General features: G+C 65.4%; 49 protein-coding genes and 1 riboswitch (2 of these 50 running past the window's edge). Of the genes, 23 read left to right on the plus strand and 26 right to left on the minus strand.

All coding sequences use genetic code 11. The annotated features are described in order from the left end of the window. A protein-coding gene (locus ACCQ08_RS07120; protein ID WP_239812810.1) for a Glu/Leu/Phe/Val dehydrogenase crosses the window boundary here: on the minus strand, positions 1–179 show its 5' portion. It extends 1,126 nt beyond the left edge of the window; the window shows 179 of its 1,305 coding nt (coding positions 1–179); it begins with the start codon at positions 177–179; the stop codon falls past the left edge of the window. A gap of 208 nt (positions 180–387) precedes the next feature. Between ACCQ08_RS07120 and ACCQ08_RS07125 the strand changes: the two genes are divergently transcribed. Beyond that, positions 388–1,170 carry a fumarylacetoacetate hydrolase family protein gene (locus tag ACCQ08_RS07125; RefSeq protein WP_373449322.1) on the plus strand — a complete coding sequence of 261 codons (783 nt, stop codon included), beginning with the start codon at positions 388–390 and terminating at the stop codon, positions 1,168–1,170. A gap of 98 nt (positions 1,171–1,268) precedes the next feature. Here the strand turns inward: ACCQ08_RS07125 and catC are convergent, their stop codons facing one another. The 9 genes from catC to ACCQ08_RS07170 form a co-directional block, all read right to left on the minus strand. Next, complete coding sequence (gene catC, locus ACCQ08_RS07130; RefSeq protein WP_239810125.1) at positions 1,269–1,556, minus strand: muconolactone Delta-isomerase; 288 nt, start codon at positions 1,554–1,556, stop codon at positions 1,269–1,271. Between the two features lie 197 nt (positions 1,557–1,753). Continuing rightward, the gene (locus tag ACCQ08_RS07135; protein ID WP_313334982.1) at positions 1,754–2,518 is read right to left on the minus strand and encodes a hypothetical protein; all 765 of its coding nucleotides are present in this window, start codon (positions 2,516–2,518) and stop codon (positions 1,754–1,756) included. Between the two features lie 10 nt (positions 2,519–2,528). Continuing rightward, the gene (locus ACCQ08_RS07140) at positions 2,529–3,425 is read right to left on the minus strand and encodes a YaiO family outer membrane beta-barrel protein (protein WP_373449323.1); all 897 of its coding nucleotides are present in this window, start codon (positions 3,423–3,425) and stop codon (positions 2,529–2,531) included. An 18-nt stretch (positions 3,426–3,443) separates the two neighbouring features. Continuing rightward, complete coding sequence (gene wecB / locus ACCQ08_RS07145; RefSeq protein WP_373449324.1) at positions 3,444–4,628, minus strand: non-hydrolyzing UDP-N-acetylglucosamine 2-epimerase; 1,185 nt, start codon at positions 4,626–4,628, stop codon at positions 3,444–3,446. Then, entirely contained in the window at positions 4,625–6,514 is a 1,890-nt protein-coding gene (locus ACCQ08_RS07150) for a hypothetical protein (RefSeq protein ID WP_373449325.1), read from the minus strand. The genes wecB and ACCQ08_RS07150 overlap by 4 nt, the downstream gene beginning before the upstream one ends. A 9-nt stretch (positions 6,515–6,523) precedes the next feature. Then, complete coding sequence (locus tag ACCQ08_RS07155) at positions 6,524–7,507, minus strand: hypothetical protein (RefSeq protein ID WP_373449326.1); 984 nt, start codon at positions 7,505–7,507, stop codon at positions 6,524–6,526. Then, positions 7,504–8,457 (minus strand): hypothetical protein, encoded by a 954-nt coding sequence (locus tag ACCQ08_RS07160; protein WP_312834787.1) that lies wholly within the window; start codon positions 8,455–8,457, stop codon positions 7,504–7,506. The genes ACCQ08_RS07155 and ACCQ08_RS07160 overlap by 4 nt, the downstream gene beginning before the upstream one ends. After that, positions 8,454–9,839, minus strand: a complete 1,386-nt coding sequence (locus tag ACCQ08_RS07165; protein WP_373449327.1) for a glycosyltransferase family 2 protein — start codon at positions 9,837–9,839, stop codon at positions 8,454–8,456. The genes ACCQ08_RS07160 and ACCQ08_RS07165 overlap by 4 nt, the downstream gene beginning before the upstream one ends. Before the next feature lie 623 nt (positions 9,840–10,462). Continuing rightward, entirely contained in the window at positions 10,463–11,230 is a 768-nt protein-coding gene (locus tag ACCQ08_RS07170; RefSeq protein ID WP_373449328.1) for an enoyl-CoA hydratase, read from the minus strand. 349 nt (positions 11,231–11,579) lie between these two features. On the opposite strand from ACCQ08_RS07170, the gene ACCQ08_RS07175 reads away from it, so the two are divergent. The 6 genes from ACCQ08_RS07175 (at position 11,580) to ACCQ08_RS07200 (ending at position 24,855) form a co-directional block, all read left to right on the plus strand. After that, complete coding sequence (locus tag ACCQ08_RS07175) at positions 11,580–12,032, plus strand: YjfI family protein (RefSeq protein ID WP_312414263.1); 453 nt, start codon at positions 11,580–11,582, stop codon at positions 12,030–12,032. 40 nt (positions 12,033–12,072) lie between these two features. Then, positions 12,073–12,777 carry a PspA/IM30 family protein gene (locus ACCQ08_RS07180; protein ID WP_373449329.1) on the plus strand — a complete coding sequence of 235 codons (705 nt, stop codon included), beginning with the start codon at positions 12,073–12,075 and terminating at the stop codon, positions 12,775–12,777. A gap of 93 nt (positions 12,778–12,870) precedes the next feature. After that, a complete protein-coding gene (locus ACCQ08_RS07185) occupies positions 12,871–13,554 on the plus strand; it encodes a ubiquinone biosynthesis protein UbiH (protein ID WP_373449330.1) in 684 nt (227 codons plus the stop codon). Positions 13,555–13,632: 78 nt separating this feature from the next. Continuing rightward, a complete protein-coding gene (locus ACCQ08_RS07190; RefSeq protein WP_312414256.1) occupies positions 13,633–15,723 on the plus strand; it encodes a flotillin family protein in 2,091 nt (696 codons plus the stop codon). Between the two features lie 169 nt (positions 15,724–15,892). Continuing rightward, positions 15,893–21,394, plus strand: a complete 5,502-nt coding sequence (locus ACCQ08_RS07195; RefSeq protein ID WP_373449331.1) for a DNA repair ATPase — start codon at positions 15,893–15,895, stop codon at positions 21,392–21,394. Positions 21,395–21,468: 74 nt separating this feature from the next. After that, positions 21,469–24,855 carry a mechanosensitive ion channel domain-containing protein gene (locus tag ACCQ08_RS07200; RefSeq protein WP_373449332.1) on the plus strand — a complete coding sequence of 1,129 codons (3,387 nt, stop codon included), beginning with the start codon at positions 21,469–21,471 and terminating at the stop codon, positions 24,853–24,855. Here the strand turns inward: ACCQ08_RS07200 and ACCQ08_RS07205 are convergent. Next, a complete protein-coding gene (locus tag ACCQ08_RS07205) occupies positions 24,852–25,793 on the minus strand; it encodes a LysR family transcriptional regulator (RefSeq protein WP_373449333.1) in 942 nt (313 codons plus the stop codon). The two genes, ACCQ08_RS07200 and ACCQ08_RS07205, sit on opposite strands and share 4 nt — an antisense overlap. Before the next feature lie 68 nt (positions 25,794–25,861). Between ACCQ08_RS07205 and ACCQ08_RS07210 the strand changes: the two genes are divergently transcribed. After that, positions 25,862–26,317, plus strand: coding sequence for a PACE efflux transporter (locus ACCQ08_RS07210; protein ID WP_239810141.1), 456 nt, complete (start codon positions 25,862–25,864; stop codon positions 26,315–26,317). Positions 26,318–26,388: 71 nt separating this feature from the next. Here the strand turns inward: ACCQ08_RS07210 and gltS are convergent, their stop codons facing one another. Further along, positions 26,389–27,627: a sodium/glutamate symporter gene (gltS, locus tag ACCQ08_RS07215; RefSeq protein ID WP_313334801.1), complete on the minus strand. Its 1,239-nt coding sequence runs from the start codon at positions 27,625–27,627 to the stop codon at positions 26,389–26,391. A gap of 225 nt (positions 27,628–27,852) precedes the next feature. Beyond that, positions 27,853–27,963: riboswitch (S-adenosyl-L-homocysteine riboswitch) on the plus strand. A 35-nt stretch (positions 27,964–27,998) separates the two neighbouring features. On the opposite strand from gltS, the gene metH reads away from it, so the two are divergent. Then, positions 27,999–30,752, plus strand: a complete 2,754-nt coding sequence (gene metH, locus ACCQ08_RS07220; protein ID WP_373449334.1) for a methionine synthase — start codon at positions 27,999–28,001, stop codon at positions 30,750–30,752. A gap of 117 nt (positions 30,753–30,869) precedes the next feature. Beyond that, positions 30,870–31,139 carry a helix-turn-helix domain-containing protein gene (locus ACCQ08_RS07225; RefSeq protein ID WP_373449335.1) on the plus strand — a complete coding sequence of 90 codons (270 nt, stop codon included), beginning with the start codon at positions 30,870–30,872 and terminating at the stop codon, positions 31,137–31,139. Positions 31,140–31,177: 38 nt separating this feature from the next. Here ACCQ08_RS07225 and ACCQ08_RS07230 read toward each other — a convergent pair whose 3' ends face one another. Beyond that, positions 31,178–31,783 carry a DUF4304 domain-containing protein gene (locus ACCQ08_RS07230; RefSeq protein WP_373449336.1) on the minus strand — a complete coding sequence of 202 codons (606 nt, stop codon included), beginning with the start codon at positions 31,781–31,783 and terminating at the stop codon, positions 31,178–31,180. A 240-nt stretch (positions 31,784–32,023) separates the two neighbouring features. Between ACCQ08_RS07230 and ACCQ08_RS07235 the strand changes: the two genes are divergently transcribed. The 3 genes from ACCQ08_RS07235 to ACCQ08_RS07245 all read left to right on the plus strand — a co-directional run bounded on the left by ACCQ08_RS07235 (position 32,024) and on the right by ACCQ08_RS07245 (position 34,368). Continuing rightward, the gene (locus ACCQ08_RS07235; protein ID WP_373449337.1) at positions 32,024–32,848 is read left to right on the plus strand and encodes an ABC transporter substrate-binding protein; all 825 of its coding nucleotides are present in this window, start codon (positions 32,024–32,026) and stop codon (positions 32,846–32,848) included. 66 nt (positions 32,849–32,914) lie between these two features. After that, positions 32,915–33,682: an amino acid ABC transporter permease gene (locus ACCQ08_RS07240; RefSeq protein ID WP_373449338.1), complete on the plus strand. Its 768-nt coding sequence runs from the start codon at positions 32,915–32,917 to the stop codon at positions 33,680–33,682. Further along, positions 33,679–34,368, plus strand: coding sequence for an amino acid ABC transporter permease (locus tag ACCQ08_RS07245; RefSeq protein ID WP_369460635.1), 690 nt, complete (start codon positions 33,679–33,681; stop codon positions 34,366–34,368). Before ACCQ08_RS07240 ends, ACCQ08_RS07245 begins: the two co-directional genes overlap by 4 nt. Positions 34,369–34,438: 70 nt before the next feature. Here ACCQ08_RS07245 and ACCQ08_RS07250 read toward each other — a convergent pair whose 3' ends face one another. From ACCQ08_RS07250 to ACCQ08_RS07260, 3 genes are all read right to left on the minus strand, one after another. Further along, the gene (locus ACCQ08_RS07250; RefSeq protein ID WP_373449339.1) at positions 34,439–35,800 is read right to left on the minus strand and encodes a glycerophosphodiester phosphodiesterase family protein; all 1,362 of its coding nucleotides are present in this window, start codon (positions 35,798–35,800) and stop codon (positions 34,439–34,441) included. 273 nt (positions 35,801–36,073) lie between these two features. After that, a complete protein-coding gene (locus ACCQ08_RS07255; RefSeq protein ID WP_373449340.1) occupies positions 36,074–36,343 on the minus strand; it encodes a hypothetical protein in 270 nt (89 codons plus the stop codon). A 44-nt stretch (positions 36,344–36,387) separates the two neighbouring features. Beyond that, positions 36,388–37,167, minus strand: a complete 780-nt coding sequence (locus tag ACCQ08_RS07260) for an SDR family oxidoreductase (RefSeq protein WP_312461885.1) — start codon at positions 37,165–37,167, stop codon at positions 36,388–36,390. Between the two features lie 120 nt (positions 37,168–37,287). On the opposite strand from ACCQ08_RS07260, the gene ACCQ08_RS07265 reads away from it, so the two are divergent. Further along, on the plus strand, positions 37,288–38,223 hold the full coding sequence (locus ACCQ08_RS07265) for a LysR substrate-binding domain-containing protein (RefSeq protein WP_373449341.1): 936 nt from the start codon (positions 37,288–37,290) through the stop codon (positions 38,221–38,223). A 109-nt stretch (positions 38,224–38,332) separates the two neighbouring features. Here ACCQ08_RS07265 and ACCQ08_RS07270 read toward each other — a convergent pair whose 3' ends face one another. The 3 genes from ACCQ08_RS07270 to ACCQ08_RS07280 all read right to left on the minus strand — a co-directional run bounded on the left by ACCQ08_RS07270 (position 38,333) and on the right by ACCQ08_RS07280 (position 39,986). Next, positions 38,333–38,683 (minus strand): RNA-binding protein, encoded by a 351-nt coding sequence (locus ACCQ08_RS07270; protein WP_239810152.1) that lies wholly within the window; start codon positions 38,681–38,683, stop codon positions 38,333–38,335. Positions 38,684–38,794: 111 nt separating this feature from the next. After that, a complete protein-coding gene (locus tag ACCQ08_RS07275; protein ID WP_230774304.1) occupies positions 38,795–39,004 on the minus strand; it encodes a hypothetical protein in 210 nt (69 codons plus the stop codon). 310 nt (positions 39,005–39,314) lie between these two features. Next, on the minus strand, positions 39,315–39,986 hold the full coding sequence (locus ACCQ08_RS07280) for an ankyrin repeat domain-containing protein (RefSeq protein WP_373449342.1): 672 nt from the start codon (positions 39,984–39,986) through the stop codon (positions 39,315–39,317). Positions 39,987–40,148: 162 nt separating this feature from the next. Here ACCQ08_RS07280 and ACCQ08_RS07285 point away from each other — a divergent pair, with 162 nt between their 5' ends. Next, a complete protein-coding gene (locus ACCQ08_RS07285; RefSeq protein ID WP_373449343.1) occupies positions 40,149–41,315 on the plus strand; it encodes a hypothetical protein in 1,167 nt (388 codons plus the stop codon). 19 nt (positions 41,316–41,334) lie between these two features. Here ACCQ08_RS07285 and ACCQ08_RS07290 read toward each other — a convergent pair whose 3' ends face one another. The 4 genes from ACCQ08_RS07290 to ACCQ08_RS07305 form a co-directional block, all read right to left on the minus strand. After that, positions 41,335–41,961 (minus strand): pseudouridine synthase, encoded by a 627-nt coding sequence (locus ACCQ08_RS07290; protein ID WP_373449344.1) that lies wholly within the window; start codon positions 41,959–41,961, stop codon positions 41,335–41,337. Then, entirely contained in the window at positions 41,961–42,647 is a 687-nt protein-coding gene (locus ACCQ08_RS07295) for a GntR family transcriptional regulator (protein ID WP_239810155.1), read from the minus strand. Before ACCQ08_RS07295 ends, ACCQ08_RS07290 begins: the two co-directional genes overlap by 1 nt. A gap of 5 nt (positions 42,648–42,652) precedes the next feature. Then, positions 42,653–43,939: a C4-dicarboxylate transporter DctA gene (locus ACCQ08_RS07300; RefSeq protein WP_373449443.1), complete on the minus strand. Its 1,287-nt coding sequence runs from the start codon at positions 43,937–43,939 to the stop codon at positions 42,653–42,655. Between the two features lie 242 nt (positions 43,940–44,181). Further along, on the minus strand, positions 44,182–44,547 hold the full coding sequence (locus ACCQ08_RS07305) for a RidA family protein (protein WP_230773740.1): 366 nt from the start codon (positions 44,545–44,547) through the stop codon (positions 44,182–44,184). A gap of 123 nt (positions 44,548–44,670) precedes the next feature. Between ACCQ08_RS07305 and ACCQ08_RS07310 the strand changes: the two genes are divergently transcribed. Both ACCQ08_RS07310 and ACCQ08_RS07315 read left to right on the plus strand, forming a co-directional pair. Beyond that, the gene (locus ACCQ08_RS07310; RefSeq protein ID WP_373449345.1) at positions 44,671–45,336 is read left to right on the plus strand and encodes a TenA family protein; all 666 of its coding nucleotides are present in this window, start codon (positions 44,671–44,673) and stop codon (positions 45,334–45,336) included. A gap of 91 nt (positions 45,337–45,427) precedes the next feature. Continuing rightward, positions 45,428–46,627 carry a threonine ammonia-lyase gene (locus tag ACCQ08_RS07315; protein WP_373449346.1) on the plus strand — a complete coding sequence of 400 codons (1,200 nt, stop codon included), beginning with the start codon at positions 45,428–45,430 and terminating at the stop codon, positions 46,625–46,627. Between the two features lie 23 nt (positions 46,628–46,650). Here the strand turns inward: ACCQ08_RS07315 and ACCQ08_RS07320 are convergent, their stop codons facing one another. Continuing rightward, on the minus strand, positions 46,651–48,195 hold the full coding sequence (locus tag ACCQ08_RS07320; protein WP_373449347.1) for a PLP-dependent aminotransferase family protein: 1,545 nt from the start codon (positions 48,193–48,195) through the stop codon (positions 46,651–46,653). Positions 48,196–48,304: 109 nt separating this feature from the next. On the opposite strand from ACCQ08_RS07320, the gene ACCQ08_RS07325 reads away from it, so the two are divergent. The 3 genes from ACCQ08_RS07325 (at position 48,305) to ACCQ08_RS07335 (ending at position 51,445) form a co-directional block, all read left to right on the plus strand. Beyond that, entirely contained in the window at positions 48,305–48,916 is a 612-nt protein-coding gene (locus ACCQ08_RS07325; protein WP_373449348.1) for a LysE family translocator, read from the plus strand. 115 nt (positions 48,917–49,031) lie between these two features. Next, positions 49,032–49,178 (plus strand): hypothetical protein, encoded by a 147-nt coding sequence (locus ACCQ08_RS07330; protein WP_230773683.1) that lies wholly within the window; start codon positions 49,032–49,034, stop codon positions 49,176–49,178. 398 nt (positions 49,179–49,576) lie between these two features. Further along, positions 49,577–51,445: a phosphoenolpyruvate carboxykinase (GTP) gene (locus tag ACCQ08_RS07335; protein ID WP_312414184.1), complete on the plus strand. Its 1,869-nt coding sequence runs from the start codon at positions 49,577–49,579 to the stop codon at positions 51,443–51,445. A gap of 382 nt (positions 51,446–51,827) precedes the next feature. On the opposite strand, the gene ACCQ08_RS07340 is transcribed toward ACCQ08_RS07335, so the two are convergent. Continuing rightward, entirely contained in the window at positions 51,828–52,265 is a 438-nt protein-coding gene (locus ACCQ08_RS07340; protein ID WP_373449349.1) for a hypothetical protein, read from the minus strand. 146 nt (positions 52,266–52,411) lie between these two features. On the opposite strand from ACCQ08_RS07340, the gene ACCQ08_RS07345 reads away from it, so the two are divergent. From ACCQ08_RS07345 to ACCQ08_RS07355, 3 genes are all read left to right on the plus strand, one after another. Continuing rightward, positions 52,412–53,389 (plus strand): LysR family transcriptional regulator, encoded by a 978-nt coding sequence (locus tag ACCQ08_RS07345; RefSeq protein WP_239810163.1) that lies wholly within the window; start codon positions 52,412–52,414, stop codon positions 53,387–53,389. A 41-nt stretch (positions 53,390–53,430) separates the two neighbouring features. Further along, positions 53,431–54,276: a metallophosphoesterase gene (locus ACCQ08_RS07350; RefSeq protein WP_373449350.1), complete on the plus strand. Its 846-nt coding sequence runs from the start codon at positions 53,431–53,433 to the stop codon at positions 54,274–54,276. A 458-nt stretch (positions 54,277–54,734) separates the two neighbouring features. After that, a complete protein-coding gene (locus tag ACCQ08_RS07355) occupies positions 54,735–55,157 on the plus strand; it encodes a universal stress protein (protein ID WP_373449351.1) in 423 nt (140 codons plus the stop codon). Between the two features lie 176 nt (positions 55,158–55,333). Here ACCQ08_RS07355 and ACCQ08_RS07360 read toward each other — a convergent pair whose 3' ends face one another. Next, a protein-coding gene (locus ACCQ08_RS07360) for a LysR family transcriptional regulator ArgP (protein WP_230773667.1) crosses the window boundary here: on the minus strand, positions 55,334–56,158 show its 3' portion. The gene runs 120 nt beyond the window's last position; 825 of the gene's 945 nt are visible here — the last part of the coding sequence; its start codon lies beyond the right edge, outside the window — the gene reads right to left on this strand; it ends in the stop codon at positions 55,334–55,336.

A 56,158-nucleotide genomic window follows, 5' to 3' on the forward strand; every position in this document is an offset into this window, starting at 1 on the left:
TCCACAATCAGCGCGCGCTTGGGGCGCTTGAGCGTCTCGACCCAGCGGGCCAGCGAGCCGAGGTAAGGCGTGACGCGGTCGACCTGCTGCAGGTAGTTGCCCCAGGGGCCCAGGTGCTTGGCGTCGAGGTAGGAAGGCAGCGCGTGTTGCGTTGCGGCGGGAGTGCTGTTGGACGTCATACGATCCATGCGGTTGAAAAGGTCTGCACAGCTTAAATCCGCTCTATAGCCTTTGTCCAAGGCCGGATGATTGGGATGGAATGCTTTTTTTGCATAACCTGGGCCTGGTGCTGCTTACATGTTGCGTATTGCTGCGGCGACAGGGGCAGGTACGGCGGTCCGTTACGCTATGCCGATTGGACTTCTTACACTTTTGGACCTGATCGCCATGCCCTCTGCCGACACCGCCGCACCATTCCAACCCGCAGCCCTGGCCCAGGCGCTGCAGACGGCCACGTCCGCTGGCACTGCCATCGACGCAGCTGCCTGGCCTGCGAGCCTGGCGCCTGCCGACATCATCGCCGTGCACCGCGAGCGCGCCCAGCGCTGGGGCGACAGCGCCCAGGCGCCGCAGTACTGGAAATCCGGCGGCCCCAGCCGCAGCCAGCCGCTGGGCCATGCGCCGCTGCCTCCGCAAGGGGTGCATGGCGGCGGCGCCGATCTTGGCAATACCCCGTTCTTTCTGCGCGGCGTGGAGGCCGAGATTGCGCTGCGGCTGGGCCGGCCGGTCGATGCGGCCCAGGCTGCAGCGCTTGATGAGGCCAGCGCCGCCGAGCTGGTCGATGCGATGGCGCTGAGCATCGAGATCGTTGATTCGCGCTGGCAGCAGCAGCTGCAGGCGCCGGCCGCCCTCAAGGCTGCCGATCTGCTCTGCCATGGCGCGCTGGTGCTGGGGCCCTGGCTGCCGTACCGCCCGGTCGATGGCCGCACGCAGCGCTGCACGGTGCAGATCGGTGTGCAGCCCGCCCAGGCTTTTGAGAACAGCTATGGCCTGCAGGACCCCGCCTGGTTGCTGCCGCAGTGGCTGCGCCATGCGACCGCACACTTTGGCAGCCTGCGCGCCGGCACGGTGGTGACGACCGGCAGCTGGTGCGGCCTGCTGCAGGCCGCGCCCGGCGATGCAGTGTGGGTGCAGTTTGACGGTATAGGCGAGCTGCGGGTGCAGCTGTAATCCGCACGCCAGGCCAGGCCAGAAAGCAGAACGCACACCGTTCGCCATGGGCGAGGGTGTGCGTTGCACAGCAGGTGGCCGGCCGGTGCCGGCGCTCGCTATCCGTTCTGGGCAATGGCCGACGGGTGCTGGGCCAGCGGCGTGACCGAGATCTTCATGTATGGGAACAGCGGCAGTGCCTGCAGCAGGCCATGGAGTTCGTCGTTCGATTCCACATCGAACACGCTGTAGTTCGCATACTCGCCCGCCACGCGCCAGATGTGCTTCCAGCGGCCATCGCGCTGCAGGTCTTGCGAGTAGGCCTTCTCGCGGGCCTTGATCTCTTGGGCCTGCTCTGCGGGCAGGTCATGGGGAATGTTCACATCCATGCGAACCAGGTACAGCATTGTTTACTCCTTGGCGGCGCTGAGCGGGCCTGCCACAGGGCCGGCTGCCGAGCGCCAGTGATCGATCGGTAGTTGTGGCCTCTGAGGTCGGCAACGGGGGCTGAACGCAGGGCCAGCGCGCATTGTCCGCCCAGGTGGATGCCAACAGGGTCTCGTCGGCTAATTGTTGCCTGGGAAACTTTTTCGCGCGCCAGGCGCTACGGGCTGCGGGGCTCCGGCGCGGGGGCAAAGCTCATGAACAGGCCGTAGATGCCCAGTTGTGCCGCAATCTGGGGCAGAAAGCTGAACAGCATGTACAGGGGCAGGGTGACGAGCAGGCTGCATTGCTGGGCCAGCCACGCGAGCGAGGCCGCCTGCAGCGGGATGCTGACGACCAGCATCAGCATGCCCGTCATCGTGGCCGCCACCTTGTGCAGCACCGGGATCGGAAAGATATACAGCACCAGCGCATGCACGGCCGGCAGCAGCCAGAGCATCGCCAGGCCCATGTCCAGGATGTTGTCGGCCAGCAGACGGTTGACGTCGCTGACGGCCAGCGCGGGCAGAAATTCGTACGAGAGCAGACCCACGATGCCCAGCAGTGCGACGATGCGCAGGCCGTAGATCAGCGGCAGGCGTTCACGCGAGAGCGCGAAGGACAGCGCCATCAGCCCCAGCGACAGCAGCGCGCCGCCCCACCACTGCCACAGGCTGGGCGGCGGCACATAGAACTGCGTGCGCACCACGTCCACGGGCACACCCAGCAGTGAGGTGGTTTTGACCTCGACCCCATCGCTGCTGCCCAGGCCCAGATGCGGCCAGGCCCAGGCCAGCACATCGGCCCAGCGGTGCATCAGCAGCGGCGCCGCCCACCACAGCACCAGCCAGAACGCCGTCAGCAGTACCAGCAGCTGCGCGCTGTGCTGCCAGGTCCAGATGTAGCTTCTGAGCCCCCGGTGCTGGCGGGTCATGCGCAACGACATGGTCTGGCCTCTAGAAGTCGAAGAACACCGCAGCGCTGATGCCCTTGCGGTTGTAGTAAGGGTTGCGGTAGAACTGGCCGCCCACCAGGTAGCCCCAGTCCCTGCCCAGCCACTGGCGCCACTGCAGGCTCAGCTCGGTCGACTGGAAGCCCACCTGGTTGCCGGCGCCATTGGCGATGGCGCCGGTGGGCAGGTAGCCCTCCTTGCCGTGGTCGATGCGGGCGGTGAAGTAGTGCTGCTTTTCACGGCCCATGGTCAGCGCCGCAAAACCCCGGAAGCCTTCGACCGAGCCGGGGTTGGACTTGTTGTAGACCACGCCGCCTTCACCGACCCAGTCCTGGGCCGAGTAGTAGGCCACCGACGCGGTGATGCCGGTGTCGCGGTGGATGCCATCGCGGCTGGCCGACTTCATCAGCGCCAGGCCGGTCACCCACTGCTGGCTCTCGGTCCACTTGCGGTAAATGGCGATGTCGCCCCGGTACTTGTTCTGGAAGTCGGCCGAGCCGGAGCTGGCGCCCACCGACACATACCACCAGGGGGTGAGGGTATGCGTCAGCGACAGCGCGCCCACGGTGCCGCGCTGGTCGAAATGGCGTTGGCTGGACAGGTCCCAGTTCAACGTGGTGCCGGGCCGCAGCCCGACATAGCCACGCACGAACTGCTCGTTCCAGTTGCTGTTGCCCCCGGTCAGGCTCGAGAAGCCCATGCCGGCATCGACGCGGCCACGGCGGCCGGGTTCGAAATCAGCCGCTGGCGCATCAGCGGGCAGTGCATCCGCAGGCGGCGCCACGGGCGTGCTGGCCATCGCTGCGGCGGGCGTGGCATCGGCGGTTTGCGCCACAGCCAGGGCAGGCGCCAGCAAGGCGGCGCTCAGCGCCAGCGTAGGGGGGAGGGTGCGTATGTTCATGGTGTTCTTGTGGAGTGTTCAGACAGAGGCGTGCTGCAGATGGCGGCCAATCGCGGCAGCAATCTGTTCGCCGCTGCTGCCATCGCCAAAGGGGTTGTCGACGGTGGTGGGCGGCTGGCCGGGGAGCTGGCCGGTGGCCAGCACATGGCTGGCTGCCTGCAGAATGCGCCCGGCCTCGGTGCCCACCAGCAGGCCGGCGCCGCAGGCGATGACTTCGGGGCGCTCGGTCACTTCGCGCATCACCAGCAGCGGCTTGTGCAGCGACAGGCCCTCTTCCTGGATTCCGCCCGAGTCGGTCAGCAGCAGCTGGGCCGCGTCCATGATCTCGACCATCGGCGCGTAATCGAGCGGAGCGGTCAGGCGCCAGCGGCGCTGCACATCGGCAGGGCAGGCCGCATGGGCGCCGCGCACCACCTGCTGCACCAGCGGGTTCAGGTGCACCGGCCAGATCACTGCCACATCGGGGTGCTGCTCGAGCAGGCGGGCCACCGATTGGGCAATCTCCACCATCGGTTCGCCCCAGTTCTCGCGCCGGTGCGCAGTCACCAGCACCAGCTGGCGCAGGCCACTGTCAATGAACCACTGGTAGTCGGGGTTGGCCACCGGCTGGCCGGCAGCGCGCTGCGTACGCACATGGCGGGCTGCCAGCAGCACGGCGTCCACGACGGTATTGCCGACCACCGAGATCTCGCCCGGCACGTTTTCCTTCTCCAGGTTCTCGCGGGCCTGGCCGGTGGGCGCAAAGTGCCATTGGCTGACGCGGCCGATCAGGCTGCGGTTGATCTCTTCGGGAAAGGGCTCGGCGATGCGGCCCGAGCGCAGCCCCGCCTCCACATGGCCGACGGGGATCTGCAGGTAGGCGGCCGCCAGTGCGCCCATCGCGGCGCTGCTGGTGTCGCCATGCACCAGCGCCACCGCCGGCTGGAGGCTGGCCAGCGTGCTGCCGATCGCGGACATCAGCTCGCTCGACAGCGCCGGCAAGCTGGCGACCTCGCGCTTGAGGCGGATCACCTGCTCGGGCGCGATGCCAAAGAACGCATAGAGCGGCCAAGCCATCTCTTCGTGCTGGCCGGTGTGCAGCACATGGGTGGGGATGCCGCGCTGGCGCAGTGCCAGCACCACCGGTGCCATCTTGATGATCTCGGGCCGGGTGCCCATGATGGCCACGACGGATGAGGGGGAGGAGGGGGGCGAGGAAGTCATGGTTGGCGGCGCAGTTCGAGACGAAGTTCTTGGCCGCCTTGCGCACGCACCAGCCAGCCGTCGTCGGTGGCTTGCACCTGGGCCTGGCCTGCTTGTACTTGCACGGCAGCATATTTTTTTCTGGGCAGTGTCCAGGCCATGCCGGCCAGGGACTGGGGGTGGCGGGCACTGAGCACATCGGCATTACCCTGGGCCTGCAGGGACCACTCTACCTGGTCACGGCGGCTGAGGAAGTCGGCGGCCTCTGTCATCGAGATGAACTGGCACTGCGCGCGGTCCACGCAGGCCTGCATGCTGTCGATATAGGCCTTGACGGCGGGCAGGTAGCCGACCGCGCCAATCGGGTGAAAGTAGCTCAGGCGGATGCTGCGGGTCTGCTCGATGAAACGCGCCACCTGCTGCAGCCATTCGCCAAATTCCTCGGCCGGCATCTTCTGGAACGAGGCCTCCTCCGCCGACGCCACCTGGCCATAGGTCAGCACCGGGAAGGCCCAGGACTGGTGGATCTGGCGCGTGCCCAGCCACTGCCGCGTGGGTGGCATGCCGACGTTGGCCACCGTGTAGAAGGCCTGCACGCCATGCTCGGCCATCCAGTCGTAGGTCCACAGCGGTGTGTTGCCATTGGGGGCCGAGTATTCGTTGGGCTGCTGGCCATGGTTGGCCTTGGTGACGGCGGCATTGTTCAGGTCGAGCAGCGGCATGAAGTCATCGCTGTTGCTGTCCGAGGCCCCGTCGCCGAAATAGTTGTGGATCCAGCCGCCATGGTTGCCGATGGTATGGCCCTGGCTGAGCAGCTTCTGGATCATCTGCTGGGCGTCTTCGTTGTAGTCCAGGTCCATGCCCAGGCCGTCGCCCGGCTTGTTCACATCCGGGCCGGCGGTGAAATGCATCGACTGGTGGCCGTGGTCGAAAATGCCAGCCTCCTGCAGCTCGTGCAGATAGCCGATGGCCTTGCCGTCGTCGTTGTGCCAGTTCAGCACCAGAGCGCCCTTGCCGTCCGGCGCGCTGAGCAGCGCGGGCTGCTGCACCACCTGGTGGGCAAAGTAGGCCAGAAAGCCATGCAGAAAGATGCCGTCGGTGCGTTCGAGCAGGTAGGTCAGCGGCAGGTTGATGAACATCGCCTGGCCCTTGCCCCAGCGGTTGACGCTGGCCACGACATCGCCGTTGCTCGATTGCAGCAGCACCTGCAGGCCGCTGGGACGGTCGGTTTTCAGCACGGTAAAGCGCTGCGAATCCTTGGTGTAGCCCGCGATGAAGCTGGGGAAGGCCGGTTCCTGCTGCGCCAGCTCGGCCGGGTCGATGGCGGTGAGCTTGGCGGCGGCCTTGGCATCGAGGTAGCGCCCGGGCGGTATGCCCAGCAGCTCCATCGTCGATGGCGCCCCACGGATCTCTTCATAGTCCGACAGCTGGTCCTTGAAGGTGTCGTAATCGCCATAGCGCAGGCCCAGCATTTGCGACAGGCGTGAGCTGCCCTTGTTGTAGTAGCCCCGCTCATCGAGCAAGCCGCCATCCTGCACGACCATGGCCTGGCCACCGGCATGCACGACGTCAATCAGGGTCTGCACAGCGGCGTCCGAGATATTGCGATGGAAGGTATCGGGCAGGATCACCGACTGCTGCGCCGCGGGCGCGCCGTAGTGGATGCCACGCATCCATTCGCTGATGGCCAGCGGCCTCAGCAGCACGCCGCGCTCGCGCGCGGCCTGGCGCCAGATGGCGACCTCTGGCGCATCGGGGGCCATGCGGTCGGGGATCAACAGGCTGATGGTGGCGTAATGCTGGCTGGCCCGAAGGCTGCGCGACTGGTGCCAGGCGATGGCGGCGAGCACGCACAGCACGAGCGCGGAGGCAGCCAGCCATTTTTTCCAGCGCAAGAGCTTGTTCATGGTTCAGCCTCAGCGGTTGGCCGCCGCAGCAGGGGCAAAGGGGCACTGCGTACCGATGCCGGCGTGCGACAGCGAGGGGTCGATCATCGCATCCAGCACGGTCCAGCCCAGCGCAGCGGGGAAGGGGCGCAGCGATGCGCGCCAGCAGGCAGCCTGGATCGGGGCGGTCTGGCGCATCTTCCAGGCCACCAGACCCCAGGCATAGTGGTCTTCGCTGCGCGAGAGCCAGGCGTTGCCGTGCTGGGCCAGCCATTGGGCGGTGGCGCGGTCCGATTCGGCGCGCGAGATCAGGCCGGTCTGCCACAGGTAGGCACTGGCCAGGGTATGGGGGTAAAAGCGGGGGCGGTCGTACTCGGGCAAGGCCGGTGTCCAGTCGCTGCCGCTGCGAAAGCGCTGGTGGATGGCGGCCGCCAGCCGCTTGGAGCCGGGGCCGGCCTGCGCGCCTTCGCTCACCCGCAGTGCTTCATAGACCTCGATGTTGTCCATCAGGTAGTACAGCTCGGTGTCGAGCAAGGCCCTGTAGAGCTGGTTCTTGGGGTTGCGCAGACGTGCGAGCAGCTGCTGGCTGCGCGCGATGGCTTGTTCGGCAGCCGGCTGCTGGCTGGGTAGCAGCCATTTTTTCTGCTGTGCCAGGTGCAGCATCTCGATCGTCGTGGCGGCCATGGAATCATCGGCATCGGCACCCATGCAACTGCGCCAGGCCTTGTCCGCTGCAGGGCAAAAGCGGTCAAAGCCGCCGTCCTGGCGCTGGCGCGGCAACAGCCAGGCCAGCCACTGCTGCAGCTCGGCCTGCAGGGGCGCATCCGCCTGCAGCGCGATCGTGAAGCCCTTGTTGACGAAATACGGGTCCACCACCTGGCCGCCCACGGTCGTGTAATAGGCGCCATCGCCGGTGGCAAAGGCGGCCAGCCCCGGCGGCTCGGCCGGCTGGGCCGCGCCTGCGAGCTGCCAGGCCATCGCGGCAGAGGCGATCCAGAGATTGCGTGTTTTCATAGCACCACCTGTCCGGAACGTACCGCCGCAATACTGCCATAAACCCGCACACTGGCGTTGAGCGCAATGGTCCAGGCCGAGACACTGCTGGGACAGTCCTTGTCGCCGACCTGGCTGTCAGGCCCCAGGTGCAGGCGTTTGCCCGCGCACAGCGGGCCTTCGACATAGTTGTTGCCCTTGGTCTGCAGATCGCCATTGACGAACACGGCACCTTGCACGCAGGCACTCTTGGCGAGGACGGCATTGCCATGCACCTTGACGTGGCCGATGACCACGGACATCTCCTCCATCAGCAGGTTGCCGGTGACCACCAGGCCGCCCCGCACGATGGTGCCAACGGGAATGCGCAAGTCACCTTCATGGCGCCGCTGCTGCGTCGTCAGCGGCATGCCGATGCCCAGCTCGGGCAGCGGAAACTGCAGCGAGCGCTTGAGCGGCCAGGTAAACACGCATTCGGCTGCGAGGCGCAGAAAGCGCGCACCGGGGGACAGCACGATATGGCGTTCGGCACTGGTCAGGCGCGCCAGCTGCGCCGGTCCCAGGCAGTGGATGCTTTTGGCATGCAACACGCGCTGCACGACGCTGTTGGCCTGCAGCTCGACGATATCGCTGGAGACGAGGGTGCGCAGCTCGGAGCGAAAGCCGATCACCACCGGCAGTGCGGTCCGGGCCATGAGGCGGCTCTGGCCTCGGGGGACCATCAGGCGCCCCTGGTCATCCCGTTGCCATTGCGCTACGCGCGGCATGGCTTCGAGCAGGTCGAGCTGCCCGGCCATGCGGTGGGCGGCGTAGTCGGTGCGGCCGTCGTCCAGCGGGTCGATCTCCAGCGCATCGGCATCGCTGCGCGAGTACAGCTCTCGCAGTGCCGGCAACAGCGGCAGAAGGAAGACCAGGACGGTCGCGATCAGCCACATGCTGCCAAACAGCAAGGGGTTGGCGGGGGCGGTCATACACGGGCTTCAGGCAGGGCAGCGGTGACGGGGACAGCGGCGTGCGCAGCGGCGTGCGCAGCGGCGGGCGTAGCGGGTGCCTGGCGGTAGCGCACGGTCTTGTCCCATTTGAACTGGCGCTTGAACAGCTTGTCGAGCAGCAGCCCGTCGATCGTGGCCTTCGAGACCGCCACCATGCTGACGACAAAGCCGGTCAGCAGCAGCGGCAGCAGGCGCAGGCGGCGCTGGTGGCCATCGAGGTGCACGGCCGCAGCCACTTCAAAGAAGGCCGCGAAGTTGCCGACGCAGGCAAAACCGGTGGCGATCAGCAGCATCAGCAGCGCAATGTTCACATTCGCACCGATGCCATAGCCCGTCACGGTCAGCACCAGCGCCAGCATCCAGCCCACCAGCAGGATGGGGGACATCAGGAACACGCCCAGCAGTGCCACGCCATCGACCCGCTCCATCCAGCGCAGGCCCTTGCGGGTCAGCATCTCGGTGCCCAGCTTGGTCATGACCTGGTTGTGGCCCTTGGCCCAGCGGCTGATCTGGCGAAAACGCACGGCCCAGCTCTCAGGGACTTCTTCATAGCATTCGGCATAGCCCAGGTAAGCGGTTTGCCAGCCCTTGAGCAGCAGGCGGTAGGTCAGGTCGGTGTCCTCGGCCAGCACCTCCGGTGTCCAGCCGCCCACGTCCTGCAGCGCGCTCAGGCGAATGCCGCCGACCGTGCCGCCGTATTGGGCCACGGCGCCCAGGTTGAAGCGGGCCTGCTGGTCCACCTGGTAGCCGCCGGAGCGCTCCAGATCCAACAGGCGGGTGAGCAGGTTCACACCGGCGTTCTGCGGCACTACGCGGCCCATGACGGCACCGACTTCAGGGTCGAGAAAGGGGGCTACCAGCTGCTTGATGATCTTCTTGCCGGGCAGGTAGTCGGCGTCGAACACGACGATCAGCTCGGACTGGCCCCGGGCCTGGACGATCGCCGTGGCATCGGCCAGTGCAGCGGCCTTGCCGGGCGGGCCCTCCTGGCGGTGAAACAGCTGCAGGCGGCCTGGGTGGCGGTCGGCATAGCCGTCGATGATCTGGCGTGTGCCATCGGTCGAACGGTCATTGACCGGCATGATGGTCAGGCGGTCGCGCGGATAGTCCACATCCAGCAATGCCTCGATGCAGCCGGAGATGACGGCCTCTTCGTTGTGCGCTGCGATAAATACCGTGATGTGCGGCCAATGGGCATGCTCGATGCCGGCATACAGCGGGCGCTGCCGCGCAAACAGGCGGTTGAGCGTGAACGCATAGTGGCGGAAGGTGTAGAGCGCTTCGAGCAATACCACCAGCAGCAGCGCTGCCAGGCACAGACCCAGGCCCCAGGTGGCCCAGCTGACTTGGTAGAGCCTCAACGGCTGCGCATGGGCCCAAACAGGAAAAAGGCCTAGAAACGCTGCGCAGAGGGCAGGTGCCTGAAGGAGGGGTGCGGAGCGCTTGGGCATGGTGATTGATAGAAAAAAATTCTTACGACTTGCGATTCGATTATATCAATCGACAAAACAGTATGAATAGTGTTTCAACAAGTATCCGAGTAAAAAGTAAGTATTTATTAACGTTAAAGGAGATAACTATCAACGCTCTGCCGGATCTTCGTCCTGTCGCAGTTACAAATTGATGCTTGATTTGGAAGTGTTTTTTAACGATTTGACACGGCGGATGATGCGCTGCAGCATCGGATTCTGTGACCGGGTGATGCGCTCAGCAGTGGCAAGAAGCGCACACCGATAGAAAAAATGCGCAGCCATGGAGGCAAGCGCGCCCCATGCAGGCGGGCGGGGCCGGGACCACAGAAGCGGGCGGGGGAAGGAGGGTCAGCGCGCAACGGGACAGCGCCCGCGCGTGGGCGGGCGCGTGGCGCTGGCTAAGAGAGGTGGGAGGCGGGGATAGGAGCGCCGCGCAGCGGCGGCGCGGCGCTCAGCAGGCGCTGCGGGTGACCAGGCCGCCCGGGCCAGGCCTGGCGCGCCTGCGAAATGGCTCAGTGCTGTCCGAAGCGGGCCATATAGGCCTGGGGCTCACCGGTCTTGAAGGCGTTGGCAAACTCCTGCACGCTGTCGTCGATCGCCTGGTCGATCGATTGCTGCTCCCAGGCACGCAGCATGCGCTTTTGCTGGCGCAGGGCCTGCGGGCCGTAGCTGGCCAGCTTGTTGGCCATGTGTTCCACTTCGCCGTCCAGCCGCGCGGGCGGCACCACCTGGTCGAGCATCCCCCACTGGAGTGCCTGCGCGGCATCGATGTTGTCGCCGGTCAGCAGCAGCCACTGCGTGCGGGCTGCGCCAATCAGCCGGGGCAGCAGCGCGGCATGGATCACCGAGGGGATGCCCACCTGGACCTCGGGCATGCCGCATTGCACGCGGTTGCTGGCAATGCGGATATCGCAGGCACAGGCCAGCTCCAGCCCGCCACCCAGGGTCCAGCCCGGCAGGCGCGCAATCACCGGTGTGGGGAACTGGCGCGCCCCTTCGCAGACGCGGCGCAGCCGGGTGATGAAGGCGGCGGCATTGTCGGGCGTGAGCGCCCGCATCTCCTTGATATCCGCACCTGCGACAAAGGCCTTGTCGCCTGTGCCGCGCAGCACAAGCACGCGGATGCGGCTGTCCTGCGCCAAGGTATCGAGTGCCTGGGCCAGGTCTTCCAGTACCGGTGACGACAGGATGTTGAGGCTGCCGGCGTTGCGGAAAGTCAGGGTCGCCACGCCGTTGTCTTGCAGGCTGGCGTGGGCATGGTGCAGGTCGGTCAAAAGCATGCAGCCATTGTGAAGATGCATCGCCAGCGGGCCGGTCCCCATCGAGACAAAACGCAAATCAGCCGCATGAAACAACCATGAAGCGCTATGATTTTAAAAGGGAATTTACATATTGAAACTATTACATGTACACATCACATGTAATGGCTGTTATCGTGGCCCCATGGACCAAAAAACATCTGCCCACTACCAGCGCTTGCACCGCCAACGGCTGCGGGAGCAAGGGTTGGTGAAGAAAGAAGTCTGGGTACTTCCAGAGTACAGCGCGGTCCTGCATCTGCTCGAAAAGCAGATGCGCCAGCCCCAGGCGCAACCGGGTTCATGGACCATCCACCAACAGGAGGGGAGTATGGAAAGCAGCAAGCACCACTACCGCAGCATTCAGGCACTGGCCGAAGAGTTGGGTGCATCGGCGCTGGCCCGGGAGGGCAAGTTGCAGATTGAGCTACTGGAAGGGGCCGAGACCAGCGTGCTGGTCACCTTGTCCGATTTTGGCGACCTGCCGGTGCATGTGGCCCTGTCGGGCGAGCAGCTGGTGGTCGAGGCCTTTCTGTGGCCCGCCAACCAGGTGCGCGATGGCGCGGGCCTCAATGCCCAAATCCTGCGGCTGCAAAAGCTGTTCCCGTTCACGACGATGGCGCTGGAGCCACTGGCGCGGGGCGGCGAGGGCTATGTGATGTTTGCCGCGATGCGCGCCAACAGCAGCACGGACGACATCCTCGCCGAGATCCTGATCCTGGCCGACAGCGTGATCCAGGCCACCGAGGCGCTGGCCCCCTATCTGACCTTGGCGCAGGTCTGAGCGCAGCCTGTCCCCGACCCCACAGTACAAGGAGAGCATCATGACCGTATGGAACAAGCTGGTGACTGCGCTGCGCGGCGCCGCGCACGAGGCGGGTGAAGCCGTCACTGACAGCCAGGCGCTGCGCATCCTGGACCAGGAGATCCGCGATGCCGACAACGACCTGAACAGCTCCAAGGAAGCGCTGGCCGAGATCATGGCCAAGCAAAAGCTGTCTGCCGGCAAGCTGCAGACCACCCAGGCGAAGATTGCCGAATACGAAGGCTATGCGCTCAAGGCGCTGGAAACCCAGGACGAGGCCCTGGCGCTAGAGGTTGCCGGCAAGGTGGCGCTGCTCGAAACCCAGCGCGATGAGGAAGAGGCCCAGCTGGGCGCCTTCACCCAGAGCGTGGAGCAGCTGCGCTCGGCCATCCAGACGGCGCAGTCCAACATCAAGCGCCTCAAGCAGCAGGCGGACACCGTCAAGGCCACCGAGAGCGTGCAACGCGCCCAGGCGACGGTGGCGGGCCGCTACACCGGCTCGCAGTCGCGGGTGCAGACGGCGCTTGATTCGCTCGAACGCATCAAGCAAAAGCAGGCCGAGCGCGGCGCCCGCATGGAGAGCGCAGCCGAGCTGGCGCAAAGCAGCAGCGAGGACGCGCTCGATGCCAAGCTGCGCGCCGCAGGCATCACCGCCACCGCCGGCAATGCGCAGTCGGTGCTCGAGCGCCTCAAGGCGCAACGCGCCGGCTCCAAGGAAGGTTGATACCGCCCGGGGCCATGGCTGGCCCGACCAGACACACAACAAGTGAGGAGCCGGCGCTTCGGCCGCTACCGCACACCTAGAAGAGGGACTGCCATGTCGACATTTCTGCACTATGCGCTGGGCTTTCCGACCTTCATCTTCGGCGCATTGCTGCTGTGCATGCTGCTGTACTGGCTGATCGCCCTGGTCGGCCTGGTGGAGACCGATTCGCTGGACCAATGGCTGCTGTTTGACGGCAGCGACCATGCCCATGGCGTGGAGCATTCGGTCAGCGCGCTGGCCGGCCTGCTGCTCAAGGTGGGTCTGGGCGGCATTCCGGCCACCGTGATCCTGACGGTGTTGCTGCTGCTGTCCTGGCTGGCCTCTTATGTGCTGTGCCACCTGGTGCCCATGCCCGAGGGCTGGGCGCTGCTCAACCTGCTTATCGGCAGCGCGCTGGCAGTGTCTGCGCTGGTGCTGGGCTTTGCCGCCACCGTGGTGGTGCTGCAGCCGCTGCGCGGCCTGGTGGCGCGCATTGCGCCGCCCGAGACCCCCCAGGTGCTGCTGGGCCGCACGGGCCTGGTGCGCAGCGGGGTGGTCAACGCCACGCAAGGCTATGGCAGCGTCGATGACGGCGGCGGCGGGCTCAATGTGCAGATGCGCTCGCCAGAGCGCGACCTGCCGCGCGGCACCGAGATCGTGCTGATCGAGCACTTGCCCGAGCACAACGCCTGGCGCGTGGTCAGCAAGGCCGAGTTCGACGGCAGCGAGATACCGGGCCTGCTGCCACCGGTTTGATGGAAGCGGCTCGCCCGCGCCAGCGCGGCGGCCCGCATTCGCAATTTTTCAAAGACTGATATTGATAGGGAGATCCGCATGAATTGGGGAAATATGGAGTGGTACATCGTTGCCGGGGTGCTGATCGGCTCGGTCTTCATCGTCATCCTGGGCCTGTTTGCACTGGTCAAGGCCTTCTACATCAAGGTGCCCCAGGGCACGGCCTTGATCATCAACGACACCACCTCGCAGCCCAAGGTGAAGTTCACCGGCGGCATGGTGCTGCCGGTGATCCACAAGAAGGAGTTCATGCGCATCTCGCTGATCACCTTGGAGATTGACCGCCGGGGCAAGGAAGGCCTGATCTGCCGCGACAACATGCGCGCCGACATCACCGTCGCGTTCTACCTGCGCGTCAACGAGACCGCTGCCGACGTGCTCAAGGTGGCCAAGGCCATCGGCGTGGACCGCGCCTCGGAAAAGGGTGCTGTCAACGAGTTGTTCAATGCCAAGTTCTCCGAGGCCTTGAAGACCGTGGGCAAGCAGATCGACTTTGTGAAACTGTTCGAGAACCGCCAGGATTTCCGCGACCAGATCATCCATGTGATCGGCAACGACCTCAACGGCTATGTGCTCGAAGACGTGGCCATCGACTACCTGGAGCAGACCTCCAAGGCCTCGCTGGACCCGAACAACATCCTGGACGCCGAAGGTATCCGCAAGATCACCGAGCTGACGGCCAACCAGAACATCGTCACCAACGAGCTCGAGCGCAATGCCGAGCTGGCCGTGACCAAGAAGAACGTCGAGACCAAGGAAGCGATGCTGGCGCTGGAGCGCCAGCAGGCCGATGCCGAAGCGCGCCAGAAGCGCGAGATCGCGACCATCCAGGCGCGCGAACAGGCCGAGACCCAGAAGGTGCAGGAAGAGGAGCGCCTCAAGGCCGAGCAGGCCCGCATTCAGACGCAGGAGCAGCTCGACATCCGCGAAGAAAACCGCCAGCGCGAAGTGGCGGTGGCGCAGCAGAACCGCGAGCGTGCGGTGGTCATCGAGATCGAAAAGGTCACCCGTGCCAAGGACCTGGAAGTGGTCTCGCGCCAGCGCGAGGTGGAGCTGCAGCGCATCGAGAAGGAAAAGGCCATCGAAGTCGAGAAGGCCAACATCGCCAACGTCATCCGCGAGCGTGTGGTGGTCGAAAAGGGCGTGGCCCAGGAGGAGGAACGCATCAAGGAAGTGCGCGTGGTGTCCGAAGCCGAGCGCATGAAGCAGGTCACCGTGCTGACCGCCCAGGCCCAGGCCGAAGAGGACCTGGTGCGCCAGGTCAAGAAGGCCGAGGCGGATGAAACCGCGTCGCGCCACAAGGCCGTCGAGGTGACCACCCTGGCCCAGGCCGAGCTGGAGGCCGCCGGCAAGACGGCAGAAGCCAAGAAGAAGATGGCCGAGGCCATCGAGGTCGAGCGCGCAGCGCCCGGCCTGGCCGATGCCAAGGTGCGCGAAGTGACGGCCGCAGCGATCGAGCGCGAAGGCCTGGTGCAAGCCAAGATCATTGCGGAAAAGCTCATCGCCCAGGCCAAGGGCGAAGAGGAAAAGGGCTTGGCCGAAGTGCGCGTGATCGAGGCCCAGGCCGATGCTAACGAGAAGCTGGGCCTGGCCGATGCCAAGGTGCTCGAAGAGCGCCTGATGGCGCAGGCCCGTGGTGAGGCCCAGGTGGGCAACACCAAGGCCGTGGTGACCCGCGATGTCGGCCAGTCCGAAGCCGATGTGCTGCGCGACAAGCTGTTCGCCGAGGCCAAGGGTTTGACCGAGAAGTTCGGCGCGCTGGCCTCGCTGTCCGACCAGGCCCGCTCGCACGAAGAGTTCCGCATGCAGCTGGAGAAGAACTTCGAGCAGGCGCTGGCCGCCATCGAGGCGAACAAGACGGTGGCGCAGGAGCAGGCCGAGGTGCTGTCGGCCGCGCTGTCCAAGGCCAATATCGACATCGTCGGCGGCGGTGGCGACTTCTTCAACAACTTTGCCAAGGCGCTGTCGGTCGGCAAGGCGGTCGAGGGTGTCTCGGCCAAGAGCCCGATCGTGCAGGAGCTGCTGCAGAAGTTCATTGGCGGCAAGGGCCTGCCCAGCGATGCGCTGAGCAACCTGCTGGGCGGTGGCCAGGACAAGAAGAGCCTGCCCCCTTCGGCGGCCGAGTCCTGAACCCTGACCAGGCCAAGCCGGGCCGGGCCATGCCGGGCCAGGCGCCCTGCCTGGTCTGGCCTGACCTTGGGCCGGCCCGATCCTTTTGGGCGCCCAGCCCTCTTGCAACGCAGGCACCAGTCCGCGCGCTGGCCTGCCGTGCCCCACCGCATTCTCTGCCGCTCTAGCCATGTCCACTACCCCATCCAACGACTCCCCAGACCGCTCTGCCGTTGACGACGCCGTCGCCAGTGGCGGCTCCTATGAAGTGCTGGCCAAGCGGCTCGATGCCCAGGGCCAGGCGCTGGAGACGCTGGCGCGTGAACTCAATGAAGCACGGCTGGAGGAGTTTGGCCGCAGCCAGATGGAGGTCATCGCCCGCATGCGGGTGCGCACCGAAAACAACTGCCTGGGCCGCGACATCGCCCAGGTCGGCGGTTATCTGCTGTTTGGCTACAACGTCTTCATGGGCCTCAAGCAGGAGACACGCATCGACGATGTGTTCGCGCTCTACCGCCTGCACGAGGGCGAGCAGGGCTACGAAGTCACACCGGTGGACACCAAGGACAGCTTTCTGGGCATCCAGAGCTTTGTCCAGGATTTCCAGGAGCTCTACGCCTACTACAAGCACACCAAGCTGATGCAGCTGGCGGTGCGCGATGGCAAGCTGCTGGCCAGCTTCCAGATCGGCGAGCGCCTGGGCGATGTGCGGGTGTTCCGCTGGTCGGTCTCGCCCGATGGCCAGCAGATCCGCTACATCGACAACCGGGGCGAGCGTGACATCGAGCTGCCGGCACCCCATGATTTCGAATGGCAGCGCGCCGGCCGCGAGCACCTGGTACAGGGCCGCCACCCGCACATCAACATCCTCGACAAGGTGTTTGTCGAGACGCTCGATGGCGACCTGACGATCAAGGTCGAGAACAACACCAACGACGGCCTGGGCATCTACCGCGAGCCGGTGCAGGAGAAGAACCAGTCGCTCGACGACGCCGTGTTTGAATACGCGGCCGTCGGCAGCCTGATCCTGCTCAAGATCCTGCCCTACCGCGAGGACCAGTGGCGCTATCTGGTCTACAACACCTTGTCGCGCCAAGTGCTGCGCATCGATGCGATTGGCGCAGCCTGCATTCAGTTGCCGCAGGACCACGGCATCATCTTCCCCGGCGGCTACTACCTGCAAAACGGCGAGCACCGCGCCTTCGAGCAGAACATGCAGGGCATGCGCTACCGCCGCAGCATCCGCTCGCCCAATGGCGAGGACGTGCTCTATGTGTTCTACGAGCCCGAGAGCGGGCGCATGGCACTGTTCAAGTACAACCTGATCGAGCGGGCGCTGCAGCCGCCGATCATCGGCCACGGCTATGCGCGCATGGACGATGGCCGCATCGTCATCTTTGCTGCCGAGAGCAATGAGGCTTCGCGCGTGCACCCGATGCAGCTGTGGCGCACGCCCTTCGCATCGGACGACTATGCCGCGCGCCAGCCGCAAAAGGACAGCGCGCTGGGCCGCATCGGCAATGCCGAGCTGGTCAGTGGCATCTCTGACCTGTACAGCGTGCGCAAGGAGATCGCCGCCACCGAGGTATCGCTGCCGCGCTACGAGCGCCTGATCGACACCGCGCGCCGCCTGTTCGAGCGCTACCACTGGCTCAGCGGCCCGGGCATGCAGGCGCTGCATGAGAACCTGCTGGGCATCGTCGCCACCGGCGATGCGGTGCTGGACGAGTACGAGAAAGTCGAGAGCATCCGCCAGGCCTCGGCCAAGGCGATGAGTGAGGTCAGCAGCCGCCATGTGCAGCTGCTCAAGCAGATACGCCTGTCCGATGGCGACAGCATCGACGACTATGTAGGCGCGCTGACCGATCTGGCCGCATTGCGCGGCCAGTTGCTGGCCACGCGCGAGCTGCGTTATGTCGATGCCGCAGCGATCGAGGCCATGGTGCAGACGGCTGACGAGGCCCAGGCTGAGGTCTCGCAGCGCACGGCGGGCTTCATTGCCACCGATGCTGCGATGCAGCCCTATGTGGAGCAACTGCAGGCACTGGACCAGCAGGCCCAGGCGGCCACCACCGTGGTGCAGCTGGCCGAGCCGCTGGCGCAGATGGCCCAGATGTCGGCCGCGCTCGACCTGCTGTCCGAGCTGATGGGCAGCCTCAAGATCGACGATGCCACCCAGCGCACGGCGGTGGTGGACCGCATCTCGTCCATCTACGCCCGCCTCAACCAGGTGCGGGCCCGGGCCGAGCAGCGCAAGTCCGGCCTGGGCAGCGCCGAGAACCTGGCGCAGTTTGCCGCGCAGCTGGCGCTGTTCTCGCAGAGCATTGTCAGCGGGCTGAACCTGGCCCAGACCCCCGAGAAATGCGATGAGCAGCTGGCGCGCTTGCTGGTGCAGCTCGAAGACATCGAGGGCCAGTTTGGCGAGCATGCGCAGTTTCTCTCGGACATCATCGCCAAGCGCGAAGAGGTGCTGGAGACCTTTGAGGCGCGCAAGCAGTCCCTGCAGGACGAGCGCCAGCGCCGCGCGCAAGGCGTGCTCGACGCCGCGCTGCGCATTGTGCAGGGCCTGCCCAAGCGCACCGAGAAGATCGCCAGCCCCGAAGCGCTGCACGCATTCTTCGCAGGCGACCCGCTCATCGCCAAGCTCAAGGAGCTGGCCCAGCGCCTGCGTGGAGAGCTGCAGGACCCCGTCAAGGCCGATGACATCGACAGCCGCATCAAGTCGCTGCGCGACCAGGCCTTCCGCGCGCTGCAGGACCGCAATGATCTGTACGAGGGCGATGGCAAGCTGATCCGCCTGGGCCGCCACCGCTTCTCGGTCGGCAACCAGGATCTGGACCTGACCTTGCTGCCCCGCGATGGCCAGCTTTACCTGCACCTGGTGGGCACCGAATACTTCGAGCCCGTGGACAACCCCGAGCTGGCGGGCCTGCAGGCCTACTGGGATGCCTCGTCGCCCGCCGAATCGGCCGAGATGTACCGGGGGGAGTACCTGGCGCTGGAGGTGGTGCAGGCCGTGCGAGCCGGCCGCGAGGGCTGGAGCGAGGACCGCCTGCGCCAGCTCTTGCCCGATGCCGGGGCGCTGACCCAGGCGATTCGGGAGTTTTCTGCGCCGCGCTACCGCGACGGCTATGAGCGCGGCATCCACGACCATGATGCGGCGCTGATCCTGCAGGCGCTGGTGCCGCTGGCCGATGGCGCCGGTGTGCTGCGCCATGCGCCGCAGGCACGCAGCCTGGCGCTGCTGTTCTGGAGCCAGCAAGCCCATATCCAGCAGCCGCAGCTGGCCAGCAGCATTGCGCGCTGGCCGGAGCGCGCGCAGCAGGCCCTGGCGATGCAGCAACTGCTGGGCAGCGAGGCCGAGCGCCTGGCGCTGCAGACCGACATCATGGCCCAGCTGCGCGCCTTTGCGCAGGACCAGGGGCTGCTCGATGCGCTGCTGCGCTCCGACCCGGCCAGCCCGTTGCTGGCAGCGGCTGCGCCCGATGAGGGCGAGTGGGACAGCGAGGCCGACAACCTGCTGCGTGCCGCCGCCGATTACCTGCAGGCCGAGCTGGCGCACAAGGCGCTGCGCCTCCATTTCTCGGGTGCCAGCCAGGCGGTGGTGGCTGCCTTGCAGCAGGCGCTCAAGGCCGGCCCCAAGGAAGGGCTGCACTGGGCCGATCTGCAGCGCTACTGGGCGGGCAGCGAGGCCGGCCAGGCCAGCCGTGAGCGCGGCGCCGCACCGCTGGCCCAGCGCTGGCGCAGCGCGCTGCACTGGCTGCAGACGGTGGCCGAGGCTGCGCCGCCGGCCGAGCGCGCCGCCTGGCTGCCGTACTGCAGCGAGGCCGCCGCCTGGCTGGTCTGCCAAAGCGAGCTGCCGCACCAGGTCAGCCATGCCGATCTGCGCTGCGAAGTGCCGGGCCTGCTGGGGCAGCACGGCCGGGTGGAGGGCGGCCGCATGCACATCCAGCTTGACGAACTGACCACGCGCGCGGCGCGCCACTACCGCCGCTATGTGCCGCAGTGGGAGCGCTACCAGGCGCTGCGCCAGCAGCTGCTGGGCGACTACCGGGCGCGCTTCCGGCTGGAGGAATTCAAGGCCCGGCCGCTGTCGTCCTTTGTGCGCAACCGGCTGATCAACGAGATCTACCTGCCGGTGATCGGCGACAACCTGGCCAAGCAGATCGGCGTGGTGGGCGAGAACAAGCGCACCGACCAGATGGGCCTGCTGATGATGATCTCGCCGCCCGGCTACGGCAAGACCACGTTGATGGAGTACGTGGCCAACCGCCTGGGGCTGATCTTCATGAAGATCAACGGCCCGGCGCTGGGCCATTCGGTGCGCTCGCTTGACCCGGCGCAGGCGCCCGACGCGACGGCGGCCAAGGAGCTGGAAAAGCTCAACCTGGCGCTGGAGATGGCCAACAACGTGATGCTGTACATCGACGACATCCAGCATACGCACCCCGAGTTTCTGCAGAAGTTCATCTCGCTGTCCGATGGCACGCGCCGCATCGAAGGCGTGTGGCGGGGTCAGACCAAGACCCATGACATGCGCGGCAAACGCTTTTGCGTGGTCATGTCCGGCAACCCCTATACCGAGTCGGGGGAGGTCTTCAAGATCCCGGACATGCTGGCCAACCGCGCCGATATCTACAACCTGGGCGATGTGCTGGGCGGCATGGACGAGGTCTTCAAGCTCAGCTATATCGAAAACAGCATGACCTCGAACGCGGTGCTGGCGCCGATGGCCACGCGCAGCCTGCAGGACCTGTACCTGCTGCTCGACCGGGTGCAGGGCAAGGAGGTCTCGGCCAATGCGCTGTCGCACGACTACGCCGCCGCCGAGCTGCGCGAGATGGAGGCCGTGCTCCAGCGCATGCTGCAGGTGCGCGAGCTGGTGTTCAAGGTCAACCAGCAGTACATCCACAGCGCTGCGCAGGACGACAACTACCGCACCGAGCCACCGTTCAAGCTGCAGGGCAGCTACCGCAACATGAACAAGCTGGCCGAGAAGATCACCCCGGTGATGAACGATGCCGAGATGGCGCAGATGCTGAGCGACCATTACCAGGGCGAGGCGCAGATGCTGACCGGCGGCGCCGAGGAAAACCTGCTCAAGCTCGCCGAGCTGCGCGGCAGCGCCGATGCGCAGGCCCAGGCGCGCTGGGCCGAGATCAAGGCCCAGTTCCAGCGCCAGCAGGCCGCCGGCGGTGCCAATGCCGATGCCGCCACCCGGGTGACGACCCAGCTGGTCGACCTGGTGGCCGCCACCCGCGCGATGGCCGATGCCCAGCAGGCCCGGCACAGCGGCGCCAGCGCGGCGCAAGCGGAGCTGCAGCACATGCTGGCGCAGTGGGGCCAGGCGCAAACGGCGGTGCGCCAGTCGCTCGATGGCATCCGCCAGGCGGTGCTGGACAGTGCACCGCCGCAACAGCCGGCCCGCCAGGCCCACCCACAGCCGCTGGATCTGGCGGTGCAGCAGCTCGGCCAGCTGGTGCTGCAGTCCTTGCAGCCCGTCGTCGAGCACCTGGACCAGAGCCGGCGCCAGCAGCTGGGCCTGCACCGGGTGCTGCTGCAGGTCGCTGCGCGCCTGCAGGAGCAGATCGACCAGCAGCGCGCTGGCCGCCTGCCGGTGCAGCCCACCTTGCAGGCCGACGACATCGACAAGGCTTTTGACCGGATGCAGGACCCGCGCCCGCCGGCTTGAAAGCTTTGTTATCAGGTGCAAGCAGCGCCTTTGTCCTAGCCATGGGGCAGGGCGCATACCGATACACTGTGCCGATGCAAGCCTCCCCCCTTTCTTTCTCTGCCCGCCAGGGCCTGCCACGCTGGTGGTTGCCGGCCCTGTGGCTGGTGCTGTGCGCCTGCCTGCTGCCGTGGGTGCCGGGGGCGTCGGCGCAGTCACTGACGTCGCTGGCGGGCTTGGGGAGCAGCTCGTCCAGCAGCAGCGGCAGCGACGAGGAGCGCGCCATCCAGGCGCAGCGCGAGGCCACCACGACGGCCGAGCAGGAGGCCGATGCGCTTGCGCAATCGCTTGAGCGCCTGCGCAGCCGGGTCCAGACGCCGGCCGCAGCGCCCCCTGCGCCGCTGAGCGACCTGGAGCTGGGTCAGATTCAGGCCCGCTGGGAAGAGCGTGTGCCTGCCAATGCCAGCCAGGAAGTGCTGGAGAAGCTGCTGACCGACGAGCGCGAGGCGATCGCCGCGCTCAAGTCCGGCATCGAGAAATCGGCGGCCGAACAGGCGAACCTGGTGGCTCAGCCTGGCAATGGCCGAACGGACCTGGCCACGTTGCAGCAACGGGTGCAGGAAACGGCCACGCCGCTAGCGGCCGAGCCGGGCGAATCGAGCGCGCTGACCCAGGCGCGCCAGCTGCGCCGCAGTGCTGAGAACCGCCGCGCCAGGCAGGAGCTGGCGCTGCGCCAGGAAGAACAATCGACGATCGAGACACGCCAGCGCCAGCTCGATGTACAGCTGCAGACCCAGCGCCGCGAGTTGCTGGAGCGCACGCCGCGCGTGGCCTGGCTGAACCAGCGCATTGCCGAGCGCGCGCGCCAGCAGCTGGAGCAGCAGGTGCAGCAAACGCAGGCGGCCGAACACGATGCGGCCGAGGCGCCCGCTTCCGTGCGGGAACTGGCACGGCAAAACAGTGCGCTGGCCGAGCAAATCCTCGCGCACAACAACCGCCTGGTGCAGGAGCGCCAGGACCTGGCCAGCGATGAGTACCGCCAGAGCCAGCTGGCCTCTGCGCTGCGCGACACGCAGGCGCGCCTGCGCCTGGGCGGCAGTGCATCGGTGGGCCAGTGGCTGTGGAAGCAGCGGGTGGCGCTTCCGACGGCCAACACCATCCAGGCGCGGCGCAAGGCCACCTTGCGGCAGTTGGCCGAGCTGCGGCTGGCGCTGTTCAACGCCAGCGAGCGGCGCTTCAACCTCAATGGCACGGCCAACGTGGGCGGGGGCGGCGACACGGGCATGACCACGCGCAGCGGCACCCAAAGCACCGCGCTGTGGTCCAAGCAGGCGGCGCTGATCGACCAGCTCCAGCCGCTGCTGCTGCGGCGCATCGCCGTGCTGGAGCAGACCGATGCTGCGCTGCAGTCGACGCTCAAGAGCGGCAGCGCGCTGCGCCAGGTGATGGACAAGGAGTTGCTGTGGTTCCCCAGCCATCTGGCCATGGGCCGTGCCTGGCTGGACGAGTGGCGCTCGGTGCTGCGCAGCCCGGACGGCGCGGGCCTGGAGCAGGGCGCCAGCGCATCGCCGTGGAACACTGCCCGGGTGCTGGGCGACAGCATGCTGCGCAATATCTGGACCTATGCCGGCATCTTCGCCGGCGTGCTGCTGCTGCTGGGACTGCGCCGCTATGCGTTGCAGAAGCTGCAGGCCATCGCGCTGCGGGTGGACAACTTCTCGCAGGACCACTTTGGCCTGACCTTGATGGCGCTGGGCTGGAGCCTGCTGTATGCGCTGCCCTGGAGTTTTGCGACCGCCGCGCTGGGCACCCTGCTGCAATCGGCGGCGGCGCCGGTGGCGCTGGAGCCGCTGGGCCAGGCGCTGGAGCAGCTGAGCGCCTTTGTGTTTGTCGTGACCTTGCTGAACGTGCTGTTCCGCCCCTGCGGCCTCGCGGTGGCGCACTTTGGCTGGCCGCGCGAGCGCGTGCAGGTGCTGCGCCAGATGGTGCTGCGCGCCACCTGGCTGATTGTGCCCATCGATCTGCTGGGCGGTCTGGCTTTTTTCAGCCACGACGACACGGCCATCAGCACCTGGGGCCGCATGTGCCTGCTGGTGCTGACCCTGGGCCTGGCCTGGATGGCCTTCCGCTACCTGCGCCAAAGCCTGCTCAAGCAGCGCCCGGGGCTGCGTTGGAGCCAGGTGGTGAGCGTGGCGGTGATGCTGGTGCTGGCCGTCACCCTGGCCGGCATCGGGCTGGGCTATGTCTACACCGCCACCGAAGTGATCCAGGCGCTGCTGAGCAGCTTTGTGTTCCTGGCGGCAGCGGAGGTGCTGGTCAGCCTGCTGCGGCGCTGGCTGCTGCTGGGCGAGCGCCGGCTGGCGCTCAACCGCCTGCGTGCGGCTGCGCTGCAGCGCCAGGCGGCCAATGCGGCAGCAGTGGCCGATGCCGCCACAGGCACCCCCGCCACCGCCAACAGCAATGCCACCGATGAGCAAAGCCAGATGGCGCTGGTGACGGTGAGCACGCAGGCGCACCGCCTGCTGGGCCTGCTCCAGCGGGTGCTGGTGGCGCTGAGCCTGGTCTATGCCTGGTCGCCGGTGCTGCCGGCGCTGCTGCGCTTTGAGGGTGTGGTGCTTTGGTACACCACCAATACCGAGGCCAGCGGCATCGCCCGCCCCGCACCGGTGAGCCTGATGGATCTGCTGATCGGCGCGCTGATTCTGCTGATGACCTTCAGCCTGACGCGCAACCTGCCGGGCCTGGTCGAGGTGGTGTTCTCCAGCACGCGCCGGGTCAGCAGCTCGGACCGCTACACGATGGCGACCCTTGCGCGCTACGGCATCACCATTGCCGGCACCGTGAGTGCGCTGTCGTTGCTGGGGCTGCGCTGGAGCCAGCTGCAGTGGATGGCTGCCGCACTGACCGTGGGTCTGGGTTTTGGTCTGCAGGAGATCTTTGCGAACTTCGTCTCGGGGCTGATCCTGCTGGTCGAGCGGCCCTTCCGGGTCGGCGATGTGATCACCATCAACCAGCACACCGGCACCGTCACGCGCATCCGCACCCGTGCGACCACGGTGCTCGATTTCGACAACCAGGAAATCGTCATCCCGAACAAGACCTTCATCACCGGCCAGGTGACCAACTGGACCTTGAGCGACGATGTGACCCGTCTGATCATCGATGTGTCCGTGGCCCATGGCAGCGACCCGGCCGAGGTGCAGCGCATGCTGCTGGCGATTGCGGCCGAGCACCCCAAGGTGCTGCGCGAGCCCGAGGCCAACTGCTGGTTCATGGCGCTCGAAGGCCAGGGCCAGAAGTTCGAGCTGCGCGTCTACGTGGGCGCGGTGGACGACCGCCTGCCGGTGCGCAACGACCTCAACCGCAGCATCAATGCCCGCCTGAAGGCGGCCGGCATTGCAGTGGCCTTCCCGCAGATGGACATCCATGTGCGCGATCTGCCGCCCGCCCCGGCTGCACCGCAGCAGGCCCCGGGCACTTAAGGGGTTGGCGAAGCGGCGGCCTGCACCAGCGCCACAAAGCGCTTGGCGGCCAGGCCCATCGGGTGCTCCTTGGACCAGACCACGTCCACATAGAGCTGTGCGCCATTGCTGAGGTTGGCAAACTCCATCGCCACCAGCGCGCCCGATTGCAGCAGCGGCGCCACCAGCGGCTGGGGCAGCCAGCCCCAGCCAATGCCGGCGCTGACCATCTGCAACGCGGCCACATGGTTGTCGGTGCGCCAGACATCGCGGGCATAGACCAGGCGCTCAGGGTCCAGCGTCCAGTCGCGGCTGGCAACGATGATCTGCCGGGTATTGGTCAGGTGGTGCTCGCGCAGCTGGGGCCGGGCCGGCTCATCCGGTAGCGGCCCCTGGTGCAGCGACTGCATCAGCGGGTGGCTGGGGGCGATGACGGCCAGCAAGGTCTCGGTCGCCACTTCCTGAAAGCCTTCGCGGCCATCGAGGCTGGGCCGCTCAAACACCAGCGCCAGCTGCGCACGGCCGCTGTGCAGCATGGTCAGCGCATCGGCCTGGGGAGCGGTGAGCACTTCGATGGCCAGCTGCGGGTATTCCTGCGCGAGCGCGGCCAGCGGCGCGGCCCAGGGGGCGGACAGCAACTCCGGCGCGATCGCCAAGGTCAGCCGTGATTCCAGCCCTTGCTCCAGCGCCAGCGCATGGGCATTGAGCTGCTGCAGCTGCGCGGCCAACAGGCGCGCCTGCGGCTCCAGGGCCAGCGCGGCGGGCAGCGGCCGGGGCTCGCGGCCGTCGCGGGCAAACAGCGGCATCTGCAGCTCGGCCTCGAGCTGGGCGATCTGCATGCTGACGGCCGAGGGCACCTTGCCCAGCGCCCGGGCGGAGGCCGAAAAGCTGCCATGGTCGAGCACGGCCAGCAAGGTCTGGATAGTGTCGGAGTCGAACGGGGCAAAAGCGCTGCGCATTGATATATCAGTTTTTCTGAAAGATTCTGACTTATGTTATCAGTTCGTGACACATAAGATAGCGCCCCATGTCAGTTCAAAAAATACAGAACAGCCCCTGGTCCCTGCAGGGGCCGATGCGGCGCGTGGTCTATGTGGCCTTGTACGAAGCAATTGCGATTGTGGCCGCCACGGCAGGCCTGTCGGCCTTGTCCGGCCAGGGCGCAGCGCACTCGGGCGTGGTGGCCGCTGCATCGTCGGCCATCGCGATTGTGTGGAATGTCGTCTGGAACCATCTGTTCGAGCGCTGGGAAGCCACCCAGCCCACCCGCGGGCGCGGCCTGGGCCGCCGCATTGCGCATGCGCTGGGCATGGAAGGGGGCCTCGTCTTCATGCTCGTGCCGCTGTTTGCCTGGTGGTTTGACGTCAGCCTCTGGGAAGCCCTGGTGATGGACATCGGCCTGCTGCTGTTCTTCCTGGTCTACACCTTTGTGTTCAACTGGTCATTCGACCGTCTGTTTGGCCTGCCGCAATCGGCGCAGTGACCCAGCCATAAAAGCACAACGGGGCGCCGTGTCACCACGACGCCCCGTTTCTCATTTCTACATGGCCGCGCTTAGCGAATCCAGGCAATCATCAGCTGCAGCACAAAGGCGTTGATGATGTCGATAAAGAACGCGCCCACCAGCGGCACGATCAGAAAGGCCTTGTGCGACGGGCCGTACTGGCTGGTGATGGCCTGCATGTTGGCGACGGCGGTGGGCGTGGCGCCCATGCCAAAGCCGCAGTGGCCGGCGGCCAGCACGGCCGCATCGTAGTTGCGGCCCATCGTGCGGAAGGTGACGAAGACGGCAAACAGCGCCAGTGCCACGGTCTGCACGGCCAGGATGAGCATCAGCGGCCCGGCCAGATCGGCCAGCTCCCACAGCTTGAGCGACAGCAGCGCAATGGCCAGGTAGATCGACAGGCCGGCGTTGCCGAACACATCGATGGCGCGGTCAAACACCTTGAAGCCAAAACCATAGTCGAGCACATTGCGGATCACCACGCCGCCGCCCAGCGCCCAGACAAAGGTGGGCAGCTGCAGCTTGGTGCCCTGGGTGGCGCTGGTCATGAACTCGGCAAAGGCCAGGCAACCGGCAAACAGTGCCAGGGTCTCGATGGCCGCCTCGGCCGTGATCAGGCGCGGGGCGGTATTGGGCGTTTCAAAGTTGGCAGGCTCCGTGCCTTCGCTGGCGCTGCCGTGCGCGCCGGTTTGCGCCTCTGCCAGGTTGCGTGGCTGGGCCAGCTGGTGGCGGGTGATCAAGCGCTTGGCCAACGGGCCGCCGAGCAGGCCGCCAATGACCAGGCCAAAGGTGGCGCAGGCAATGCCCAACGCGGTGGCACCGCTCAGGCCGTATTGGTTCTCCAGCACCGAACCCCAGGCGCCCGCAGTGCCGTGGCCGCCCAGCAGGGTGATCGAGCCTGCGACCAGGCCAATCAGCGGGTCCAGCCCCAGCAACGTGGCCAGGCCGACGCCCACGCCGTTTTGCACAAAGATAAAGGCAACGATCACGCCCAGAAACACCACCAGGCCCATGCCGCCCTCACGGAGCTTGGCAAAGTTGGCGCTCAGCCCGATCGACGAGAAGAACACCAGCATGAAGGTGGTCTGCATGCCGCTGGCAAAGGCCAGCGTCAGACCGGTGGCCTGGTGCAGCGCAAAGATGATGGCCGCGACCACCAGGCCGCCAGAGACTGGCTCGGGGATGTTGAAGTCACGCAGAAAGCGGATGTGCCGCGTCAGCAGCTTGCCCAGCAAGAGCACGAGGACGGCAAAGATCAGCGTGTAATAAGCACCGAAACTCAGATGCAAGGGAATTCTCCTCAAATCGCAGGCCTTGACCTGGTTGAACACAGAAAGCCGGCGTTGCGTAGACGTTCACGCAGGTTGCCAGCAAAGTGCTGCAATATGGGTGAAAGCTGATGCATCGTTTAATTTAATAAGGCTATAACCAACGTTCGTGAGTGGTGTTTATGGCTATGGACAAGTCCCCCCGCCTGTGCTTACGCGCTTGGGCTGGCTTAAAATGCAGGGCCTTGTTCCAAGGAGCGCTGCAGCTGGCCAGTGGTAACCACCACAGGCCTGTCAGGCTTGGGGCAGGTCGACGGGCTCATTTCGCATGGCCCGCATCAACGGCGCTCACCTGTTCTGTCTCTGTTTTCTGGTTTTTACAGGTGAGCCCCATGTCCGCGTCTGCTGCCCCCGTTTCCGTTCCTCCCATGCGCCTGTCGGGCCTGGAGCCCGTGTTTGTTGGCGAGGACAGCCTGTTTGTCAACGTCGGCGAGCGCACCAACGTGACGGGCTCCAAGGCCTTTGCGCGCCTGATCCTGAACGAGCAGTACGAAGAAGCGCTGGCCGTTGCGCGCCAGCAGGTGGAAAACGGCGCCCAGGTGATCGACGTGAACATGGACGAGGCCATGCTCGACAGCAAGGCGGCGATGGTGCGTTTTCTGAACCTGATCGCCTCCGAGCCCGACATCGCCCGCGTGCCCATCATGGTCGACAGCTCCAAATGGGAGGTGATCGAGGCGGGCCTGCGCTGCATCCAGGGCAAGGGCATCGTCAACTCCATCTCGATGAAGGAGGGGGTGGACGAGTTCAAGAAGCATGCGCGTCTGGTCAAGCGCTATGGCGCGGCGGCCGTGGTCATGGCCTTTGACGAAAAAGGCCAGGCCGACACCTACGAGCGCAAGATCGAGATCTGCGAGCGCGCCTACCGCATCCTGGTCGATGAGGTGGGTTTCCCGCCCGAGGACATCATCTTCGACCCCAACATCTTCGCCGTGGCCACCGGCATCGAAGAGCACAACAACTATGGCGTGGACTTCATCGAGGCGACGCGCTGGATCAAGCAGAACCTGCCCGGCGCCAAGGTGAGCGGCGGCGTGTCCAACGTGTCGTTCTCGTTCCGTGGCAACGACCCGGTGCGTGAGGCGATCCACACTGTGTTCCTCTACCACGCGATCCAGGCGGGCATGGACATGGGCATTGTCAACGCCGGCATGGTCGGCGTCTATGACGACCTGGAGCCGGTGCTGCGCGAGCGCGTCGAGGACGTGGTGCTGAACCGCCGTCCCGACGCCGGCGAGCGCCTGGTGGAAGTGGCTGACAGCGCCAAGAGCGGCGCCAAGGACGACAGCAAGAAGCTGGAGTGGCGCGGCACGCCCGAGAGCCCGAAGACCGTGAACGAGCGCCTGTCGCATGCGCTGGTGCATGGCATCACCGACTTCATCACCGAAGACACCGAAGAGGCCTACCAGCAGATCGTCGTGCAAGGCGGTGGCCGCCCGCTGCATGTGATCGAAGGGCCGCTGATGGACGGCATGAACATCGTCGGCGACCTGTTTGGCGCCGGCAAGATGTTCCTGCCCCAGGTGGTCAAGTCGGCCCGCGTGATGAAGCAGGCCGTCGCCCACCTGGTGCCCTACATCGAGGAGGAAAAGCGCCAGCAGGAAGCGGCTGGCATGGATGTCTCGAGCAAGGGCAAGATCGTTATCGCCACCGTCAAGGGCGATGTGCATGACATCGGCAAGAACATCGTCACCGTGGTACTGCAGTGCAATAACTTCGAGGTCATCAACATGGGCGTGATGGTGCCCTGCCACGAGATCCTGGCCCGGGCCAAGGCCGAGGGCGCCGACATCATCGGCCTGTCGGGTCTGATCACGCCCAGCCTGGAAGAGATGCAGTACGTGGCCGGCGAGATGCACAAGGACGACTATTTCCGTGTCAAGAAGATCCCGCTGCTGATTGGCGGCGCTACTTGCTCGCGCGTGCATACCGCCGTGAAGATTGCCCCCAAGTACGATGGTCCGGTGCTCTATGTGCCCGATGCCTCGCGCAGTGTGAGCGTAGCCCAGAGCCTGCTCGGCGAGAACAAGGACCGCTACCTGCAGGAGGTCGAGGCCGACTACGACAAGGTGCGCACCCAGCACGCCAACAAGAAGAAGACACCGCTGTGGACCCTGGCACAGGCCCGCGCCAATGCGACCCCGGTGGACTTTGCCGCACACCCGCCCGTCACGCCCCGCGTGCTGGGCCGCCGCGTGTTCAAGAACTTTGACCTGGCCGAGATCGCCCAGTACATCGACTGGGGCCCGTTCTTCCAGACCTGGGACCTGGCCGGCCCGTACCCCGCCATCCTTGACGACGAGGTCGTGGGTGTGGAGGCCCGCAAGGTGCTCGCCGATGCCCAGGCCATGCTCAAGAAGATCATCGAAGGCCGCTGGCTGCAGGCCAATGGCGTGATGGGCCTGTTCCCTGCCAACCGGGTGGGTGACGACATCGTGTTCTACACCGATGAGTCGCGCAGCACCGAGCTGCTGACCTGGTACGGCATGCGCCAGCAAACCGAAAAGCAGGCGGTGGATGGCGTGTTGCGCCCCAGCCGCTGCCTGTCCGACTTTGTGGCCAGCAAGGAATCGGGCATTGGCGATTACGCCGGTCTGTTTGCGGTCACCGCCGGCATCGGCGCCGAGAAGAAGGACCAGGAATTTGAAGCTGCGCTGGACGACTACAGCGGCATCATGTTCAAGGCCCTGGCCGACCGCCTGGCCGAAGCCTTTGCCGAATGCCTGCACCTGCGCGTGCGCAAGGACCTGTGGGGCTACGCCGCCGACGAGCAGCTGAGCAACGAGGAGCTGATCAAGGAAAAATACCAGGGCGTGCGCCCCGCCCCCGGCTACCCCGCCTGCCCTGACCACACCGCCAAGACCGACCTGTTCAAGGCGCTGGACGCCGCCGATATCGGCATGCACCTGACCGAGAGCCTGGCCATGTTCCCCGCCTCCAGCGTCAGCGGCTTCTACCTGGGCTACCCCGAAGCGGTGTACTTCAACGTCGGCGAAATCGGTGAAGACCAACTGGCGGACATGGCAGAGCGCCGGGGCATGGACATCGAAGTGCTGCGCCGAGCGCTGGCGCCGAATCTGGCATAAATACAAGCCATAGGCTGTAAAACGGAAATACAAACCAAGCCTTGTATTTCCGGAATACAGCCTATGGGTTGTGGCCTCACAATAGCTGCTCCTGAGTGACTGTGAAGGGGAGCACGCATGGATGAATTCATCGTCCACACCAGCCGCCAGCTACCGATATTTCTGAGCGCTTTTCGCAAGACGGCGAAGCTCACCCAGGCGGATGTGGCCGTGCGCATGGGTGTAACCCAACAGACGGTCTCCGCGATGGAACGCAATTCCAACGCGGTCAGCGCTGAACGCTTGATGAAACTACTGAGCGTACTGGGCGTGGACCTGGTACTGCGGTCACGCCCGGAACCGAGCGACTATGCCGGCTCTGAACTTCGGTCACTGGATGATTGGTAAAGCGCGGTTGACGGGCTTTTCGCCAGCTTTTTCAACATTCAACCCGCCAAAACAGCCTCCAGCTTCGCACGCAGCGAAGTAGCGCGCTCCGGCACCCGGGGCAGCGCTGCCTGGGCGATGGACTGAGCCAGTGCAGCCTCACCCAGCAGCGCGGCGACCCGGGCCCAGGTGAGCAGGTGGGCGGGGTGCCGCTCCCGGTCCTGCGCAGCCTGCCGGGCGGCGGCCAGAAAGAATGCGGGATAGTCGCTGAAAGGCGCAAAAAAGGCCTGGGACTGCCGCTGCCATTCCGACACCAGAAAGGCCACTGATTCGGCCGCCTCGTGTGCGCTGGCGCCGTAGGCCAACTCGGCGTCTGTGGCGTTGCGAAAGCCGGCGATGACCGAGCCGCGCCAGGCGCAGTCATGGTCGCGCATGGTTTGCGGCGCGGGCAGGGTGCCGCCGGCCACATCGCCCAGCGCCAACAGATGGGCCCCCAGGTTGACCTGGAACACCGCGCTGCGCGGGCGGTGCTGGATCTCGACGATGTGCACCACACTGCCGTCCAGCACACGCCGGGCGATATCGCCTTGGCGCACAAAGCCGGTGGCCTGCAGCAGCGGAAAGAACTGCGCACGCAGTTCGCTGGTAATCGTTTTACGGTCCATGGCTGTGGCTGGTGGGTGTTCGGGTGGATGGTGCAGACCGGGGGTCCGCAGCGCTTCCCAGCTTATAAACGGTTCTGGATGGCTTGCTTTGTCGTCGATCGCTACATGCGGAATCTACATATCGATTGAATGAAATCGTCGTTGCCTGACGACGCTATGCATTTCTACACTGGGTCCTCAGTCAAGGTTTCGCTGGCAAGGGCATGGTGCCCTGGCGAGGCGATCTCAGAAAGCATAGCTATGAAAAACAAGGCATGGGCGATGGTGGCGACCGCTGCGGTCGCAGCACTGGCATCGGGGGCGGTGTGGGCGGATCGCCTGCAGGATATCAAGCAGGCAGGGGTGCTGCGCGTGGCAGCCTTCGATGCCAATCCACCGTTTGGTTTTGTCGATCCCAAGACCCGCAAGATCGTGGGCCTAGATGTGGACTATGCGCAGGCCTTTGCGCAGCGCCTGGGGGTCAAGCTGCAGCTGGTGCCGACCAACCCGGCCAACCGCGTGCCGCTGCTGCTGTCGAACAAGGTCGATCTGGTGCTGGCCAATTTCACGATCACCGACGAGCGTGCCAAGCAGGTGGGCTTCAGCGTTCCCTACTTTGCCTCGGGCACCCAGTTCATCGCCGCCAAGGGCACGCTGACCTCGCCCGATCAGCTGAACCAGCTGCGCATTGGCGTGGACAAGGGCACCACCAACGAGATCGTGCTGCGCGAGAAGCACCCGCAGGCCACCTTGGTGGCCTACGACGACACGCCGTTTGCGTTCACCGCGCTGCGCAATGGCAATGTGCAGGCCATCTCGCAAGACGGCCCCAAGCTGGTCGGCCTGCTGGCCACCATCAAGGACAAGAAGGAGCGCGACAAGTGGGAGGTGCCGGCGTTCACGATCTCCAGCGACTACATTGGCGTGGGCATTCCGAAGGGGGAAGCGGCATTGACCGATTTCGTCAACACAGCGTTGAAGGAGCTGGAGGCCAGCGGCCAGGCCGGCAAGATCTACGACACCTGGTTCGGGCCGCAAAGCGCGACGCCGCTGGTGCGCAACTTCAAGATCGGCGACAAGCAATAAGCACCTAGCTGCTGCGCAGCCCCGCGTCCGACAAGACGCGGCTGCGTGCGTTTGGCGTTGGCATTTATGCAACTCTTGATGTCCTGGCTGGAGCCGCTGTGGCCCCATGTGCTGGCGGGCAAGTACTGGCGCTGGCTGCTCGATGGCTGGTGCACCACGGTGCTGGCGTCGCTGCTGGTGATTGCGGCATCCACGGTGCTGGGCATCGCCTTTGCGGTCGCGCGCAGTGCGGCCTGGGCGCCGCTGCGCTGGCTGGCGCTGGGCTACCTGTCGGTGTTTCGCAATACGCCGCTCCTGGTGCAGCTGTTCTTTTGGTACTTTGGCGTGCCCAGCCTGCTGCCGCCCGCGTGGATGGCCTGGCTCAACCAGGCGCACAGCCTGGCGCTGGGTCCGCTCAGCCTGGGCTGGCCTTCGCTGGAATTCCTCTCGGCCTGCATCGGCATGGTGTTCTATGCCACCGCCTACGTGGGCGAAGAGGTGCGCGCCGGCATCAACAGCGTGCCCGCCAGCCAGAGCCAGGCGGCGCGCTCGCTGGGCATGGATGGCTGGCAATTGCTGCGCCATATCGTGCTGCCCCAGGCGCTGGCGCGCGTGGTGTCGCCGCTGATGGGCCAGTACATGAACATCGTCAAGAACACCTCGCTGGGCATGGCCATTGGCCTGGCCGAGCTCTCGTACCGGGCACGCCAGGCAGAGGCCGAGACTTTCCAGTCCTTCCAGGTCTACGGCATCACCACCTTGCTCTACATCGTGCTGATCATCGGGCTGGAGCTGCTCAGCCAGCACCTGGCCCAGCGCCGCCGCTGGGGCCGGGTGGAGGTGCGGCGCGCATGAACTTTGCTGCTCTGAGTGATGACTGGCGCTACCTGCTGCTGGGCACTTTCCCTGACGGACCGCCGGGCGGCGCGCTGCTGAGCCTGATCCTGAGCGCCGTCTCCGGCGTGCTGTCTGCGCTGCTGGGGCTGGCGCTGGGCATTGCACTGGTGATGGGGCGCGGCCGGGCCCTGCAGTGCCTGCGGGTGGTGCTGGGCTTTCTGCGCGCCATCCCGGTGCTGCTGCTGATCTTCTGGATTTATTTCTTGCTGCCGGTGCTGTTCCGGCTCGATGTGCCGGGCAGCTTCTCGGTGGTGTGCGCGCTGTCGCTGGTCAGCGGCGCCTACCTGGCCCATGGCGTGGCCGCTGGCCTGCAGGCGATTGCGCCGGGCCAGTGGGATGCCGGCGCCGCGCTGGGCCTGACGCGCTGGCAGGTGCTGCGCAGCCTGATCCTGCCCCAGGCGCTGGCGGTGATGCTGCCCTCGTTCGTGAACCAGTGGGTGACCCTGATCAAGGACAGCTCGCTGGCCTATATCGTCGGCGTGGGCGAGCTGTCCTTTCTGTCCACCCAGGTCAATGCGCGGCTGATGGTGCACCCGGCCGAAGTGTTCCTGCTGGTGGGCGCCATCTACTGGCTGATGTGCTCGGCGCTCAACCTGCTGGCCTGGGCGGTGGCGCGGCGTAGCCAGCCGCATTTGGTACGCTGAGTTGGCCCGCTGATGCGGGCATGGAAAAAAGGACGCCAGGCGTCCTTTTTGGGTGAGTGCTGCGCTGCGATTACTGGTTCTTCAGCTCGGCGATGTAGGCATCGCGTGCCTTCACGCCAGTGGGGGTGAAGTCGGTGAACACGCCATCGATACCCAGGCGGTAGTAGGCCAGGAACTCTTGCACCGGATCACCCTTGTAGATGCCAGCCAGGCGGCCCGCTTCGTTGCGGAAAGTGAAGCTGTGCACGATCAGGCCGGCCTTGTGGGCGTTGGCGATCAGGCCCGTGTCCTTGAGCGTGTTGACATCCTTCAGACCAGCGCCTTCCTTGTACGGCACGACAGAATGGGCGAGGACCTGTGGCTTCCAGGGGCCGATGCCATCGGCATAGGTCTTGATCTCGGCGAGGCCGGCAGGGGTCTGCATCACAGCAAAGGTGCGGGCATCGCCGGCGAGGGTCCAGCTGTAGGGGCGGCCGCTGATGAAGGTCCATTCATCTGTGGTGATGTAGACCATCGAGCCATCCTTGAGGTCGAAGTCATTGCCATCGATCAGCTGCACGCCCTTGGCCTTCATGCCGGCCTTGCGCAGGTACTTCAGGCTCTCGGGGTCAAAGCTCTGGATGTAAATCGCCGCGTCCTTGCTGTTGAGCTTGTTCTTCTCGAGCAGCGCCATCACCGCATCTTCAAACGGGTGGCTGCCGCTGCCGCAACCGTTGGCAATCGCCTGCTGGTTGTTCCAGTAGGGGTTCTTGGTTTCGGCATACACGGGGATGGTGCGGCCCAGCGCCTTGCCCTTGGCCGCTGCGATGTCGATCACATCCTGGGCGCTGATCAGCGGCAGCTTGCCGTTCCACTCGGTGGGGCGGTCGGCGCGGTTGTCCAAGGTAGTACCGGCAATCCAGTCGCGCAGCTCCTGCATCGTGAAGTCGCTGATCGACCAGTCATTGGTGTGGTCTTCGCCATCCACAATCAGGGCTTTGAGCACCGACTTCTGGTTGCCGGGCTCGACCAGGTCCGTCAGGTATTGGCTGGGGCCGTTGGCTGGAATGGCGGGGTACTTCACATCGACCAGCACACCGGGCGTGGTGCGCTTGCGGGCTGCCACGGCGGCGTTGGTCTTGGCCACGTCAGCGATATTGGTGCTGTCGCTCAGCCAGGCGTTGTGGCGTGCCACCAGCTGGCAGTCACGCGTCATGTGCATGTCCAGCTCCAGCATGTCGGCGCCGGCATCGGCGGCCTTTTCGTAGGCCATGCGGGTCTGCTCGGGGTACATGCCGGAGTAGCCACGGTGCGCGATCACCTGGGGCTGCTTGCCGTCCAGGGTCTTGAAGCTGGGATCATCATCGCCGCCGCCACAAGCGGTCAGCAGCAGTGCGCCGCACAGGGCAGAGCCCAGCGCAGCCAGGCGAAATGTGGGTTGGTGTGTTGTCATCGTCCGTTGTCCCCAGGGTTGGTGAATCAGCAAGTGGATGGATGCTGCGGGGACGGTATGACGGCGCTGTGACAATGTTAAGCACGCGTCTACGGCTCACAACAGGCGAGGTGTGCAGGCCCCTTGCTGGCCGTTGAAAGCTTCTGTAGGGCAGCCACCGCCGGTTGCCGCGGGCATCCGATTCCAGCGCACCAGCGTAGTGCAAGCCCGGTGAGTGGCCCAGTGTTTTCGATGCTGCAGCGCGTCAACTGTGGTGTTCTGTCCAATCGCCGGTCAGGCGCGGCCCAGCCACCATGCCAGGCCCAGCGCCAGCGCGGCAGGCACGGCAAAGTTGACGAGCAAGATCGGCAGCTCCTGCGCAACGGTGTAGCCGGCCTTGTGCACCCCCACCCACATGTTGACCAGCGCCACGGCCAGCCATGCAGGAATGAAGTACTTGACCGCCAGCATGATGCTGGCCGCATCGGCGCCCCAGAGCTTGCCCAGCAGGGCAAAGACGGCCAACAGCAGCAGGCCGGTCAGCATGACCAACAGCATATGCATGGGTAACTCCTTGTGGTGGCCGGAGGGCGCTGCCCTCCGCGGGCTTATTTTGTCGTATACCCGCCGTTGATCAGAATCGTCTGTCCGGTGATCCACCAGCCATCGCTCACCAGGTGGCGCACAAAGGGCACCACGTCTTCGATGTCGGTGAGACCCGTTTGGCTGAACGGCGACAGCGCGGCTGCGCTCTTGTGGTAGGCCTGGGCATCGGCGCTCTCCTGGCCGTAGAAGAAGGGCGTATCCATGGGACCGGGGCCTACGGCGGTGACCGAGATGCCCCGCGCGCCCAGCTCCTTGGCCGCTGCGCGGGTGTAATGTTCCACAGGCGCCTTGGTGCCCGCGTAGGACGAATAGAACGGCGTGAACGCGCCCAGCAGCGAGGTGACCAGGGTGCAGATCTTGCCGCCATCGTTCACCTGCTTGCCCGCCTCTTTCAGAAAGAAGAAAGCCGCCTTGTTGTTGACCGCATCCATCTCGTCGAACTCGGCCTCGCTGATCTCGGACATCGGCTTTTTCAGCACCTTGCCGACGGTGTTGATCGCAATGTCGGGGCGGCCCACAGCGGCCACCGCATCGGCAAACAACTTTTCCACGGCAGCGGCCGTGGTCAGGTCCGCTTGCAGGATCACCGCCTTGGCGCCGAGCTTGTGCAATGCAGCCAGCGTCTTTTCGGCATCCGCCTTGCTGGCGGCGCTGTTGTAGTGGATGGCGACGGCCTGGGCGCCGTGGTGGACGAAATCGGTCGCCAGCAGGCCGCCCAGGTTCTTGGCGCCGCCAGCGATCAGAACGGTCTTGCCTTGGAGGCTGTGCTTGGGATGGGACATAAAAAGCTCCTGTGATGGGGGAAGCTGTTCAGCGTAATTGGTCATAAATCAAAGATAAATATAGAATTTATTCCATGTTTATCCATGATTTACTAACAATGACTGCGCTGCAGAGGTGCCATGGACCGCATTGACCTGTTGCGCATCTTCTTGCGCGTGGCGGCCACCGGCAGCTTCTCCCAGGCGGCCGACCAGCTGGCGCTGCCCCGGCCCACCGTGTCACTGGCGGTGCAGCAGCTGGAAGCCCGGCTGGGCACGCGCCTGCTCCACCGCACCACGCGCAAGGTGGCGCTGACCTTGGACGGCCAGGCGCTGGTCGACAGGGCCAGCAGCCTGGTCAACGACATGCAGGATCTGGAGCAGCGCTTCCGCCCGCAGTCGCATGCGGTGGCGGGGCGCTTGCGCATCGATGTGCCCAGCCGCGTGGCACGCTTGATCGTGGCCCCCGCGTTGCCCGCTCTGCTGGCGCAGCACCCGGGGCTGGAGGTGGACCTGGGCTCCAGCGACCGGGCGGTGGACCTGGTGCAGGAGCACATCGACTGCGCGTTGCGCGTGGGCCCGCTGGCGGACAGTTCGCTGGTGGCCCAGGCGCTGGGCAGCATGGCGCTGATCAACTGCGCCAGTCCCGCCTACCTGGCCCGGCATGGCATGCCGCAAAGCCCGGCGGAGCTGGCAGGCCACCTGAGCGTGCGCTACAACTCGCCCACCACGGGGCGCGCTGCCGCCTGGGAATGGGTGGAGGGCGGCGCCGGGCACAGCATGGCGCTGCCGGGCACCGTGGGGGCCAACCATGTGGAGAGCTATATTGCCTGCGCGCTGGCCGGTCTGGGGCTGATCCAGATACCGCGCTATGACGTGCAGGGCCATCTGCAATCGGGAGAATTGGTCGAGGTGCTGCAGGCCTACCCGCCGCCCGCTTTGCCGGTGCACGTGCTCTACCTGCACCGCGCGCACCTGTCACGCCGGGTGCGGGTGTTCATCGACTGGATGGCGCAGCTGCTGGTGCAGGCCGGGGCGATTGCGCCGGGCACGGCCGGCGCTTCCAACCCGCCATGACAAAGAGCCTCTCAGGCGACAGGGCGTTGAGAGGCTCTTGCTGGTGAGCGGGCGGATCCCACCCGAAGTGCAGCGGCCAGGGCAGCCGGGTCTTCAGGAGGTAATGTGCTCAGTAGCGGCCACCGCCGTAGCCGCCATTGCCGTAACCCACGTCAGAACGGCCGCTCGAACGGTAGCCGGCATCACCATAGCCGCCAGCGGTACGGGATGCTTCACGCGGGCGGGCCAGGTTGACGACGATCTGGCGCCCGTCCACCGACATGCCATTGAGGGCGTCGATCGCTGCTTGTGCCACTTCGGCAGAGGCCATTTCGACAAAGCCAAAGCCCTTGGAGCGGCCGGTCTCGCGGTCCATCATGACCTTGGCCGAGTTCACGGTGCCGAATTCGGAGAAGTTGTCGTGGAGGTTGGAATCGGTCACCGAGTAGGGCAGGTTGCCCACATAGATTTTGTTGCTCATGTCAGAGCCTTTCTCAAAAAGGTTGCGCCACGCAGCGCAGGGGTGGAATGCAAGCGCCGGGATCGGCGTTGCATCGCAAAGGGGCGAAATGGAGTGGTTGCTACCGGGCCATCAACAGACGGGGGGCTTGGGCATCGACGATTGGAGCCAGCCCTGGGTCACGGCAAAGATGCGTGCTGCTTCTGCAGTGGCGAATGTCTTGTCGAAGCGGAACACGCGGCAATAGCTGCCGTTGCCTCCGGATCGCTGAACGGAGAAGGACGCGCCGAAGCGTCCGTTGGGGGCCGGGTGGGTCGAGGGGGAAACGACGTACTTCCCGATGGCAATAAAAGTCTTGGAAATGGGGATCAATCAGGGGCACAGGCTGTGGCCGCCTGTGTGAGCGGGGAGGTAAACGGTTGCCTGCTGCTCTACAGACCAACCAGGCGAAGGTCGCCAGGAATGCGGCTTGCGCAGTGCGGGGCCGCTGCGCAAGAAAGAGGCTTGCCCATAGGGCACTGCCTCTGCAAGCGATCCACTATATAGCATCGGTTATAAAAAAGCCAGTTTTTATTGTTTTACTACATAACGCAGACATGGCTACCGTCCCGCCAACGCCGCGCCGGACTGGGCAGTCCTGGGCTGGGCTGCATCAGCGTGCGCCAGCGGCCGTCAGCATCTCCACCATCGCGCTGTAGCCGCGCTGGCGCGCATGGGCCAGTGGCGTCACGCCGTCCTTGTCGGCCAGGTTCACATCGGCCTTGGCATCAATCAGCAGTTGCAGGATCTGCTGGTGGCGCGGCCCGCCGTCGCTCAGGATGATGGCCTCCATCAGCGCCGTCCAGCCCAGGCGGTTGACATGGTTCACATCGACGCCGGCCTGAATGAGGGTGCGCACCGTATCTACGTGGCCGCGCTCGGCCGCCGGAATCAGCGCGGTGCCGCCATAGCGGTTGGTGCTGCGCAGGTCGGCGCCATGGGCCAGGGTCATCTGCAGGATCTCCTGGTGGCCACGCGCGCCGGCATAGAGGTAGGGGCTGTCTTCGATGTTGTCCTTGGCGTTCACATCGGCACCGGCGTCCATCAAGGCCTTGGCCGCCGCCACCTGGTTGCTCTGGGTCGCTACCAGCAAGGGCGTGCGGCCCTGGGCATCGCGTGCATCGATGGCGCTGGCGCCCCCGTTTTGCAGCAGTTGCTGGATGCGGCTGCTGTTGTTGGCAGCCGCTGCCTGGTGCAGGGCGAGCGTGGTCATGTTCTGTGCGTGGGCAGCGGGCTGCGTCAGTTGAAAGGCCAGGCCAAGGCAGAGGCTGAGCAAGGGGCGCATCGGGTCTCCTTACAGCGGGGGTATGGCAGCCGAGTCCATCCCCTCCAGTTCATATACTCCCAAAACCATAGCTGGTCTTGAAGGATTTACGGGTGTGAAAGGCCATTCTTGCACAAGAATTGAAGGCCAATGGAGATGAGAGGCAACGGAGTGGAGAGAAGAATGGGTGGGATCCATGCGCGCAGTCAGCAGCGCGGCCATGCGGCGCTGCTGGTGCTGGGCGGGGTGGTGATGGTGGCGCTCGGGGTGCTGCTGTTCTGGCTGTGGCTGCCGCTGCTGATCGCGGTGGCCGCAGGCGGGCTGGTGTTTGTGCTGCTGTCACAGGTGGGCCGTATCGGCTGGATGCTGGAAGGGCGGCGCGCGCTGCGCGATCCGGCGTTGCGGATGGAGGACGGGCGCTTGCGCACGCCGGTGTGGCTGCCGTTTTACGCGATGCTGGCAGCCCTGGTGGCCACGGCCTGCGGCTGGATGGTGTTGTTCCTGCTGCCCGACAGCCTGCACCCGGCCGAGATGGTGCAGATAGGCACGGGCCTGGCTGGTGCCATTGTGGTGCTGGTGGCCGTGTGGCTGCTGGGGCAGCTCAGCACCGGCTGGTCGCTGCTGCGCCAGGGCCAGGCCTGGAATGCGCGCCGCATGTCGCCCGAATGGTGGGTTTGGGCGGCGATCGCCTTTGTGCCGGCCATGTTGGCCATGGGCCTGCTGGCGCCAGACCGGGCCGGTCTGCAGGCATGGGGCCTGCAATGGCGCGGTTATGACAGCCAGCCGCTCCGCATCCAGCTGGCGCCCGCCAGCCACCCTGAGCAGGCGCGCCTGCGCGATGCCGCCTTGCTGGAGCTGGTGCAGCCTTTGCTGGTGCAGGGCAGCCGCCGCATCCGTGCCAGCATGCGCAGCCGCCACGGCAGCAGCCACTGGACGGCCGCCCTGCCGGCGCGCTACCGGCTGCAGGGCGATGTGCTCGATATCCAATTGGCAGGCCGCCTGGATCCGGAGGGGCTGCAGCGCTATGCGCAGCAGCTGCAGCAGCTGGGCGCGGGCGACCACGCCGCGCTGCGCTGGTTGGCCGCGGCACAATGCCTGCCGGCCCCCAGTGCGATGGCGGCCCTCAGCGCGGCCGCGCGGCGCGCGCAGGGGGCACAGATGCAGGCCTGCGCGCAGCAGCGCAGCCAGGCCTTGCAAGCGCTGGGCGCGCAGCTGCAGGGGCAGATCCTGCAGGTGGAGCTATTGCCGCTGGCGCACTACCGGCCCTGGCCCCGGCGCGGCGGCTGGCAGGCCGTGGCCTTGCCCACGGGGGACGAGGCTTTGAACGACCTGCCGATGCTGGCGCATTGAGGCGTGGCGCGGCGGCTTTTTACAGCGCCAGATCCGTCCACTGCCCGGGCTCCAGGCCATCGAGCGTATAGGGGCCGATCGCCATGCGCACCAGGCGCAGGGTGGGGTGGCCGACGGCGGCCGTCATGCGCCGCACCTGGCGGTTACGGCCTTCGCGGATGATGAGCTCGATCCAGCAATCGGGCACGCTCTGGCGCACGCGGATCGGCGGGTGGCGGGGCCACATCGCTGGCTGCGGGTCGAGCATGCGCACCTGGGCAGGCAGGGTCCTGCCGTCTTTCAGGTCCACACCATCGCGCAACTGTTGCAACGCGGCGGCATCGGGGATGCCTTCCACCTGCACCCAGTAGGTCTTGGCCATCTTGTGGCGCGGGTCGGCAATGCGGGCCTGCAGCTGGCCGTCATTGGTCAGCAGCAGCAGGCCTTCGCTGTCGCCATCGAGCCGGCCAGCCACATAGACGCCAGGCACATCGATAAAGTCCTTGAGGCCTTGCCAGCGCCCCTCGGGCGTGAACTGGCTGACGACACCATAGGGCTTGTGAAAACCCAACAGCCGTGGCGGACCGGCCGGACTGGCGGGCTTGGAAGCTTTGAGGAATTGAACGGGCCCGCCGCTCTTGCGCGGGCGCATGCGTGGCCCGGGCATCAGCGCTGCACGGGGCTGAGGGTGGCCCGCAGGCGCTCGCCGGGTGCGGTCTCCGGCGGCGGCGGCGTGGTCTCCAGCGCTTCTTCCACGTTGCCGATGTGGGCCAGCATCAGCGCGCGGGCCTGCTCGGCGTCGCCGCGCTCCAGCGCTTGGACAATGCTCGCGTGGTCGGCGCAGGACTGCTCGGCGCTGTGGTCGGACTGGTAGAGCGTTGCTGCCAAGGTGGTGCGGGCGGTCAGGTCGCGCAGGGTATCGGCCAGCAGACGGTGGCCCATGTTCTCGGCCAGGCAGACATGGAAATCGGCCAGCAGGAAGGCGCGCGTGGCGGCATCGGCGCCCTGGATCGCGCGCTGCTCCTCATCGATATGCAGGCGCAGCTGGCGGATCACCTGCTGCATCGGGCGGCCTGCCGTCTCCAGGATGCCGGCCTCGATGATGCGGCGGGCGGCAAAGGCGTCGCGCGCCTCCTCGGCACTGGGCTGCACCACATACCAGCCCCGGCGCGGCTGCACCTGCACAAAGCCGCGCGCCTGCAACTGCATCAGCGCCTCACGCACCAGGGTGCGGCTGACCGAGAAGTTGTCCGCCAGCGCCTGCTCTCCCAGGCGCTCTCCTGGCGACAGCTTCTGTGCGAGGATGGCTTCGACAACGCGTTCCGCGATGGTGGTTGGGCTGACAGCAGTCATGAGGCTCAGGCGTGGGGTGTGGACAGCTCCGATTGTGCCGTGTCTTGCGGCAGCTTCTCGCCATTGAGCACCTTATGGGCCCGCTCGCGGTCGATATCGCCCTCCCACGACGCAATCGCCACGGTCGCCACGCAGTTGCCGATCAGGTTGCCCAGCGCGCGGGCAATACCCATGAACCAGTCCACCGACAGCACCAGCACCAGGCCGATGGCCGGGATCGCGGGGATCGCATGCAAGGTGGCGGCCAGCACCACAATGGCCGAGCCCGGCACGCCATGCGCACCCTTGGAGGTCACCAGCGCAATGGCCAGGATGGTCAGCAGATCGGTCATCGAGATCGGCGTGTTGGTGGCCTGCGCAATGAAGACCGCTGCCAACGTGATGTAGATCGAGAACGCGTCGAGGTTGAACGAGTAGCCGGTGGGGATCACCAGGCCGACGGTGGAGTCGCGGATGCCCAGGTGGCGCAGCTTGGCCATGATCTGGGGCAGCACGCTGTCGGACGAGGTGGTGGCGAAGACGACCATCAGCTCTTCGCGCAGGTAGCGCAGCAGCTTGATCAGGCTGAAGCCCGAGACGCGCATCGCAAAACCCAGCACGACAAACACGAAGAAGGCGACCGCGACATAGAACAGCAGCACCAGCATGCCCAGCTGCTTGAGCGAGCCCACGCCGTACTGGCCGACGGTAAACGCAATCGCACCCAGCACGCCCAGCGGCGCCAGCTTGATGATGATGCCCATCACCTTGAACAGCACATGCGACATCGTGTCGATCAACAGGCTGACCGGTGCGCCGCGCTCGCCCAGCATCGTCAGGCCGCAGCCAAACAGCACGGCAAACAGCAGCACCTGCAGCACATCGCCGGTGGCAAAGGCCTGCACCACGGTGGTGGGGATCAGCTTCATCAGGAAATCGACCGTGCCGCCGCTGGTCAGCTTGTCGGCATTGCTGGCGTAAGCGCTCATCGCCGAGGCATCGAGCTTGCTCGGGTCCACGTTCATGCCTGCACCAGGTTGGAACACAAAGGCCAGCACCAGGCCCAGAACCAGTGCAATGGTGGTCAGCACCTCGAAATAGATCAGCGCCTTGACGCCGACCCGGCCCACGCGCTTGAGGTCGCCCGCCCCGGCAATGCCATGCACCACCACGCAGAACACCAGCACCGGGATGATCATCTTGATGAGCTTGATGAAACCATCGCCCAAAGGCTTGAGTTTGACGGCCCATTCCGGCGCCAGCAGGCCGACGATGACCCCGATGATGAGAGCCACCACCACCTGCCCGAACAGCTATCTGACAAAGCGACGCATACGCATTCCTTTTGAGTTTGTATACAAGTTATAAATTTCTTGTATGCAAAAATGTACCCAAGCACAAAGCATTTGGTGAACAGGGATTACCCGTGAGTGTTCACCGACTTGTGCGGCCTCGGAGACAGAAGCAAAAAGCCTGCCATGCAAGATGCAAGACAGGCTTTGTATGCAAGGAATGCAGCATTCTGCAACGGCCCGCTCAGGGCCGTGCGCGGCGATCAGGCCTTTTCGACGGCTGCGACCACCACCACTTCGATCTTGTAATCGGGGTTGCCCAAGGTGGCCTGCACGGTGGCACGGGGCGGCGTGTGGCCCGGGGCGACCCAGGCGTCCCAGACGCTGTTCATCTGGCCGATCTCGGTGATGTCGGTCAGGTAGATCTGGCACTGCAGGATGCTGGCCTTGCTCGATCCGGCCTCGCCCAGCAGGCGGTCGATATGGCCCAGCACTTCTTGCGTTTGGGTGACGATATCGGCACCGGGGTTGTTCTCGGGGATCTGGCCCGCCAGGTAGACGGTGCCGTTGTGGATGGCGGTTTCGGACAGGCGTGCGCCGACGTGGCGGCGGTCGATGGCAGAGGTCATGCTCGTCTTTCGGTAACGGAGGGGGATACGCAAAAATCATAGCGCATCGCCAGGCCGGTGCGCAGGCACAAGGCTGTTGCGGCACAATGGCCCTCTTTGCCGTTGCTGCCTCCGCCGCCCACCATGACCGACCGCTTTTCTGAATCGCTCCAAGCGCTGAACCAGCCCGTTTGGGATGCCTGCATCCACCACCGCTTCATTGACGAGATGCGGGCCGGCAGCCTGGAGGATGCGGTGCTGCGCCGCTATCTGGTGCAGGACTACCAGTTCATCAACCAGTTCGTGGCGCTGCTGGGCGCGGCCATCGCCAGTGCCGACAGCTTTGCGCCGCGCGTGCGGCTGGCGCAGTTTGCGGCGATGATCACCAGCGACGAGAACACCTATTTCCAGCGCAGCTTGGACGAGCTGCAGGTGCCCGCGCAGGAGCGCGAGACACCGCCGCTGACGCTGCCGACCGTGCAGTTCCAGGCGCTGATGGGCCAGGCCGCGCGCAGCCAGAAATACGCCAACTGCCTGGCCGTGCTCTGCGTGGCCGAAGGCCTGTACCTGGATGGCTTTGACCAGCCCGGCCAGACCCTGCCACCCCGCTTTGTGCATGCCGAATGGATCAGCCTGCATGCCAACGACTTCTTCCGCGATTTTGTAGGCTGGCTGCGCGCTGAGCTCGACCGCATGGGCGAAAGCATCGACCCCGACGCACGCGCCGAGGCGGCCGATTATTTCAGCCGCGCGGTGGCGCTGGAGCAGGCCTTTTTTGACCATGTCTACCAGCCGCCCAGCGCCGACTGAACGCCGCGCCAGCCATCGAGACGACGAGACATTCCATGACAACAGCCAGCCCCTGGCCGGGCGGCACCACACCCCTTCAGCGAGTCATCCCATGCTCAGCATCCAAGACATCCGCAATGCCGCGCAGCGCATCCAAGGCAAGGTCGAGCGCACGCCCTGCCTCTACTCCCACACGCTGTCCCAGATCGTGGGCGCCAAGGTCTATCTCAAGTTCGAGAACCTGCAGTTCACGGCGGCGTTCAAGGAGCGCGGTGCCTGCAACAAGCTGATGCAGCTGGACGCCGAGCAGCGCGCACGGGGCGTCATCGCGATGAGCGCGGGCAACCATGCCCAGGGCGTGGCCTACCATGCGCAGCAGCTGGGTGTGCGGGCGGTGATCGTGATGCCGCGCTTCACGCCGGGTGTTAAGGTGGAGCGCACGCGCAGCTTTGGTGCCGAGGTGGTGCTGCATGGCGACACCCTGGAAGAGGCCCGCGCCCATGCCTATGCGATGGCCGAGGACCAGAAGCTGGTGTTTGTGCATCCGTTTGACGATGCCGACATTGCAGCGGGCCAGGGCACCTTGGCGCTGGAGATGCTCGAAGACCAGCCCGATCTGGACACCTTGCTCATCGCCGTGGGCGGTGGCGGCCTGATTGCCGGCATCGCCACCGCGGCCAAGGCCGTCAAGCCCGGCATCCAGGTGGTGGGCGTGCAGACCTCGCGCTTTCCCAGCATGGTCAATGCGGTGCAGCACCAGGATCTGCCCGTCGGCGTATCGACGATGGCCGAAGGCATTGCCGTGGCCACGGCCGGCATGATCACGCGCGAGATCGTGGCCCGCACCGTCGATGACCTGGTGCTGGTCGAAGAGAGCGATATCGAGCAGGCCGTGCTGATGCTGCTGGAGATTGAAAAGACCCTGGTCGAAGGGGCTGGCTCGGTGGGCCTGGCAGCGCTGCTGCGCTACCCCGAGCGCTTCCGGGGCCAGAAGGTGGGCCTGGTGCTGTCGGGCGGCAATATCGATCCGTTGCTGCTGGCCTCCATCATCCAGCGCGGCATGGTGCGCTCGGGCCGGCTGGCGCGCCTGCGCATCAGCTCGCGCGATGTGCCCGGCATGCTCGCACGCATCACCGCCATCGTGGCCGAGGCGGGGGCCAACATCGAAGAGGTGCACCACCAGCGTGCCTTCACCAAGCTGGCCGCGCAGAACACCGAGATCGACATCGTGCTGCAGACCCGCAGCAAGGCGCATATCGACGAGGTGGTGGACAAGCTGCGCGCCGTAGGCATGCAGGTCGATCTGGCCTGACAGTGCGGTAGCGGCGGTCCTCCTCAAGCGCCCCGGTGGCGTTCCAGCAGCAGGGCCAAGGTCTGCCAGGCGGCCGGCTGCTCGGCCATGGCCACCGAGATGCGCAGCAGGCTTGACGGCGCCTGGCGCGGTGAGAACAGCACCCCGGGCGCCAGCAGCAGGCCATGCTCGCTGGCTTGGCGCGCCAGCAGTTCCGAGTCCATGCCGCAGTCCACCCACGCAAAGGTGCCGGCCACCGGCTCATGCACCGCGTGGCAGCCCAGCGCTTCGAGCTGGCGCAGGCAGCGGTGGCGCGCCTTGTCCACCCGCTCGCGCAGCCGGTCCACATGCTTGCGGTAGCTGCCATCGGCCAGGATGCGGTGCACGATCTGCTCGCTGGGCAGCGCGGAGGTGAGGCCGCCCAGCAGCTTCAGATCGGTCAGCTGGTGGATGAACTCGGGTCGCGCCGCCACATAGCCCACGCGCAAGCCGCCCGACAGTGTTTTGGAATAGCCCCCCACCAGCAGCACGCGCTGCAGCCGGTCCATGGCCACCAGGCGCAGGGGCATATTGCCCAGGTATTCGGAATAGGTGTCGTCCTCGACCAGCAGGAAATCATGCCGCTCGGCAATGCGCAGCACCTCATGGGCGACACCGGCCGACAGGCTCAGCCCGGTGGGGTTGTGCACGGCGGTGTTCAGGATGAAAAGCTTGGGCTGGTGCTGCGCGGCCAGGGCCTGCAGCGCCTGCACATCGGGGCCGCCGGGCAGGCGCGGCACGCCCACCACATTCACCCCCATCGTGTTGAGGCGGCCAAAGATCAGGAACCAGCCCGGGTCCTCGACCAGCACGGTGTCGCCCGGCTGCAGAAAGCAGCGCACGATCAGGTCCAGCCCGTGGGTGACGCCGCTCACCGTCATCAGCTGGGTCTCGGGGTGGGCAGGCACTTCCTGCGCCTGCAAGGTCGATGCGATCTGGCGGCGCAGCGGTGCCAGCCCCTGGGGCAGGCCGTAGCCCAGCAGACTGCGTTCGGCCCGCACGCCCTGCTTCAGAATGGCGCGCATCGCGCCGCTGATCAGGCCTTCGTCCATCCAGCTGGCGGGCAGGCAGCCGGCACTGCCGGTGTGGCCGGAGCCATCGGCATCCTCGCGGAAGATGCCGCGCAGCAGGTAGGCGGTGTCAAACGCAGCACCCTGGGCCAGGCTGGCCGCAGGGGCAGCGGCCGCTACGGCCAGCGCGCGCTGGGCACAGACAAAAAAGCCCGCGCCCCGGCGCGATTGCACCAGGCCCTGCGCGGCCAGCCGGTCATAGGCCTGCACCACCGTGTCGCGGCTCACGCCCGCCTGGTCGGCCAGCGCCCGCACCGATGGCAGGCGCATGCCCGTGCGCAGCCCGTGGTGGCGGATGCGGTCGCTGAAATGCGCCACCAGCTGCTCGACCAGGGAGGCGCTGCCGGTGCGCACCGGCTGCCAGCCCCAGGCGGCCGCTGCCAGCGGGCGGGCACGGGAGCCGGGCGCAGCGGCGTCAACAGCGGTCTCGGCTGCGGTCTCGGCTGCGGTCTCGGTGGCCGGCGAAAGTGTCTGGGTCATAAGAGCAGGCCAATTCTGCAAGTGGCCAGTTAAAGTGTACCGGTACTGTACTGTATCCTGGCGTTAGCATGACAACAGCTTTTCTTTTCTTCCTTGTTCGCACGTTGCCATGTCCGTTCTGCCCCAAACCTCCGCCTTTGTGTTGCCCCTGGCCCTGTTCGCCTTTGTCAGCTCGGTCACCCCGGACCCCAACAATGTGATGCTGACGGCCTCGGGCGCCACTTTTGGCTACCGCCGCACGGTGCCGCACATGCTGGGCATCAGCCTGGGGGTGGTGGCCATGCTGCTGCTGGTGGGCCTGGGGCTGGGCGTGGCCTTTGAGCGTGAGCCGCGTCTCTACACCTGGCTCAAGTACCTGGGTGCCGCTTACCTGCTGTGGCTGGCCTGGAAGATCGCCCGCTCCGGCCAGGCCGGCGCTGGGCAGGCCGGTGCGCAGCCCTTTGGTTTTTGGCAGGCCGCTGCGTTCCAGTGGGTCAACCCCAAGGCCTGGGTCATGGCCATCGGCATCGTGGCGACCTATACCCCGCGCGATGGATATACCGCCAACCTGCTGCTCGCCGCGCTGGTGCTGGGGGTAGTGAACTACCCCAGCGTCAGCGTCTGGACCTTGTTTGGCAGTGCGGTGGGACGCGCACTGCGCACGCCCCGGGCACTGCAGCGCTTCAACTGGTGCATGGCGGCACTGCTGGTGCTGTCGCTGTATCCGGTGCTGGAGGGCTGATCGCTGGCGCGAGCCACACCGGCTGGCTCAGGGTTTTTGCCCGGCATGCAGTCTGGGGCCTGCTAGCTACAATGGTCCTCAGCTTTTTTGGCAGCCTTTGCATTGGAGAGAGCCCATGTCCAGCCCGCACACCGACGCCGATACCGAACACCCTCCGGTGGATACCGTGGAAGCCATTGTTCCGCTGATGCCGGTGGTGCTCCCCGTAGTGGGCGCGCTGATGATGTTCCTGCTGGCCTTCATTGCCGTCTACATGGCCTGAGTGCCGCGCGATCCGCGCCCCAGGGCCTGTTGCTGAACCCGCCGCTGGCGGGTTTTTTATCGCCTGCCGCTGTCCGATGATGGCTGGCGCGGCCCCGCGCGGCATGCGCGCCTTGGCCACTGCAGGGCCGCGCCACCTGCGCGACAGGCGGCTGGCCAAAGAAACCGGTATCAATACAATTATGCATTTTGTCATGCATCAAATGCATAGATGTGGTGACTGAAAATCACCGTTTTGGGGTCCGACTGCTAAAATCGCGAGTCCAGCGTAGGCATTTTTGCGCACAGGCATGGCGCCCTGTCCGACGCAGTGGAGACGGTTTTTCAAAAATGGGTTGCCGGCCAGGGAGCGGGCCGCAGCGGTTTTTGATGAACCGTTTACAACTTTGAAAGCTTCCGATGAACGCAAACGTCCAAGCCGGTGTGGCCATTCAGGCGCCCGACTATGTCAAGAACCCCAAGCTCATTGCCTGGGTGGCCGATATGGCCGCACTGTGCAAGCCTGATTCCGTCTACTGGTGCGACGGCAGCCAGGAAGAATACGACCGCCTCTGCCAGCAACTGGTCGATGCCGGCACCTTCAAGAAGCTCAACCCCGCCAAGCGCCCAGGCAGCTTTCTGGCCTGGTCCGATCCCTCGGACGTGGCACGTGTCGAAGACCGCACCTACATCTGCTCGGCCAAGAAAGAGGACGCCGGCCCCACCAACAACTGGATGGAACCTGCCGAGATGCGTTCGACTCTACAGCCGCTGTTTGACGGTTGTATGAAGGGCCGCACGATGTATGTGGTGCCGTTCTCGATGGGCCCGCTGGGCTCGCCGATCGCCCACGTCGGCATCGAGCTGTCCGACAGCGCCTATGTCGCAGTCAACATGAAGATCATGACCCGCATGGGCCGTGCCGTGTATGACGTGATCGGCAGCGATGGCGACTTCGTGCCCTGCGTGCACACCATCGGCGCGCCCCTGCAGGCCGGCGAAAAAGACACCACCAGCTGGCCTTGCAACAAGACTAAGTACATCGTGCACTACCCCGAGACGCGCGAAATCTGGTCCTACGGTTCGGGCTACGGCGGCAATGCGCTGCTGGGCAAGAAGTGCTTTGCGCTTCGCATCGCCTCGACCATGGGCCGCGACCAGGGCTGGCTGGCCGAGCACATGCTGATTCTGGGCGTGCAAAACCCCCAGGGCAAAAAGTACCATGTGGCAGCCGCGTTCCCCAGCGCCTGCGGCAAGACCAATTTCTCGATGCTGGTGCCGCCCACCGGCTTTGAAGGCTGGAAAGTCACCACCATCGGTGATGACATCGCCTGGATCAAGCCGCAGGCCGACGGCTCGCTGCGCGCAATCAACCCCGAAGCGGGCTACTTTGGCGTGGCCCCGGGTACCAACTACCACACCAACCCCAACTGCATGGCCAGCCTGGACAAGAATGTGATCTTCACCAACGTCGCGCTGACCGACGACGGCGATGTGTGGTGGGAAGGCATGGAAAAGGACAGCGGCCAGCTGCCGGACCACCTGATCGACTGGCAAGGCAAGGACTGGACCCCGCAGATTGCGAAGGAAACCGGCGCCAAGGCCGCCCATCCGAACGCCCGCTTCACCGTGGCTGCCACCAACAACCCGGCCCTCGACGAAGCCTGGGACGACCCCAAGGGCGTGAAGATCGATGCCTTCATCTTTGGTGGCCGCCGCTCGACGACCGTGCCGCTGGTGACCGAAGCACGCAACTGGAAGGAAGGCGTCTACATGGCCGCGACCATGGGCTCCGAAACCACCGCTGCCGCGTTTGGCGCGCAAGGCGTGGTGCGCCGCGATCCATTCGCGATGCTGCCTTTCATGGGCTACAACATGAGCGATTACTTCGCCCACTGGCTGAACCTGGGCGACAAGCTCGAAGCCGCTGGCGCGCAGCTGCCCAAGATCTACACCACCAACTGGTTCCGCAAGGATGCCGCTGGCAAGTTCGTCTGGCCCGGCTACGGTGAGAACATGCGCGTGCTCAAGTGGATGCTGGACCGCCTCGAAGGCCAGGTGCAGGGTACGCAGACCGCCTTTGGCGTGGCCCCACAGTACGCCGAGATCAACTGGACCGGCCTGGACTTCAATGCCGAGCAGTTCAAGACCGTCACCAACATTGACACCGCCGTCTGGACCGAAGAGCTGGCGTCGCACCAGGCCCATTTCGACCACCTGGCCCAGCGCCTGCCCCAAGCGCTGCTGGATATCAAGGCCGACCTCGAAAAGCGCCTGACCGCTGCTTGACCGGCCGCTCGTCCGCGAGCTGGTAGCTCCGCTGCCAGTGACGCAGCCAACGACGCACCGCAAAACCCCGCATGTTTCAGGCATGCGGGGTTTTGTTTTGGATGCGGAGCTGCGGTAGACCTGCCTGGGCTCCGTGGCAGTGCAGGGATGGAACTGTGGTTTGTGGCATACAGCCAGCAGCTTGCTCGGCGGTAAACCGCTTGCCAATCGTTGTTCAAGCGCTGCGGTTTGCGCGGGCAGAGGTGTTATGCCACGCCAAGCCGCGCATCCGCTTTGGAGGGACTGCGGTCGCCAACGACAAAAAAGCCACGGCATGCCGTGGCTCTTGAAAAGGCAGATCGTGGCTGCCGGCGCTGGGGCTCTGGAGGAACCCCGGCGTTGATCAGTAGTTCTTGTGGTAGAACGAAACCGCTGCGTCGCTCATGGCGCGGTTCAGATCAGCCATCACGCGGCTGTCTTGCAGGGCCACTTGCCAGGTCTTGTCGTCTTCCATGGCGCGGCGGTGGCCTTCGTCCCAGCTGCGGCGTGCGGCGCGCAGGCTGCTGCTCAGGTTGCGGGCAGGGGCGGCCAGCAGGGCGATGGCGACAAAGGCGACGGCCCACAGCAGGGCCCAGCCAGCGATCCAGTGGCTGCCGCCAGCGACGGAGTCCACCAGGCGGGTAGCCACAACCAGCACTGCAGCAACGAGGGCTGCCAGCATCAAGGAAGCGCCGATGCCCTTGGTGCCGAAGGTGGTCTTGAGATGTTCAGCAGCACGTTCCACACGCAGAACGCCCGTGTGCTCGGTAGCCATGCCAGTGTGTACAAAACTGTTGGTCATGATGGATGTCTTTGGTATTAATGCTTCTTGGAAGCGATGCACGAAGTATAGGGTTTACCCTAGACCATCTCAAATTTATCTTTTGAATCTGTATCATTCATGCCAGTGATGTATTGCAGGCCGCTCAGCACCGCAAAGGATTGAAAATGCTGCCCCATCAATTTCGGCATCTCGATCTGAACCTGTTGCGTGTATTCGACGAGGTGATGAATGAGCGCAGCCTGACCCGGGCCGCCGACAAGCTGTCCATCACCCAACCCGCAGTCAGCAATGCGATGCGGCGCCTGCGCGAAGCCTTGAATGACGAACTGCTGGTGCGCAGCGGCCAGGGCGTGGAGCCTACGCCGCTGGCCAATGCACTGTGGCCGGTGGTGCGTGAATCGCTGGCGCGGCTGCAGGCCAGCTTTGCCCCCGAGCGCTTTGACCCGGCCCACGCCACCCAGGCCTTTGTCGTGGCGATGGCCGATGCCACGGCCGCCACCTTGCTGCCCAGCCTCATGCATATTCTGGAGACCGAGGCGCCAGGCGTCTCCGTCCATGTGCAACCACTCACTACACGTGATCCGCGCGAGGAGCTGGAGGCCGAGACCGCCGACCTGGCCGTCGGTTATTTCCCCTTTGTGCTGGCCGAGATGACGGCGCGCGCCCAATCGGGGGATCTGGTGGATTTCGAGAGCCGGCGCCTGTATGACGGCGAATACCTCTGCGTGATGCGCAAGGACCATCCGTTGAGTGAGGGCTTGCTGACTTTGGAGCGCTACTGCGATGCGCGCCATATGCTGGTGAGTTTTTCCGGCCAGCCCTTTGGCTTTCTGGACGAGGCGCTGGCATCGATCGGCCGCAAGCGCCGCGTGGTGCTGACGGTGAACCAGTACTTCACCGCCGCCCGCGTCGTGGCGCGCACCGATCTGCTGACCGTGCTGCCGCGCCACTTTGTGCCCGCCACCGGCATTGCCGATCTGCTGGCCTTCCAACCGCTGCCGCTGCGCGTGGAAGCCGTGCATGTGGATGCGCTGTGGCGCAGCCGCAGCGGGCATATTCCACCCTCGGCGCTGGAATGGATGCTGCATGCGCTGGAGCGCTCGGCGCGGGCGGCTTTTCCTGACCTGGAATTACCGATGTAGCGGGCTGCAAGCCGCCAAAGCCCATGGTAGGCTAGGCCACCATGCACCTGCAAATCCTGTCCGACCTGCACCTGGAGACCCATCCCCATTTCCACGCCCAGCCCGCGCCCGGCGCCGAGCTGCTGATCCTGGCCGGCGACATTGGCTCCTACCAGAATGGATCGATGCTGGACGATGCAGATTTTGGCCTGGGCCAGTTCAGCCCGCAGCAGGCGGGAGGCCATTGGCCCGAGCCGGTGATTCTGGTGCCCGGCAACCATGAGTTTGACAACCAGGATTTCGACATGGCCCGGCAGCGCCTGCGCGCCAGCTGCAACAAGCTGGGCATCACGATGCTGGACTGCGAAACCCTGGTGATCGATGGCGTGCGCTTCATCGGCACCACACTCTGGTCCGACTACGACGCGATTGCGCTGCACAACGGCGTGACCGAGCTGGGCGCGCTGATGAAGCAGCGCGAGAAGGCCTTCAAGGCCGCCAACTTTTACCTGACCAAGGCCCAGACCGTGCGCAACGGCCAGCCCTTTCTGGCTGCCGAGATGCGCGACGAAGCGCTGCGCTGCCAGCAATGGCTGCGCGCCGCACTGGCCGAGCCCTTTGACGGCAAGACCGTCGTCATCACCCACTTCGCCCCCAGCCTGCGCAGCGCCGATCCGCGCTATGGGCTGACCCCTGGCACCGCCGGCTTTTGCAATGTGCTGGACGAGCTCCTGCCCTATGCCGACCTCTGGATCCACGGCCACCTGCATGCGCCCAGCGACTATCTAGCCAAAGGCCAGCACAGCGATGGCCGCCCCTGGCAATGCCGGGTCGTGGCCAACCCGCTGGGCTATGCGCGCAAGGGTGAGCAGGAAACCTTCAACCCGCATTGCCTGGTGCGGGTGTAAGGCGGCAGGTTCTCAGGGACTGCTCTGTGCGCCACGACTTCTCGCGCGGCTCCACAACATCGGTACGGTAAGGTTTGTGCTTGGCGCTGACTAGCCTCTGCGCCGCCGCCATGCCTTGAGCGGACGCTTATATCCCGCGTATTGATCTCCATTTTGCATACCGCGTCCCTAAAACAGTTATTTGGGCGCATTTCAGCAGCAAAACGTTTACGGTCGACTTTTCTTCTCGGATGCGTGCTTAGCATCTTCGATCAAAACCAAGGGTTTTCACTTAAATTTTTCGCCAAGCCTGATGCATATCAATGTGCGTTTGACGATGAATCTATAAGCTGATACACATGATTTAAGCCTGTAAAGCGCGTTGCCGGTGCCGGTATGCGGGTTTTGCCAGCTCACAGTCCAGCGTTGGTCGTGGCACCGGTGTTGGGTCCCTCACCCCTTGTTGAAGGAGTTAAGGCATGCGTATTTTGTTGGCCGTTGACGGCAGCCCTTACACCCAAAAAATGCTGGATTACCTGGCAGCGCACGCAGAGTGGCTGACCTCCAACCACCATTACACGGCACTCACGGTGCAGCCGCTGCTGCCGCCCCGGGCCGCCAAGGCCTTGGGCAAGGCGCTGGTGGATGACTACCACTCGGAAGAAGCGCAAAAGGTGCTGGTGCCCGTGCAGGAGTTCCTGGCTGCCCACCAGGTGAAGGCCGTGGCAGAGAGCGCTGTGGGCCCCATTTCGCAGACCATTGCGGAGACGGCCGATAACGGCGGCTATGACCTGCTGATCATGGGCACCCGGGGCCATGGCGCGCTGGCCAAGCTGGTGCTGGGCTCGGTGGCCACCCAGGTACTGGCAGAGAGCAAGGTGCCGGTATTGTTGATTCGGTAAATGGATAGGATCAGATAACGAGTCTATCATTTGCTATTCACCATATAGCAATACTTGGCGTGGATACTGCACCACCAACAGATTTGACCAATGAGGGAGGGGTGGAACCACCGGTGCAATGAATACCGGTGGTCATCCGGAAACTGCTTGCACCCCAGGGGGTGCAGGCAGTTTTTTTATGCCTTGACGGTGGCGCGCGCGGCTGCGGTGGGCGGCGCCAGGCTGCCCTTGGCGCTGTGCACCATCGCATCGCTCAGCGCGCTGAGCAAGGCCGACTGCAGATTCCAGCAGTGCCAGAACAGATCAACGCGCAGCACCTGGGCCTCGGCCACATTGACCAGGCGGCCATCGGCCAGGTAGGGACGGGCGAGCAACTCGGGCACCACGCCCACGCCCCAGCCGGCGGCCACGGCGCGCACCTGGGCTTCGGAGTTGGGAACGTAGAGCTGGTGCAGTCCCACCGTCTTGAGCCCCATCGCGCGGGCAACAAACACGCGCTGCATGTCGTCCTTGCGGTTGTAGCTGAGAAACGGCAGGTGCTTGAAGTTGCTGCGGTTGATCCCCTGCGGCACATGCTGCTCGGCGAAGGCGGGTGAGGCCACGGCGATGTAGTGCATCGCGCCCAGCGCCGTCACGCGGCAGCCGCGCAAGGCTCTGGGCATCGTCGTGACACAGCCCAGCACCTCCCCGGTGCGCAGCAGCTCCAACGTGTGGTCCTGGTCGTCGGTGATGATCTCCAGCGGCAGCTGCTGCAGCGCGATGTCCTGCAGCGCATCCAGCGCCCAGGTGGCAATGCTGTCGGCATTGATGGCGATCGAGATGGCCTCGTCATGGGCGCTGCGGCCCATGGCGTGGGGCAGCAGGCTGTGCAGTTCCTGCTCCAGGTCGGTGCGCAGCAGCCGCAGCTGCTGGGTGTGCTTGAGCAGCAACTGGCCCGCAGCGGTCGGGCGCAGCGGACGGCTGCGCACCACCAGCACCGAGCCGATCTGTGCCTCCAGCGC

It is taken from the genome of Comamonas sp. SY3 (genome assembly GCF_041730275.1).
Classification (GTDB): domain Bacteria; phylum Pseudomonadota; class Gammaproteobacteria; order Burkholderiales; family Burkholderiaceae_C; genus Comamonas; species Comamonas sediminis.

What these genes read in the sequence shown, in the direction of transcription:
- ACCQ08_RS07125 (WP_373449322.1), top strand. Translation starts at nt 388, where the DNA reads ATGCCCTCTGCCGACACCGCCGCACCATTCCAACCCGCAGCCCTGGCC.
- catC (WP_239810125.1), bottom strand. Translation starts at nt 1,556, where the DNA reads ATGCTGTACCTGGTTCGCATGGATGTGAACATTCCCCATGACCTGCCC.
- ACCQ08_RS07135 (WP_313334982.1), bottom strand. Translation starts at nt 2,518, where the DNA reads ATGTCGTTGCGCATGACCCGCCAGCACCGGGGGCTCAGAAGCTACATC.
- ACCQ08_RS07140 (WP_373449323.1), bottom strand. Translation starts at nt 3,425, where the DNA reads ATGAACATACGCACCCTCCCCCCTACGCTGGCGCTGAGCGCCGCCTTG.
- wecB (WP_373449324.1), bottom strand. Translation starts at nt 4,628, where the DNA reads ATGACTTCCTCGCCCCCCTCCTCCCCCTCATCCGTCGTGGCCATCATG.
- ACCQ08_RS07150 (WP_373449325.1), bottom strand. Translation starts at nt 6,514, where the DNA reads ATGAACAAGCTCTTGCGCTGGAAAAAATGGCTGGCTGCCTCCGCGCTC.
- ACCQ08_RS07155 (WP_373449326.1), bottom strand. Translation starts at nt 7,507, where the DNA reads ATGAAAACACGCAATCTCTGGATCGCCTCTGCCGCGATGGCCTGGCAG.
- ACCQ08_RS07160 (WP_312834787.1), bottom strand. Translation starts at nt 8,457, where the DNA reads ATGACCGCCCCCGCCAACCCCTTGCTGTTTGGCAGCATGTGGCTGATC.
- ACCQ08_RS07170 (WP_373449328.1), bottom strand. Translation starts at nt 11,230, where the DNA reads ATGCTTTTGACCGACCTGCACCATGCCCACGCCAGCCTGCAAGACAAC.
- ACCQ08_RS07175 (WP_312414263.1), top strand. Translation starts at nt 11,580, where the DNA reads ATGGAAAGCAGCAAGCACCACTACCGCAGCATTCAGGCACTGGCCGAA.
- ACCQ08_RS07180 (WP_373449329.1), top strand. Translation starts at nt 12,073, where the DNA reads ATGACCGTATGGAACAAGCTGGTGACTGCGCTGCGCGGCGCCGCGCAC.
- ACCQ08_RS07185 (WP_373449330.1), top strand. Translation starts at nt 12,871, where the DNA reads ATGTCGACATTTCTGCACTATGCGCTGGGCTTTCCGACCTTCATCTTC.
- ACCQ08_RS07190 (WP_312414256.1), top strand. Translation starts at nt 13,633, where the DNA reads ATGAATTGGGGAAATATGGAGTGGTACATCGTTGCCGGGGTGCTGATC.
- ACCQ08_RS07195 (WP_373449331.1), top strand. Translation starts at nt 15,893, where the DNA reads ATGTCCACTACCCCATCCAACGACTCCCCAGACCGCTCTGCCGTTGAC.
- ACCQ08_RS07200 (WP_373449332.1), top strand. Translation starts at nt 21,469, where the DNA reads ATGCAAGCCTCCCCCCTTTCTTTCTCTGCCCGCCAGGGCCTGCCACGC.
- ACCQ08_RS07205 (WP_373449333.1), bottom strand. Translation starts at nt 25,793, where the DNA reads ATGCGCAGCGCTTTTGCCCCGTTCGACTCCGACACTATCCAGACCTTG.
- ACCQ08_RS07210 (WP_239810141.1), top strand. Translation starts at nt 25,862, where the DNA reads ATGTCAGTTCAAAAAATACAGAACAGCCCCTGGTCCCTGCAGGGGCCG.
- metH (WP_373449334.1), top strand. Translation starts at nt 27,999, where the DNA reads ATGTCCGCGTCTGCTGCCCCCGTTTCCGTTCCTCCCATGCGCCTGTCG.
- ACCQ08_RS07225 (WP_373449335.1), top strand. Translation starts at nt 30,870, where the DNA reads ATGGATGAATTCATCGTCCACACCAGCCGCCAGCTACCGATATTTCTG.
- ACCQ08_RS07230 (WP_373449336.1), bottom strand. Translation starts at nt 31,783, where the DNA reads ATGGACCGTAAAACGATTACCAGCGAACTGCGTGCGCAGTTCTTTCCG.
- ACCQ08_RS07235 (WP_373449337.1), top strand. Translation starts at nt 32,024, where the DNA reads ATGAAAAACAAGGCATGGGCGATGGTGGCGACCGCTGCGGTCGCAGCA.
- ACCQ08_RS07240 (WP_373449338.1), top strand. Translation starts at nt 32,915, where the DNA reads ATGCAACTCTTGATGTCCTGGCTGGAGCCGCTGTGGCCCCATGTGCTG.
- ACCQ08_RS07245 (WP_369460635.1), top strand. Translation starts at nt 33,679, where the DNA reads ATGAACTTTGCTGCTCTGAGTGATGACTGGCGCTACCTGCTGCTGGGC.
- ACCQ08_RS07250 (WP_373449339.1), bottom strand. Translation starts at nt 35,800, where the DNA reads ATGACAACACACCAACCCACATTTCGCCTGGCTGCGCTGGGCTCTGCC.
- ACCQ08_RS07255 (WP_373449340.1), bottom strand. Translation starts at nt 36,343, where the DNA reads ATGCATATGCTGTTGGTCATGCTGACCGGCCTGCTGCTGTTGGCCGTC.
- ACCQ08_RS07260 (WP_312461885.1), bottom strand. Translation starts at nt 37,167, where the DNA reads ATGTCCCATCCCAAGCACAGCCTCCAAGGCAAGACCGTTCTGATCGCT.
- ACCQ08_RS07265 (WP_373449341.1), top strand. Translation starts at nt 37,288, where the DNA reads ATGGACCGCATTGACCTGTTGCGCATCTTCTTGCGCGTGGCGGCCACC.
- ACCQ08_RS07270 (WP_239810152.1), bottom strand. Translation starts at nt 38,683, where the DNA reads ATGAGCAACAAAATCTATGTGGGCAACCTGCCCTACTCGGTGACCGAT.
- ACCQ08_RS07280 (WP_373449342.1), bottom strand. Translation starts at nt 39,986, where the DNA reads ATGCGCCCCTTGCTCAGCCTCTGCCTTGGCCTGGCCTTTCAACTGACG.
- ACCQ08_RS07285 (WP_373449343.1), top strand. Translation starts at nt 40,149, where the DNA reads ATGGGTGGGATCCATGCGCGCAGTCAGCAGCGCGGCCATGCGGCGCTG.
- ACCQ08_RS07290 (WP_373449344.1), bottom strand. Translation starts at nt 41,961, where the DNA reads ATGCCCGGGCCACGCATGCGCCCGCGCAAGAGCGGCGGGCCCGTTCAA.
- ACCQ08_RS07295 (WP_239810155.1), bottom strand. Translation starts at nt 42,647, where the DNA reads ATGACTGCTGTCAGCCCAACCACCATCGCGGAACGCGTTGTCGAAGCC.
- ACCQ08_RS07305 (WP_230773740.1), bottom strand. Translation starts at nt 44,547, where the DNA reads ATGACCTCTGCCATCGACCGCCGCCACGTCGGCGCACGCCTGTCCGAA.
- ACCQ08_RS07310 (WP_373449345.1), top strand. Translation starts at nt 44,671, where the DNA reads ATGACCGACCGCTTTTCTGAATCGCTCCAAGCGCTGAACCAGCCCGTT.
- ACCQ08_RS07315 (WP_373449346.1), top strand. Translation starts at nt 45,428, where the DNA reads ATGCTCAGCATCCAAGACATCCGCAATGCCGCGCAGCGCATCCAAGGC.
- ACCQ08_RS07320 (WP_373449347.1), bottom strand. Translation starts at nt 48,195, where the DNA reads ATGACCCAGACACTTTCGCCGGCCACCGAGACCGCAGCCGAGACCGCA.
- ACCQ08_RS07325 (WP_373449348.1), top strand. Translation starts at nt 48,305, where the DNA reads ATGTCCGTTCTGCCCCAAACCTCCGCCTTTGTGTTGCCCCTGGCCCTG.
- ACCQ08_RS07330 (WP_230773683.1), top strand. Translation starts at nt 49,032, where the DNA reads ATGTCCAGCCCGCACACCGACGCCGATACCGAACACCCTCCGGTGGAT.
- ACCQ08_RS07335 (WP_312414184.1), top strand. Translation starts at nt 49,577, where the DNA reads ATGAACGCAAACGTCCAAGCCGGTGTGGCCATTCAGGCGCCCGACTAT.
- ACCQ08_RS07340 (WP_373449349.1), bottom strand. Translation starts at nt 52,265, where the DNA reads ATGACCAACAGTTTTGTACACACTGGCATGGCTACCGAGCACACGGGC.
- ACCQ08_RS07345 (WP_239810163.1), top strand. Translation starts at nt 52,412, where the DNA reads ATGCTGCCCCATCAATTTCGGCATCTCGATCTGAACCTGTTGCGTGTA.
- ACCQ08_RS07350 (WP_373449350.1), top strand. Translation starts at nt 53,431, where the DNA reads ATGCACCTGCAAATCCTGTCCGACCTGCACCTGGAGACCCATCCCCAT.
- ACCQ08_RS07355 (WP_373449351.1), top strand. Translation starts at nt 54,735, where the DNA reads ATGCGTATTTTGTTGGCCGTTGACGGCAGCCCTTACACCCAAAAAATG.